Below are 57,671 nucleotides of genomic sequence, written 5' to 3' on the forward strand. Positions count from 1 at the left end.
TCGGAACTGCAACTGACAATGCGCTCACCGTCGGGGGAAAACGCCACTGAATTAATCACAGAATGATTCCCGACAAAGGGTTGACCAATAGGCTGGCCATTCACACCCCACAAACGTAGTGTCTTGTCGGAACTGCAACTGACAATGCGCTCACCGTCGGGGGAAAACGCCACTGAATTAATCACAGAATGATTCCCGACAAAGGCTTGCCCAATGGGCTGACCATTCACACCCCATAACCGCACTGTGTTGTCAATACTGCAACTGACAATGCGCTGACCGTCGGAGGAAAACGCCACTGAATTGACCCTATAATCATGTCCGACAAAGGGTTGTCCAATGGGCTGACTATTCACACCCCACAAACGTAGTGTCTTGTCGGAACTGCAACTGACAATGCGCTCACCGTCGGGGGAAAACGCCACTGAATTGACCGCATTTTCATGCCCAACAAAGGGTTGTCCAATGGGTTGACCATTCACATCCCACAAACGTAGTGTCTTGTCGGAACTGCAACTGGCAATGCACTGACCGTCGGGGGAAAACACCACTAAATTGACCGCATCTTTATGCCCAATAAAAGGTTGACCAATGGGCTGGCCATTCATATCCCACAACCGTACTGTCTTGTCGGAACTGCAACTGACAATGCGCTGACCGTCAGGGGAAAATGCCACTGAATTAATCCCAGAATCATGCCCGACAAAGGGTTGACCAATAGGCTGGCCATTCACACCCCACAACCGTAGTGTCTTGTCAATACTGCCACTGACAATGCGCTGACCATCGGGTGAAAACGCCACTGATATGACCGGATCTTGATGCCCGACCAAGAGTTGACCAATGGGCTGACCATTCACACCCCATAACCGCACTGTGTTATCAATACTGCCGCTGACAATGCGCTGACCGTCGTGGGAAAACGCCACTGACATGACCCAATCTTGATGCCCCTGAAGGAACAACAAAACTCTGCCAGAAGATGCTTCCCAGACCTGTACAGTACCCTTACTATCTCCAATCACCAATTTTTCGCCATCAGCACTAAATGCCACCGATAAAACCGCTCCCAGAACTGGCGCAAAGACCGAGTTCGTGAGATTCGCTCCCATCAAATTCACCCACCGCAAGCTGGCATTAGCAAAGTTTACGTCTGTAATAACAGTATCGCTGAGATCAGATTTTTCCAGACTATAGGGATTTCTTCCTAGTAGTAATTTCACTAGGTTGCCACCTATATAACTCACCTGAGTCTGGGTTTGGCCACGGGTTGACTGAATTAGTGCGAGCAACTGTTGTTTAAATACTTGCTCATCTAACATTGGCACAGCTAAATCCAGCACAGCTTTTGCCAAGGGAGCCGTACCAAAATAATTAGATAATTTTTCTAAAGATGCTTTGGCGAATGAATTTAGCGGTGCGATGAGGAGCGGTTGCCTATCTTCCCCGCAATGTCGTTGAAAGTATTCTGACCAAGTGTAATCTTGTGGTGGAACAGTATCTAAATGAGACTGTGCTTGAGCCAGTTCTGTGAAGTCGGGAGCTAAAACGCCTAACTCTGCCACCAGCTTATAGGCAGCAAAAAATTCCAATAACGAACGATGAGCAGGGCTATAGTCTCCTTCCGCATTACGAATTAGCATTGTTTGCCCCATCATGTCGTAATGCCAGTGGTCTAAATCTTTTTCTTCCTCGACTACAGAACCAAATAAACGCCGAATCCGGTCGGGAAATTCTTTGTAGTTCATGCTCATCTGGTCTGTTGAGAGCATTTCCCAGGACAACTCACACAAAAAATAGAGCTTATCTGCCAATGAGGTAAAGGTACGCTGGGTATTAATATCTCTCTCCATCTTGTGCCGCACAGCATATAAATATACCCGTGATATATCTACTGGCTTCCCTGCCTCAATCTCTGGCAAAGCTTCTATAATTAGTTCCGTCATTACAGGACGACGTGCCAAATCCCGCAATGTCGAATTATTCATTACCCGTTCTACGGTTTCTGGTTCAGCACGAAACGCTAATACTTGCCGAATTTGCTCGTCATCAAATTTTTCTAATTCCAGCACTTCAAAGCGCGGTGTCTCTAGAGGGAAGTTAATTGTAGAAGCTTGCAACTCTGCACTTAGCAAAGCCCTTCCTTCTTTTGCTTCGGGGAAATGTTCGGTGCGACAGGTGAGAATTACCTTTGCCCCTGGTACTACTACTTTGGCTAGTTCCCAGAAGTTGTTGATCATCTCTTGGCGATTGACTCTAGCTGCCATTTCATCAAAGCCATCAAAAATCAACAACACTTTACCCATACGGTTGAGTTGCTCAAAGGCAGAATAACCAGGCAGTGGGATTTCATGCTTGCGGAAAAAGAATTCCGAAAATAGCGATTCTACACTGACTGCTTTGGCATAGTCCCGTAAAGGAATAACTAATGGTAGACGTGGGCGTTCTACTCCCCGGCGTTGAGCATCACGATAGCGTTGTAGGGCAGTCCAGGCATAATGCAACCCAAACCAGGTTTTGCCAGTGCCAAATTCACCCAAAATAGAAAGGTGTTCTTTGGCAGGATCATCAAGCCAGCGCTCAACATAACCATCAATCCAACCATCAGCTTGAGCGTAACGGCTCATGCCCATTTTCTGCTTTGAGGTGGGATCAAATTCCTCTTTGGTACAAGCTAGGGGTACATAGGTGCGGTCAATTCCCCGTTGCTTGATTTCATTTTCTAGCCAGTTGAGGTAGACATTAAAATCAGCATCCCGATCTAGCAACTCATCAACGGTGTAGCAGAATAAATTTTGATTTTCTTGCTTGCTCACCTCATCTTTAGCAGCTCGACTGACACGGCGATTGGTGATTAGCCAACCTATATCTGTTTTTCGAGCATTTACTGACTGTCGCAAGGCAGCAACATCTGCCATTCCGGCTTCTCCTGTAATGCCGCGCACCAAAACTCGGTTATACCCCTTTTTCTCTATAGGGTTATTGACATTAATAATCCACTCAAAATAATTTTCATTGCTAATTTCACCTTTTTCAAAGCCATAACGTAAGGCAGTGAACCAAGCCCGTAATTGCTCTGCTAATTTATCTGTCTGATTTGGTTGACTTGGAGTTTGTACAGTAGATTGAATAGGTTGTTTATTTGTTGTTTCTTTCCTAAAAAAGAGATTAATACACCCCAAGTTGTTAGAGATGAATTTTTGGGGTGCTGTTTCTAATTCCTGCCGCAAAAATGTTACTAGTGTTTCATTCGTGACCCATTGGTTAGATAGATCAGCCAAGTCAAATCCGCGCAAAATCGCGCTAGTGAGTACGCTGCTAGCTCCACTCACGTTTTCATGGGCTAGCTCAAATTCTCTGGAAGCAGCAATAAAACAACGATCGCGTGTATTTCCGCGATCGCCTGGATCAGCTTCTGTAAAATTGAGTATTTCCCCACTGTAACAACAGTCCAACCAGATAATTTGCTGCCGTACTGGACTTTCCTCTAACAATTCCCGCAGCCACTTTAATCGCAGTCCCCAGTTCCCTAATTCAGGATCGGTATCACTGGTTGCCAGAAATCCTTCTTTGATGCGTCCATCTTTACGAAGACCATGCCCTGAAAAATAGAAGAGGGCTGTATCTGGAATGCTTCTGCCTTCAGGATAAAATAGTTTTTCTAAAGCCTTCTCTAAATCTGCCAGCTTGATTTCCTGGTTTGGTGATATCTGTGGTGCATCATCTTCAAACGGATTTAGGAATTGCGGCAATCGCTGGACATGAAAATTTCCAGCTTCACTGAGTCGCTTGGCGATCGCTTCTGCATCGTTAGCAGGCGATCGTAACGCTGACAATCCTGAAAAATTATACTTATTAATGCCAACTACTAAAGCATCTCTACTCATTAATATGCGACTTTTTATAAAAATTCTGGAAAATTCATCAATATCTTAGCTAGCGTTTAATTCTACTCATCTTTTCCAAGACAATAACCAAGTAAATTTTTTTACTAAATATTCCCTTTTGTGACAGTCACTTGTCCTTTAATGGTGTAAATATTGGTCTGTCCTGATCAGACCCTCGCAACAAATAGATTGTCAATTGCTTACCAGACTCTTGTTCTTGCTTAGGATTGATAGGTATTGGCCAGCGAAGAGATTTATAAAGTTCTAAGCGATACAAATCAAAAGCAGATTCCAACAAGCTACAGTAGACACCTGCCGCATCAACTGTCCAGTAGTAAGCAAATATTAACCCCAGTAACGCAGCAGGAAAAGCCCACCAAGCCCAAACAGTCCATACCATAAACAGCAAACTCCAGAGCCAAAAACGGGCTGCTGTGTTCAGGCTTGACCGTGCTTCCTGTAATTCTTTCTTCACCCCATCTGGTAATACTAGCCAGAGGCGAGACCAGCAAATTACAGCATCCAAGCCATACTTATCATAAGGGCGGCTTTCAGCTGCTCTAAGGATATTGCCTAACTTTGTAGGCATTAACCTATTAAATTGAGATGGAAACTCCATAAGTTGTCCATCTAGCGTCACATATTCCTCTAATTCTTCGTTAGTTATAACTTGTTTATCTTTTTTATCAGCCAGAGTTTGCCAACGCTTATCTTTTCGTTTAAAGTCATGCTCTTGTTGCTGTATCATCCAGCGTCGTAAAGGTTGTAACCAGGGAGACCAATAGCCTTCTAAGAATCTTAAAACAGATAAATCAAACTTTTGAACCACAAAAGCTGAGACAGCAATCATGAGCAAACCTGTTACCATAACAGCAATTAGCAAAGATTCTGGTTGCTGTTTGAGCCAATCTTCCAAAGGTTTTCGACCAAAACGCAAGACCCAAGCTAATAGTCCCCCCATCCAAAAGACAAAAGCTGGTGTCAGTATGTTTGCAGCCCAGTTTTCTGCAAGTTTTCCACCCAGACTTTCTAAAAATTTGGTTGGCATATATTTATTACTGAGCAGCAGGTATTAGCACGACATTATGAGTAGGACAGATTGGTATTGTCGCTCCGACAATGCGGCGATACCAAACGTAGTCTCCTTGAGGACATATATATTTTTGAGCAGATATTGCTTGACCTTTACCTGGAAGTGGCTCAAAACCTTTTGATACCTGCTTCTCACTAAGAAACTCTGCTATCCAATTGCGAGTGTCTGGCTGACTTTTCAAGATTTCTAAAATCTGCTTATCGGCTTCCTGTCCAGCTTTAGCTTGTGCTAATAGTTCAGCCAATTGTTTGTCTACTTGAACCGCATCATTTCCTAAAAGTTCTGGAAGAAAAGGACGAATCGAACGGCCAGCCTCCAGAATGTCGTCAGGTTCAAACGTCACAACTGAAACCTCATTATGTAAGATTAATAGCTAATTTTTTTAGTTATACACTGAAATACACTGGCGCAGTTAATTTTCCAACACTAATGCAGTCTGTACCACTATTACTCAGGTTTTACCCCTTACATAAATAAACACATTGCCGCTATCAAGAATGCGACATCTAATTTGTGAAGTCTTTTAATAGCAGACTTTTTCAGAAAAAAAATAAACGACCATTAAAATGTGAAACTTTTGGTTTTGCGACCTCAATTTGTGAAAATATTGAAAATCTCTAGTCACTTTTGAATAATCATATAAATTAATAAAACCCTTGCTATACAAGGTTTTGCAGGATAAAATTAACGACATTATTTTGTTAAAGTTCGACATCTAATTTGTGAATGTACATTATTTTAAGACTATCTTTTAATGCCATCCCCGGTGTAGCTTGCTAGACAAAGTAAACGCATGGCTCGGCTAAACATGACAAATTATACACTTCTGAACTTTTAAAAAACCCTATAAAATTTAGAATTACGAATTACGAATTACGAATTAGTAATTATTTTTGTATGTGGCGGATTACTTCAGCAACTGACCAAGCTTGAGCGATCGCTCCTCTGGGAGTGTGAGGTGAATCGCCATCAAAAATCTCAGAAATAGAACCAAGACCAGCGTCAAATAGGAAGTGATCTAGCAGAGGTTGCCAATCAAAAGGCAGCGATTGTTGTGGATAAAAACGTTGCCAAGCCCGAATATATGGCCCAATTAGCCAAGCCCAAACAGTACCTTGGTGATAAGCGCGATCACGTTCTTCTTGGTTACCATCGTATTTCCCTTTGTATTCGGGATCTCCTGGATCAAGACTGCGAAGACCATAGGGGGTGAGCAAGCTGGCCGTTGCCAAATCTAATATCTGACACCCTTGCTGTAAAGAAAACCCACAATGGTGCAGCGACAGCGCCAAAACGGCATTGGGGCGAATTTGGAAATTCCGGCGATCGTCCGGCTCAATAGTATCGTACAGATAACCTAACTGAGGATTCCAAAACTTTTGTAGCGAGATTTTTACGTGTTGTGCTTGTTGAGCATAACGCTGTGCTTGCTTAGTGAGACGCACTGGCTCACCAAACTTAAGCTGGCTCAATCGTTCTGCCCACTGACTCAGCCAACATAAAGCTGAATACCACAGCGCATTGATTTCCACTGGCTTACCGTAACGGGGAGTGACGGGATGTGCCCCAATTACCACATCCATCCAGGTGAGGGCTACACCACGAGCATCCCAACTAACTAGCCCATCAGTAGCATCGACCTGGATATTGAAATGTGTACCACCGACAAATGCTTTGTAGATTTGCTGTACTACGGGGAATTGCTCTGCCAGAAATTTCCAGTCTTGGGTAGCTTCTAAATAAAGCCCTAAAGTTTCAATCCACCACAACGCCGCATCAATACTGTTATAAATTGGTTCTCGATTGACATCAGGAAATGCATTAGGAATCAAACCGTGGCGACAATAAAGCCCAAAAGTCCGCAATACTCCTTTTGCTAGGTCAAAGCGCTGGGGAACTAGTGCCAACCCCGGTAAAGCGATTAATGTGTTGCGTCCCCAGTCATTAAACCAGTGATAACCAGCAATGACTGTAGAGCCTGCAATTGAGGCTCGATAGACGATAAACTGATCGCTTGCTTTGAGTAGTTGTTGCCAGATTGAGCATTGGTAATTACTCCTCTGCTCCTCTGCCTCTTTACTTTCTTCTCTCCATTCAAAAATCTGTGAGAGCCTTTCTTGCTCTGCCTTTAGGGCTTCTGCAAAGGTTTCGGGGGTGAGAACACCTGGAATCAGGTCGGGTAAACCTACTCGTGCTTCTAGAGTCACTGTATCTCCTGGTTGGAGTGTGACTACCAAGTAACCAGGACTGTAGAGGTCTTCCTTGTCGCCTAACCCTCGTTTCGTCTCCTCAGGTAATCCATAGTGCCAATACCACACTGCATCTGGTTGATAATTTCCTTGTGTCCAGCGCAAGTGCCAAGGTATGCCGAAATGCCCAGAATTGATTGCTTGGAGACAGACTTGCTGTTGCCCTAGCACTTGTGAGAACTGTAATTCTGGAGCAGTCTGCTGGTGATGAAAGTCACGTTCTGCTATCAACAGTCGCAATCGTAAAATCGCTGTATGACTTCCCTCGTAGCGATATTGGATTAAAATCCGATGGCAAAATTGGGCAGGGGCATTAGGCATGGAGCATGGGGCATTGCTTATTCCTCCTTGTGTCCTTTGTTCCCAGTCCCCAGCCCTCACCAAACCATAAGGCATCACCAGTTGTCTGGTTAACTGCCAGTTATCTTGGCCCCAAATCCATTTTGGAACTGGTTTAATATCAAAACAGCGTAGCAGTTCGCAGCCCGTTGGCTCAATCTGACCGTTACCCCAAAAATTTGTCCCCAGTGCCACAACGCTCCCTAATATTTCCAAGCTAGCTTCTAGGTGCGAAAACAGCAAAGTCCGCTCAGAAGGAGGGTTTGTAGCGGCAAACAGCCAACCGTGATAAGTACGCGTGCGGACATCAGAAATTGTACCGCTGGCAAAACTTCCCAAGCCATTGGTAAGCAACCATTCTCTTGTATCTAAATCAAGCATTTGCTACTCAAAATCGTTATGAGTATGATATAGTCGTAACAGATTGTAATTAAACTGTGAGAGCGTAAATGGGTGAATTTTACTTAACCCAAATTTCAACGCTACTAAATCGATAAAGGAGAATTAGGTTAATGTCCCTTACTTACGGAACCGAAGGAAGCCTCCGCGTTGGTCAACAAGCTCCCGATTTCACAGCAACGGCTGTGGTAGATCAGGAATTTAAGACAATCAAACTTTCCGATTATCGCGGTAAGTATGTCGTCCTGTTTTTCTACCCACTAGACTTTACCTTTGTTTGTCCCACTGAAATTACAGCATTTAGCGATCGCTACGAAGAATTCAAGAAAATCAATACTGAAGTCCTTGGGGCTTCCGTTGACAGTGAATTCTCCCACCTCGCTTGGATTCAAACAGATCGTAAGTCTGGTGGCGTTGGCGACCTGAATTATCCTCTAGTCTCCGATATTAAAAAAGAGATTAGCGCCGCTTACAACGTTCTTGACCCAGCAGCAGGCATTGCCTTGCGTGGTCTGTTCCTCATCGATAAAGATGGTATCATACAGCACGCCACTATCAACAATCTAGCTTTTGGTCGTAGCGTTGATGAAACCCTGCGGACATTACAAGCAATTCAGTATGTCCAGTCTCACCCCGACGAAGTTTGCCCAGCTGGTTGGCAACCTGGTGACAAGACAATGAATCCTGACCCAGTGAAGTCTAAAGTTTACTTCTCTGCTGTCTAAATTTCGCTAGCTAGCAAACTCTAATCCATCCTGTTGGAGTTGAGACCAAAATCAATGAAAACCACAGATAAACAGAGATACACATTAAACAGTGTCAACCTCCGTATCTATCTGTGGTTTTTTCATAAAATGGTATTTAAATAATCTGGGATAAAAATATGCTTACTTCAACTGATTTTAGTGGATTATTAAATGAGCGATTCTTCCGCAACTTTTTACCAGTTCCAGCGACAAATAAACTCCGATTGGGAGTAGGAACGCCAGATTTTCAACTGCCAGATATTACTAACGGAACTTTAGTAAAATTGTCTGATTATAAAGGCAAGCAACCTGTCTTACTCGCCTTTACTCGTATCTTTACTGAAAAACAATATTGCCCCTTTTGTTTTCCTCACATCAAAGCCTTAAATGAGAAATACGAGCAATTTAAAAATCGCGGTATAGAAGTTTTAATGATTACTAGTACTGATGAACGGCAGAGTCAAGTTGTTGTGAAGGATTTAGGCTTACAAATGCCGTTATTGAGCGATCCTAGTTGTCGCGTGTTTCGTACCTATCAAGTAGGGCAAGCGCTGGGAGCGCCTTTACCAGCCCAGTTCGTATTAGATAAAGAAGGAAAACTCCGCTACTGGCATTTATTTTCTTTTTTGGATCACAATGCTAGCGTTGAGACCTTGTTAAGTAAGTCGGCGTAAATAATTATTGTTGCAATAAGGCAGGAGGAGAAAGAGTTTGAGCCTTATTTACTTTTGTTTACATAGTTTGGTTTTATTGCACCTACTTACTTAGAACAATTCAATTGAGTATAAAGTGTAAAATTGGCAATACCAACTCTACTCATAAAAGTATGAGGTTTTATGGTGCTGACCCATTATCATTCGCCTATTTCTCCCAACTCCCGCCGCGTCTGGATTACTCTGCTGGAAAAAGGACTTGAGTTTGAATTACTAGAGATAAAACTGGATGGGGAGCAGTTTAAACCAGAGTTTTTGGCAATTAGCCCCTTCCATCACATTCCGGCTTTGGTGGATGACGGCTTTCATGTAGTAGAATCTTTGGCAATTCTGGACTATTTAGAGGCAAAATATCCCACACCTGCTATGTTGCCTAAAGATGCCAAGGATTTAGCGATCGCACGCATGGTACAACTGGTAACTGTGAATGAGCTTTTACCAGCAACCACCACATTTTTACCTCAGATATTAGGCTTACCTGGGGAAGATCCAGAAAAAATCGAGCAGGCGAAGCAGAAAATTTCAACAGTGCTGAAGCTTTTTGAGAGTTTACTTGACGATCGCCCTTACTTTGGTAGTCAAAACCTAACTCTCGCGGAGGTTGTAGCTGGAACTGTAGTAATATGGCTGCCGGAAGTAGGGATTTCCTTAAGTGACTATCCAAAACTGAATGCTTGGTACAAGCGGTTAGCTGCACGCACAACATGGCAAGCTACCGAGGCTACACCGAAGGCAATGGAAGCGTTTAAGTCGATCATAGTAGCGAGAAATAAGCAGTAAATTCATACTTAAATGTAGAGACGGTAAATTTACCGTCTCTACAAAGCTAAATTTTCACAGCTTAACTTGCTGCAAATGACTGCGGGGATTATAAGTACGTATAGCCCGGATTTTTTCATAATATTCCCGCTCTTGCTGGCTGAGGTCTTTTGGTGGTGCGATCGCTACCTTCACCAACTGATCGCCACGTCCACCCTTGGCGAGGGGCCAACCTTTGCCACGTAAACGCAACGATTGACCAGAACGCACTCCTGCTGGTAGCTTGACATTAACTGAACCATCAGGAGTGGGTACATCAATAGACGCTCCCAAGGTAGCTTCATCAGGTGTGATTGGCACTTCGCACACCAAGTTATCGCCTTCCATTTGGAAGAACGAGTGCGGCTGAAGTTCGACTTTTAAGTACAAATCCCCTCGTTGCTGAGTCATAGGGTTGATTTGGCCTTTACCCCGCACGCGCAGGCGAGTACCAGGTTTAGCCCCAGATGGAATACGAACATCGATTGTTTCGTTACCTAAACTGAAGCGTTTTTGCACACCGTTGAATGCTTCAGCAAAAGTTAGAGTGATTGCTGCTTCTGTGTCCTGGGAAGTACCCGCACCGGCATCACCAAACCCATAATCGTTAAAGCCGCTAAAACCACTCGGCGCACCTGTGGAAGTGCGGTAAGAGTAATTTTGTGAGTAACTTTGTCGACCACCGCGAGGGCTAGCACCGCCAAAGCGTCCTAGTAACTCATTGATGAACTCATCAAAATTTCCGTATTGACTGAAGTCAAAGCCACCCATATCAGCACCAACACCGCCAGATGGGAAACCTTCACCAGCTTGTTTCCAATATTGACCGAATTGGTCGTATTTTTTGCGCTTATCTGGGTCTGACACCACTTCGTAGGCTTCGCTAACTTCTTTGAAGCGTGCTTCTGCCTGTTTGTTATTTGGGTTGACATCAGGGTGATATTTGCGGGCTAGTTTACGAAAGGCTTGTTTAATCTCCTCTGGAGTGGCAGTCTTACTAACTCCCAAAATTGCGTAATAGTCTTTGAAGTCGGTTGCAGCCATCTACCAGCCTCCTATAGAAATTCCCGTTATGTTTTTTTTTAAGATGAGAGATATTTAATTTGCTAGGTATAGTGCCAAGCAAAAGAATATGATTTTAAATTAACAAAGAATATAGAAAATCAAGTGTGGTTCTCGCTCAACAAGCGATCGCAATTTCCGTACTCCGATTTTTCTGATAAGCGGATCAGCTTGTCTAGTCCCTCTTCCAGACTTGGGGGGGCATCCCGGAGTTGACGGTGCATCCGCAAAATAATTTCTTCAGGAACCTGACGCGATCGCCTTTTATTCCGTGCTAAACACAACCAAACTGGCGTATCCACCCAAATCCCTGTAATGTGGGTAAAACCCAAGTCATGGGCCAAAGCAATAACTTCACGGCGATGGCGGCGCTGGGCATTGGTGGCATCGAAAATAGCTGTATTTTCTGTAGAAATAGCTTGCTGAAATTGCCGTCCTACTTCCCGCCAAATTACCAGCCACGGGCCCTGAATGGCTGGGGAACCGAACAGCTGCCCCCGGATGATATCTGTAGAAATCAGCGGCATCTGGGGGCATTCTGTCAGTAATTGTTTTGCCAAAGTTGACTTACCGCTACCTGGAAGACCAATCAGTAAAATGAGTTTAGTCATTAGTCCTTTGTCCTTTGTCACTTGTAACTATTAACCAATGACTAATGACTAATAACTAATAACTAATGACTAAATGATCGTTCCATCGGGAATTACAGCATTTTTCAGCACTACGACAATACCACTGCGGATATAGAAACCTTGACCTTCCCGTTCAGCTTCTTGCACATTATCTTTGTTGATAATTTTGACATCATGACCGATGCGGGCATTTTTATCGATGATGGCACCGCGAATGTGCGTATCTGTACCGATACCTACGGGAATGTCATTGTCTACTAAGCTACATTGGCGTTCCACAGAAGCTTGGTAAAAATCTGCACCCATGAGCAAAGATTCTTCGATGACGCAGCCAGATTCAATCCGCGATCGCACTCCCAAAACTGAATGTTGAATGCGGCAATTTTTCAAAATGCAACCTTCGCCAATAATTGATTCTGTGATCTGGCAATCTAAAAGTTTAGTCGGAGGTAAGTAACGAGCACGGGTATAAATTGGTGCGTGTTCATCGTAAAAACTAAAGGGTGGCTGGGGCTGCTGAGTCAGCGCTAAGTTTGCATGATAAAATGCCTCGATTGTCCCAATATCTTCCCAGTAGTCATCAAATAAGTAGGCTTGAACGTTGTAATCTTTCGATGCATCAGGAATAATTTCTTTGCCGAAATCAGTCCTTTCTACAGCCTCTCTTAACAATTTGAACAGAACATCTTTTTTAAAGACGTAAATTCCCATTGAGGCGATGTAGGGCTGTTGTAGGGCTTGTTCTTTTGTTAATCCCAGTACACTTGTATCAACGCGCATTTGGGTTAAAGCTTCACCTTTGGGTTTTTCGCTAAAGTCAATGATCCTACCGGAGTCATCGATTTTCATCAAACCAAAATCTGAGGCGCGGCGCTCGTCTATGGGGATAACTGAGAGAGTAATATCAGCCCCCGTTTCTCTATGGCGCTGGATAAACTGGCGATAATCCATGCGGTAGAGGTGATCACCAGAGAGTATGAGATATTCGTCTACATCCCATTCTTCCATTAACCATAGGTACTGACGTACAGCATCCGCAGTTCCTTGGAACCAATTAGGATTTTCTGGTGTTTGCTGTGCTGCTAGCACTTCCACAAACCCCTCATTGAAGCCAGTAAAGTTGTAGGTACGGGCGATGTGACGATTCAGAGAAGCTGAGTTGAATTGTGTCAGAACGTAGATTTTGAATATTTCGGAATTTATGCAGTTACTGACAGGGATATCGATTAAGCGGTACTTCCCCGCCACTGGTACTGCTGGTTTAGCGCGTAGTTTAGTTAACGGGTAAAGCCGAGTACCCGCGCCACCGCCAAGGATGATTGATAATACTTTTTTCACAAAATTTCTCCCAGCTGCCTTTCAACTCTCATCTTCAGTTTAGGACTGTATGTGGCAGCTGGTAAGGGGGGATCAAATATTCTAAAGAGAGAATTTTAGAAAATACTACTAGTGATGGATAATGCTGCTAAAAAACAATTTATTAGAACATTTGTATTATTTGGTGTGAAAGTTGGGGAGCGATCGCTATAGCTGTTATCTCAACAGAAATCTCTCAAACTAACTCTACAAGCAGCAACCTTGAGTAAATGACACCAATTATATCAAACACCCAAAATGCCCATACCTATTCTCTTATTAACCAAACGTAATTGCTGCGATCGCTTCAAATACTTCACCCAAGGTTGCTCTGACAACTGGGAAATGGCATTTGGTGAGAGTGTTGCCGTGAAAATATCTTTACCACTGGTTACATCATTGACACCTAAACTTTTTAAAACAGCAGTTGCGGCAGAATCTAGAATTGGTTCAGTATGGATGAAAACCTCCAAACTAGTTTCTTTTGAATCTTGAATATCATTGAGTGCTGTAGCAAGAGCAGCATCTAGCTTCTGATAATTCATAAGTAATTCCTTGATAAAGAGGGTAGACAATTTTTGCCTACCCTAAACTATCAAATTTACAGGTTTTTATTGCCTACCCTTGTACAGAAATAATATTCACCTTTCTCGGTCTAATTACAGATTTAAGGCGTTAATCACTCCATAACCCCATTTGTCATCAAATGTGCCTGCGGGTTTTCCAGGAATAGCACTATTTTTACGTAGCAAGTCTTTCACAGCAACCGGATCAAGTTTCGGTTCTCGCTGCAACAGCAGTGCCACTAACCCACTAACAAAGGGTGTGGCCATACTTGTACCAGCCATTACCACAAACTTAGAATTAATCATCGATGAGCGGTCAAAACTAGCATCGGCGGAAAGCGTGGAAACAATCATTGCTCCTGGTGCTGCTACATCAGGCTTGTGCCCATCAGTGCGTAGAGGCCCTTCACTACTGAATTCCGAAATAGTATGCAATTCTAAGCCCATTTCTCGCACTTGGTTATCAATATCTGTGTACTTGGTTCTAGTAGTATAGGCGGCAACTGTAATTGCACTGCTGGCGGCTCCTGGTGAACCAATTTTTACCGCATCCTTCACACTTTTACCTGTGAAAAACACTGAGGAACTGTCATCTAGTGTCCACACATCTAAACGTGTGTCAGTTGAAGAAGTGTTGCGGACTCGTAGCTGCCAAACACCTCCCATTACTTGTGAGGAACCGAGACCACGGATTTGCACAAAGAAATTATGGTCGCTATTGGCTTGGTCTGGCCCTGGTGTCGCTAATTGCACCCGTGCATCTGGTAACTGGTAATCTTGTGCGGGATTGTCGTCAGTAATTATTTTTTGGAAAGGGGTGACAAAACCGTTAGGACTCCGCACAGATACTTCCAATTCGCTGTCTTTGGAATACCAAGCGTTTAACCAAACTATGCCTACTTGATTCAAAGGAACATTAAAGCGCATACCACGAGTGCGTCCGCTGGGTATCGTCGCTTGACCATGAATGTTATCGTTCCCTTCGTTACCAGCAGCACAGCAAACAATTCTTCCAGGGCCAGTTTCGGCGTCGATAACTTTGGATAAAGAATCGCTACCATCATGGGCATCAGCATGTCCACCCAAGCTGAGATTCACCACTGCTGGTCGTCCCAACTCTTTAGCAATTCGGAAAATGTAACGCACACCATCAGCAATGTGGGCATCCTGTAAATCTGATCTGATAACAACTAATTCCGCTTCTGGTGCTACACCGCCATAGCTAGCATCGTCACCGGCCGCAATTCCCGCAACGTGAGTACCATGACCACTAGTATCCTGAGAAACTGTTAGTTGCGCTCCCGTAAATTCAGCCCCATAGCCGCCCTCCGCCACTCCTGGCCCTGGTAGTGTTTGATCCCAAATGCGTAAAATTCGTCCAGCAAAGGCGGGATGTTTGGGATCAATGCCACTGTCTATAATGCCGATAATTACTCCTTTACCAGTCAATCCGTTTTGGTTCTTGAACTCCGGTAGTTTGACTGTTCCCATTGCAGTGTCCATCCTCAAATGAAGTTTGCGTGATGGCTTAATTCGCTGAATCACATCTTCTTCAGATAAGACATCTAAACTATCTAACGGTAAGAAAGCCGTCCGCACACTCCCAGAGTTCTGATTGACTTCAATATTATATTGTGAGAGATAACTCAAGTCTGCATCAGGATCGCAGTAGATAAAAACGACGCTCTTAGTTGGCTTTACCGGGCTTTTGTGGGCAATGATACCAAGCGATCGCTTGTGTGTAACTAAAGCTTTATCTCCTTCATGTTGATAGTCTTGAAATGCCAAAAGTAGTCCGGGAGAAAGTTTTTCGTGTCTCATTTTTACCTCAAATTAAATTTATTGGCTGAAAGCAAAGTAGTGATTATAAGTGGATAAGCCGCTCTGGGATTAACTCAGACTATGTATTTTTTCGCTTTGATTATTTGATGCGACTATAGTTATCTATCTTTTAAATAGATAACATCAAATAAGCTTAGGGGGCGGTAATTTATTCCTAAGACAATTGCTAATTCATAACTCATATTCTTGAATTATGTCTCCCTCATAGTGATTTTCTGTGGCTCATGAGACATCTTTGAGCAGCCGCATCTCAGAATTAAGCAAGACTGGTGTCATTGGGTAATTTTATAAAGCTATTAAACTAATCCAGTATCTGCCTAAATCATTACGGAAAAAGATCAGAAAATAAAATTAAGAATAATTAAGTAATAAATAAAAAAGATAAATTTAATCAATATTAAATACTCAAATAATTTGTAGCTAAAATAGTCAAGACCGATAACATTTGCGTATAAAGTAGCAGAAGACAGACTAAATCGCTAATGACTACTGGCAAATGACAGATTCTCTATCATAAGTAAGAGCCATAAAGAAGCTAATATTTGCAACGATCGCTTCTGAAGGCACAAAAAGTTATTCATGCAAATTCAAACACCAGACTGGGTAAAGCACGCTGTTTTCTACCAAATCTTTCCAGACCGCTTTGCCAGAAGTAAAAAGCCACGCAAACGGTTGTTGCACGAAGCGCGTTGGGAAGATTGGGACGCTATGCCAACACTCCAGGGTTATAAAGGCGGCGATTTATGGGGCATCATCGAGGGTTTAGACTACATCGAGGATTTGGGGATTAACGCGATTTATTTCACACCGATTTTTCAATCTGCCAGTAATCACCGCTATCATACCCACGATTATTACCAAGTTGACCCGATGTTAGGGGGCAACGAGGCCTTTAAGGAATTGCTAGATGCAGCCCATCAACGGAATATCAAAGTTGTTCTGGATGGGGTGTTTAACCATTCCAGCCGTGGTTTTTTCTTTTTCCACGACGTTTTAGAGAATGGCCCCCATTCGCCTTGGGTAAATTGGTTCAAAATAGAAGGCTGGCCGCTTTCACCATACAATGGGGAATTTCCTGCCAACTATGTAGGTTGGGGGGGAAATCGCGCCTTGCCAGAATTTAACCACGACAATCCAGAAGTACGAGAATACATTATGGAAATTGCCGAATATTGGCTCAAATTCGGCATTGACGGTTGGCGATTAGATGTACCATTTGAAATAAAAACTCCTGGCTTTTGGCAGGAATTCCGCGATCGCACTAAAGCCATCAATCCCGAAGCTTACATTGTGGGCGAAGTGTGGGGAGATTCCCGCGAGTGGCTGGATGGAACGCAATTTGACGGGGTGATGAATTATCTATTTGCTGGGCCAACAATTGCCTTTGCGGCTGGCGATCGCGTAGTCTTAGAACAAGTCCAAAGCCGTGACTATCAACCCTACCCACCCTTATTTGCTGCCGAGTACGCCACCAAAATTCAAGAAGTACTGCAACTTTACCCTTGGGAAATTCAGCTAACTCAACTCAATTTGCTAGCAAGTCACGATACCGCCAGATTGATGACCATTGCAGGCGGCGATATAGCCAGTGTAGAGTTGTCAACTCTACTGCTACTCACCTTTCCCGGTGCCCCCAGCATTTACTATGGTGATGAAGTTGGCTTATCTGGTGCTATAGATCCAGACTCACGTCGTGGCTTTCCCTTAGAAGCGAACTGGGATCAAGAAATTTTCAATACTCACCGTCAATTAATTGCCCTGCGCCAAACTTACCCAGCCTTACGCACAGGTGATTACAAAGTCCTCCATGCTCAAGGACAACTTTACATCTTTGCGCGAACCTTGGGGACAGAAGAATTGATAATTGCCGTCAACGCTGGCACAAGTTCGGCAACAGCGAATGCAGATGTCGACAGTTTGCGTACTCAACCCAACAAGTTGTTATATGGCACTGCTGAAGTTGAGTGGAATGGTGAAGGAGAAACTCACCAGTTGTCATTAACTCTTCCCTCACGCAGTGGCTGCATCCTGGGAGTGGGAAGATGAGGGAGATTCGGGGGACGAGGATAATAACCAATGCCCAATGCCCAAAGCCCCATCCCCCATGCATTACCTTCCTGCCACCATTGCAGGCATCAACACCGCATCAATAATATGGATCACGCCATTGTCTGTCAAAATATCTGTTTTGATGACATTGGCGTTATTCACCTTAATTTTGCCGTCGACAGACTCAATCGCTACAATTGACCCCTCAAGCGTCTCTGCCTCATTAATCTGTACCAAATCATCAGACCGAACATCCCCACTAGCGACATGATACGCTACAATTTTTTGGAGCTTGGGGATGTCTTGTAGTAGAGAATCTAAAGTTCCCTCTGGCAGATTGGCAAAGGCTTCGTCAGTTGGTGCAAATAGGGTGAAAGAACCAGGATTCTTTAGAGTTTCTATGAGATTTGCAGCTTTAGCAGCCTTCACCAGGGTATTGAAGTTTCCCGCATTAATAGCAGTTTCTACAAGGTCAGCCATAAGGGTGTGTGACTTTAGTCAGGTAATATTATAAGTAACTTATATTGACTAAAACACTCTCAACCTCTATCAAGAGAGAGGTTGCTAGCGATTAAATACACAGCGGTAGATTTATCAGTACTGCTACACTGGGGAATGACCCCAAGAACCACTGATTATGCTAAAGCGTTCTAAGTTCGAGACAACTCAGTCTCAGATTATGCACCGTGCTGAGGATCTGATTAGTGCAGCCTCAAATCGTTACCGCATTACGGTTCAGGTGGCAAATCGTGCTAAACGTCGCCGTTATGAAGACTTTGAAAGTAACGAAGATGCGATGATGAAGCCAGTCCTAAGGGCGATTATCGAAATGTCCGATGAATTGACTCAGCCAGAAATTATTGGCGAACTATAAGAAAAGGCTTTAGAGAAGGTAGGATGAGCAAAAATTTATCGTTCATTCAACCCCTACTCAAACCCTGGCAGACACTCACTGCCTTAATGGTAGTGGGTGTAATTATTTTGGGTTCAGAGGCGGGCAAATCAATACATACAAGTTTATTTAGTATCCAACCTGCATACGCTCAAAGAATCACTCCTAGCGACGTTTGGCAGCTTGTATATCAGCAGTTGCCAGATTTACCACGGGAAAATAAGTATATCAGCAAAGAAAATGGGAAAGTTGCCGAAAACAACACCCTAGTAAATCGCCTGATTAGATATCACATTTATACCAAAGGGCGGGCCCCAATTTATCGCTTCGATTGGAAGCTGACTTTAGCTGATTACCTGGGTGCGAATGAAATTATGTATGATACTCCCTATCCAGGGAATGATACACTACGGGAAAATCCGATAGAAGGCGATCGCAAAGCCATCACCCGTCTCACCCGCAGCCAGCGAGATGCCCTAGTGCAAGTCTTAGTCAATATATTTAACCCTACTACCCAAAATACCCAATCTCCTAACTCCAATAGCGCACCCAGCCCTAATACATCAACTACCCCACAGCCACCCCAACGAGGAGGGGCTGAACTACTCAAATGACCAAACCCACAGTCCAAAATCTTCCTTTGCGTTCCTCTGCGTTAAACCTCTGCGTCCCTCTGCGTTTAAAAAACTAAACTATGGAACGCGTTGTAAAAACCGGATTTGGCTGGCGTATTGGCTGGAACCCCGATGCACCTGAATTTAAAGGTTTAGTAGGTACAGATGATTGGGCAATTGAGTTAACCGAAGCCGAGTTGAATGATTTTTGCCGTCTACTGGCACAGCTAGCAGATACCATGAAGCAACTCGCAACTGAATTAATGGAGGAGGAAAAAATTGCTTGTGAAGCCGAAAGCGATTTATTATGGATGGAGGTAGAAGGCTATCCTAATGATTACAGTCTCCGCTTAATCTTGAATACAGGGAGATGTGTAGAGGGTAAATGGGATGCTTCTGCTGTTCCAGATTTGCTGCAAGCGACTGGGATGCTTAAGGTTTTTTAAATTTACCTCTTGATTATCCTAAAGTTTTGCTATATGATAGTAATTCTGACCGGGGCGTAGCGCAGCTTGGTAGCGCGCCACTTTGGGGTAGTGGAGGTCGTGGGTTCGAATCCCGCCGCTCCGATTGATGATAAGCCATGCCTGCTAGTCTTTTTAAAAGATTGGCAGGTTTTTCAATGATGTATGCAAGACGATACCAAATCCTGAGCACAAAATTATTCCAAAACTTCACTACAAATAATAATTGGAATTGGCACTCAGTTCATTAGCAACTGCATCAGTCAATTTTCGGCGAGAAACTTCTTTATTCACTCGTTCTTACTTAAATTGACTCCAAAACAATTTTTTAAGAGAGGTCAGAGTGTATTGGATACAAACAAGAAACGCTATAGGTAAGCTTGTAGCGGGAAGGGAGTAATAATAAAATTGCGTTCAGTCGGTGAATACCCTAAAAAATTTGGTATGTTACTCATGCTCAGACGCTTACGCAGCCGTAAAATTTCCTCAGTGGCTATGCTTGCGCTTGTTATATGCTTTACTCTGGTAAGTGTGCGTTCATTTGGGCAAACAATTATGACATCAGCACCCCAACTGCTCACCGACCCATTTTTGCAACTGCCAACTGCAACCTCAGTGCGAGTAGTTTGGTTTACTGAGTTTGCTGGTGTTAATCACACAGTAACCTACGGTGAAAATCTTAAACAAACTGCTAAGGCAAATACTACCAAACTTACTCGCACTCGTGAAGACCAGGAGTCAAGAGTTGCAAACCAAACCAAAGACGGACAAGTTTATCAAAAACCAGTTCAGCGTAACATTTGGCGACATGAGGCTGAAGTGACTGGGTTAACTCCTGGCTTGCGGATAAACTATCGTGTCACGAGTGTGCGAGAAGACAACGAAACTGTTAGCAGTGATGTTTTTACCCTCGCAGCTACTCCCAAACCAGATACACCACTAAGAATTTTACTTACCTCTGACCATCAATTAAAGCCGATGACGGCGGCAAATCTGCAAAAGGTGGTAGAAACAATTGGACGAGTCGATGGGGTATGGTTTGCTGGTGATTTGGTAAATGTTAGCGATCGCGCCTCAGAATGGTTTGATGATAATAGTGGTGGTGCGTTGTTTCCTGGTTTACAAGGTCGTGCTCAATATGACATGATGCACCACGGTGTTAAGACAACCTACACTGGTGGACAAATAATTCAACACGCACCCATGTTTACTTGCATTGGTAATCATGAGGTGATGGGGCGATTTGCCAGGATGGGAAGTTTAAATGATGAATTTGATGATACAATTCCCCGTGTTGTTGCTCAAAAAATCTACCGGGACAAGTCTTTAATAGATAATTCTTTTAATACTAATACCTACGAAGAGATTTTCTCTTTACCAAAAAGTAAAGAGGGTGGAAAAAGGTATTATGCAGTCAGTTTTGGTGATGTACGTTTGGTAGTACTGTACGCTACGAATATGTGGCGGACTCCTAACTTAAGTGGAAAGGGTAGGGGTAGATATCGAGAAGCCGAAAAGGATTTAAATAATCCTGAAAATTGGGGTTATGGACAGTTGATTTATGAGCCAATTGCTAAAGGCAGCAAGCAGTATAATTGGCTAGAGGCAGAACTCAACAGCCCTGAGTTTAAACAAGCAAAATACAAAGTTGTGATGTTCCATCATCCACCCCACACTCTGGGCGATAATATAGTTCCTGCTTATACAGAACCAGTTCAAGTAATTGAACGGGATGATAATAATATCAAAGCAGTGCGTTATGAGTACCCGAAAGACGCAGATTATATTATGCGCGATGTTGTCCCTTTACTAGAAGCATCTGATGTGCAATTGGTATTCTATGGGCATTCTCATTTGTGGAACCGCTTTGTTAGTTCCAGTGGAATGCACTTTCTGGAAACATCTAATGTGGGCAATACTTACGGTGCTGCTTGGGGTGACAGAAAGCGAGAAGTGCCAATTGGATATAAAGAGGATTATGTTAAGCTTGGTGATCCTAATGGGTTAGAACCGATAGTGCCAACAATTGCCCCTTTGCTGGGCGATGATGGGAAGCCGATGCCTTATATTGCGAGTAATGATATTACCGTTTTTAGTATCTTTGATACGGGGACGGGTACGATAAGTAGTTATCGTTTTGATACCCGCAAGCCTGATTCAGAAGTATTGAAGTTTGATGAATTTAAGTTGAATTCATAACCAAGTCAGATAAGTACCGAAAGGGTCTCAGAGAGCATAGGCTAGGAATAGCCAGGAGACTTTTGGGAAATGAGAAACTTTCCAATTATTTAGTTTGGTTTTTTGGTTTTAATCTGTCTGTAGATAGATGCAATGTTGTGGGCATCATCAATGCCACGATGGTGTGTGCCTTTTAATTCTATCCCCAACTCATCAAGAGCCTGTGCCATGCCAAATTTTTTAGACACGCCAAGATATTCTGAAAATTCTTCTTTGATATTTATGTGTTTTGAAGTAAAAGGATAAGGGAAATTATGAAACGCGCAATCTTGAATAAATTGCTTTTTGTCGTAATTGCCCCAAGAACAAAAAATATAATTGGGAAATAAATCAATCCATTCTTTGAAGCGAGAAATTACCTCTAGAAATTTTGGTGCTTTGTCAACATCTTGTTGCCGAATACTAGTTAATTCGGTGCAAAAGCCTGTCAGTTGCGGATGTCTCACAGGTTGAATGAATTGCTGAAATTCTGAATCAATTTCCCACGTTGTTCGATTTAGCATCACCGCACCAATTTCGATGATTTCCATTTCATGACGGGGAATAGTCTTATTGTCACAGCACGTAGCCTCCAGATCGACTATCAAATAATAATGGGCTATTTTAGTTTCCATATTAAATATTAATGATAAATTCTATCTACATTTAGAGAGATATGAATTTAGATTGATGAAAAAGGTTTAACCCAACGGAGTTGAATCGCAATATCAAGAGCGATCGCAGCAAACGTAAACCATAACAAACTTTCTCCCGCCAACACCAAAAAGGGCCAAATTGTGCTACTGGAATTCAACCCAAGTTCTATCTGAGTTAATCCCCGCACTAAGCCAAAGGCCAGCACACCACCAGCTTTGAGTTGGGGATTTTTATCTGAGCGGATGATATAGCGGTAGGTGACACCAAATAGTAAACCAGTAAAAGTTGCAACTGCACCACTCACCCACAAGTGCCAGTCAACCTCACTTTGCAGACATGCGAGTGTCTGAAAATACTTTGTTAGTACTAAAGTATTCAACAGACTAGCGATCGCAAAACTGAAACACACAGACAAACCCCCAATTACTCCAGCTTTCAGGGATTCTATTCGTTCTGCCATTAATTGAGGATCTAAAGTTGGGTTCACTCTATATAGAAATTAGGGATTAGATATTGGGGAAATTTGTCCTTACTCTTAAGTATGATAAATGTTAGAGCAGTTGTGTAATTAATTAAATACTACTCTCATGTGGGAATTTTGATAATAAACTCAGTTCCCATACCTGATTGAGAATTGACTTCTAATACACCTTCGTGTTTCTCTACAACTATTTGATATGCAATAGACAAGCCAAGTCCAGTACCTTTCCCAACATTTTTTGTGGTAAATAACGGCTCAAACAAGCGTTTTTTAAGCCGTTCAGGAATACCAATCCCATTGTCAGCAATCCGAATTACAACCAATTGTTCAGAATCTATTTCTGTTGCAATTTGAATCTGAGGAATTATATTACTCATTTTGCCTTGGATTATAGCTTCATCAAGGGCATCAATCGCATTTGCTATAATGTTCATAAATACTTGATTCATCTGTCCTAAATAGCAGTTTACCTCTGGTAATACTCCATAATTTTTAATAACTTTAATTCCGGGACGATCGCCATTAGCCTTGAGGCGGTGTTGCAAAATCATTAGTGTACTATCTAGTCCTTGATGCAAATCAGCAGGTATTTTTGTATCACTATCCGAGCGAGAGAAGTTGCGGAGTGAATTAGAAAGGTCTTGAATTCGTTCACTTCCTAGCTGGAGTGAGTTCAAAATTTTTCCCATATCTTCGAGAACGAAGTTCAAATCCAATTCGTCAATAGCAGCAGTAATTTTGGCTGTTGGGTTTGGATACTCTTGTTTATACAGTAGGAGCAATTTGGATACTCCTGCAATGTATTCTTCCAAGGGTGGAATATTACTGGAAATAAAGTTGATGGGGTTGTTGATTTCATGGCCAATACCAGCGATTAACTCTCCGAGTGTTGATAGTTTCTCTTGCTGCACCATTTGGACTTGCGCTTGTTGCAAAGCCTTGGTGCGATCGCTAACTTGTTGTTCCAAAGATTCAGTCAATTGTTTGAGTTGTAAATGCACGCGCACTCTAGCAATGACTTCCTCTTGTGCAAACGGCTTAGGGATATAGTCTACTGCACCTAGGGAAAATCCCTTCGTTTTGCTTTCCGTATCCGCTAAAGCAGTGGTGAAAATAATCGGAATGTTTTGGGTAACAGGATTGGCTTTGAGGCGGCGACAAGTTTCAAATCCGTCAATACCGGGCATTTGTACATCCAGCAAAATTAACTCTGGTTGATTGCGTTCGGCTTGAGCGATCGCAGTTTCTCCATCGACTGCAACACGAAAACAAAAACCCTCACTATTAAGTGCTGCACACAGGACAGATAAATTTGTTGGATTATCATCCACAATCAAAATAAATCCGTTATTTTGAGTTTTGCTCATGATGAATTTAAAATTTAAATTTAACTCAAATTAATTGATGTATTGTTGAATAAAATTTTCCAAACGTTTGAGTTGGAAATTACTAGCAAGCTGGACGATTTGCTGGACAAAAACAGTTAACTGTTCATCAGATGTAGAAAGTTCCTCACCCAGTTCCAAAATTTTTTGAATATCGCCGTCTTTTGTCAGATCGAGTAACTGTTGTAAAATCTCTTTGGCAGGATAAATTATCTCATCTGGTTGCTCCAAACCACCTATATAAGTTTTTTTTATTGCGTCTATCTTACCGTCGAAAATCCATTCCAATTGCAAAAATTGCCGTAGCATTTCCAGCAGTGTTTCAGCTTCTACAGGCTTTGGTAGAAATGCATCTGCACCTACATCAATACTCTTGTGTTGATCGATTGCAAATACGCTGGCTGACGAAGCGATGACAGCAATCTCTTTAAATGGCCCAGACTGACGCAAACGTTCGATCAACTCAAATCCATTCAATATAGGCATCACTAGGTCAGTGATAATCATGTCTGGTTTGTAGAGTAGAGCCTGTTCCCATGCTTCCTGACCATGACTAGCTTCTACAACAGTAAACCCAACTGGCTCTAGTAAATTTACAATTACTGATCGGTTTTCCCATTTGTCATCTGCAATCAAAATGGTGCGCCTTTGTCCTTGATAAGCAATAATTGTTCCCTGTTCAACCACTCTGGAAACTTTTGCCCAGTCTTTAGATTCTGGCAATTTTGCCTCAAACCAAAAAGTGCTACCTTTGCCAAATTCACTTTGCACCTGAATTTGACCACCCATCAACAAAACAATTTTTTGGCTGATTGCTAATCCCAAACCTGTACCTTCAGATTGTCGTTTCTGATTGCCCACTTGCTCAAAGGGTTGGAAGATTTTCTCGGCTTGTTCAGAGATTATACCTGTGCCAGTATCTATTACCTGAAAGCGAATTTTGTAGTTAGTTTTTCCATTGGTATTTGATTCTTGACCAATGACCTGAACTTTAAAGGTAACACTGCCTTGATTAGTAAATTTAATCGCATTACTAAGCAAGTTAATCAGTACTTGCCGCAAGCGTTTTTCATCAGCATGAATGCCCGTTGGTAAATCAGGATCAAGTTCAACGTGAAATGCGATGACCTTTTGTTCTGCCCGGATGCGGCAAATTTCAGTTACGCTATCAATAAAGGCAGGCAAGTAGAAATCAACAGGATACAATACTAGTTTCCGGGCTTCTATCTTGGAGAGATCCAGAACATCATTAATTAGCGTTAAAAGATGAGAACCACATTGATAAATGATGCTGACTCCTTTGCGTCCTTTATCGCTCAAAGATTCTGTGCGTTGGAGAATTTGTGTATAACCCAAAATACCGTTCAGAGGTGTGCGTAATTCATGACTCATATTGGCGAGAAATTCACTCTTGGCTTGGCTGGAGTTTTGAGTGATTTCCTGTGCAAGGCGTAGTTCTTTTTCAATGCGCTTACGCTCTACAATTTCAGTTGTAAGTGCTTGATTGATAACTTCTAACTGGGCAGGGCTAGGTAGTGTTAGAGCTTGAGGCATGAGATAAAATAACGCAAATGCCGTGTATATTGAAATAATGGCAGTTAAAGCTTTTAAACCACCTGCAACCCAATAGTCTGGATGCCAAAGCGTCCAAATATCCATCAAGTGTCCAGTACCGCAGGCAATGATAAAAGCACCAAATAACAAAAATACTCCATTGAAAGGAACGTCTTTGCGCTTGGAAATAAAGTAAATCAGTAGGAACGGAATAGAATAATAAGCAAAAGCGATCGTGGCATCAGAAATAATGTGGAGCCAAACTAATCCAGTTTGCCAGAGATAACAATGTCCGTGGGGAATAAAACCATCAGAGTGGAAAGGATAGTTGAGAAATGTCAGCATGATACTAGGGGTTTCTGGATTGGAAAGATATACCCGTAACCCTAGTATTCCCAAACTATTAACTGGGAAAGCGCGATCGCTAATTTTTTATATTGGTTTTCATGATTGCGTCAAGTACTAGCGTACCAAGAAAATATTGTGTCTTCTTTGCGTAGGCGTAGCCCGTCGTAGACATCGCACGCCAAAGTTACAATGTCATTTATAAAAAAATCTCAGCCTGCCCAATCCCTGTATGATAAATATTAGAAACCTTTTGTAATTATTTGAAAAGCGGGACTATGGAGATTTTGACACTAGGTTGGGTATCACTGTTAGTTGTGTTCACTTGGTCAATTGCAATGGTAGTTTGGGGACGTAACGGACTGTAGAGGCATCGTGGAAAGTCCATTTTTGAGTATTTTAGCTTTAGTTGCCGTAGTGCTGCTCGTAGTAGTCACTGGTGGTATTGGTTATTTAACCCTGGCAGATTGGCGCGATCGCCGTCGCCGAGATGAAGAAAAACGCACCAGCCGCAGCGCCACTCCCAAGCGGCGATAATTTTCTCGTGGTTGAAAAATCTTCTTGTAGGGACGCGATATTATCGTGTCCCTACACTGTTTTTTGGCATTCTAAGGAAATAATTGTTACCTTTGCGATCGCTAGGGGAATCATGAGATAGAAGACTTTCAATATTTAAAGTCCCACTGGGAATGGAAAACTCCTCTACTACTCAACCCATACCACCCAATTCAGAACAGCAAGAATCTCATTCAGATGTGACATCCTCCTTGCGTCAGAATGAGCAACAAAAAGCCTTGTCTGGAGTTATCGCCCGCATTCGCGAGTCTCTAGATATAGACGTGATCTTCAAAATTACAGTCACTGAAGTCCGCCAACTTCTGAAAACTGATCGGGTTGGCGTGTTTCGTTTTTATCCTGATTTGGCATGGGAAGGGGAATTTATCTATGAAGATGTGGCAACAGAGTGGGATTCGGCACTAGCAGCTAAACTGCGCGACCACTGCTTTAGTGAGGAATTTGCAGGACTATATCAGCAAGGTCGGATTAGAGCAATAACTGATATTTATCAAGTTAATACCAGTGATTGCTACGTCCAGATTCTAGAAAGATTTCAGGTACGTGCCAATATAACTGCCCCCTTGATGAAAGGTAAAGATTTATGGGGATTGCTGTGTATTCATCAGTGTAGTAGTCCTCGGCAATGGGAAGCATCAGAAATTGAGTTTGTGCAATTAATCGCCGAACATCTAGGAGTTGCTTTACAGCAAGCAGATTACCTGGAACAAGTAAAACTACAATCAGCAGAACTAGCACAAGCAAAAGCCAGAGAAAAAGCAGCCCAATGGCAAAGAACTATAGCCATAACCATTGAGAAAATTCGCCAATTCCTAGACTTGGAAAGCATTTTCCGCACAAGCACCGCAGAACTTAGACAGCTGCTAAATGCTGACCGCGTGGCTATCTATCGCTTCAATCCAGATTGGAGTGGTGAATTTGTGTTTGAATCAGTGGCAGAGGGTTGGATTTCTCTCATAGATGAACAATTCCAGCGCCCGGAATTGAGTGAAAACGTCAGTGAATGTAGTGCCAAAGATTTGGCTAAACCTCCCGTTGCTGATACCTACTTACAAGATACTGAAGGTAGTAGCTTTAGCAGCTGTGAAGTGTACCGTGTTTGTAATGATATTTACAATTCAGGCTTTAGCGACTGCTACATTAAAATCTTAGAAATTTATCAAGCAAGAGCTTATGTGATCATTGCCATTTATCACGGTCAGAAACTCTGGGGCTTGCTAGCAGTGTACCAAAATGCTGGAACCCGTGATTGGCAAAAAGATGAGGTTTACTTGCTTACCCAAGTAGGTACACAACTAGGCGTGGCTTTGCAGCAAGCGGAATTTATCCAACAAATGCAAATCCAAGCAGCAGAGATCAGTAAGGCTGCTGAAAGGCAAAGAGCGTTGGCGAACACCGTAGAAAAAATTCGTCAGTCTCTGGAAATTGAAGCCATCTTTAAAACCACAACTCAAGAAGTCCGTCGGCTATTAGAAGTGGAACGAGTCGCAATTTACCGCTTCTATCCTGATTGGAGTGGCGAATTTGTCGCTGATTCTATTGTTGATGGCTGGACACCAATCGTTAAGCCGCAGCCTGTGACAGAAGGCGTTCTTGTGCAAGGAAAGCAAGCGGGTAAGTATGCACGCAATGAAGTTTTTGTCCCAATTTCTCAGGGCGAGAAGTTGTGGGGATTGTTAGTAGCTTATCAAAACTCCCAGCCCCGTTATTGGCAAGATGAGGAAATCAACTTGCTAGCACAAGTTGGCGTTCAATTGGGGGTAGCATTGCAGCAAGCTGAAACTTTGAAACAGATGCAAGTGCAAGCCCAAAAACTGGCTAAAGCCGCCGAACGAGAACGGAAAGCGGCCGAAAGAGAGAAGGCCTTAGCCGCAACAGTAGAGAAAATTCGTCAGTCTCTTGATATTGACACCATCTTTGCCACCAGTACAGAAGAAGTGCGGCGGTTATTGGAAGTTGAGAGAGTGACAATCTATCGATTCCGGGCTGATTGGAGTGGCGAATTTGTTGCTGAGTCTTTAGCCCAAGGTTGGACACCTATAAGGGAAATTGTACCTGCGATGTCTACGACGGGCTACGCCTACGCAGATGATTACTTGCAAGAAACCCAAGGCAGAAACTTTGCCAATGGTAAAAGTATTGTCATTAAAGATATTTACAGCGCTAATTATTCTATCTGTCATATTGCCTTGCTCGAGTTAATGGAGGCTAGGGCATATATAATTGTGCCGATTTTTCAGGGTGAGACACTTTGGGGATTATTAGCAGCTTATCAAAATATAAAACCCCGTGATTGGCAAGAAGATGAGGTAGATTTGTTGATGCAGATTGGTACTCAGTTAGGGGTAGGACTTCAGCAAGCGGAATTACTTGAACAAACTCAACGTCAAACAGAAGAAATCACCAAGACTCTTAAAGAATTACAGAACACTCAGAGCCAGTTAATTCAAAGTGAAAAAATGGCAGGCTTAGGGCAGTTGGTTGCTGGTGTAGCACATGAAATTAATAACCCGATTAGTTTCATTTACGGCAACATCACCTATGTTACGGAACATGCCGAAAATTTATTTAAATTACTGCGCCTTTATCAGAAACAGTATCCTAAGGTAACAGGAGAAATTCAAAAACAAGTAGCAGCATTGGATTTAGATTTCATTAGTGATGACTTGCCCAAAATCCTTACTTCAATGAAAATGGGGGCAGATCGGATCTCTCAATTAGTTTTGTCGTTGCGAAGTTTTTCTCGACTTGATGAAACAGGAATGAAGCCCGTTGATCTCCATGAAGGCATCGACAGTACTTTGTTGATTTTACAACATCGACTGCAACCACAGACTGATTCTTTTGCGATTGAGGTAGTTAAACAATATGGTGAATTGCCTCCAGTAGTCTGCTATGCAGCCCAGATGAATCAGGTGTTTATGAATATTCTCAACAATGCGATCGACGCACTGGAAAACTCAGAGAAAGCTGGAAAAATAATTGACAACCCTAAAATTTTTATTCGTACAAAAGTCATCGAAGGGAATACTATTCTGATTTGCATTGCTGACAATGGTTGTGGGATTCCAGAGATCATGCGATCGCGCATTTTTGAACCTTTCTTTACCACCAAACAACCTGGACAAGGTACTGGCTTGGGGTTATCTATCAGCTACCAAATTATTGTGGAAAAACACGGTGGTAATATCAAGTGTATTTCTGAAGCGGGTAATGGCTGTGAGTTCTGGATAGAAATCCCAATGAAACGGACAGTTAGCTAAGAAAAAGCAATGCCTTCTCTACGAGAGGCTTGTCTACGACACGCTGCGCGAACGCCAACGGCGGGCTTCTCTACGAGACGCTACGCGAACGCCTACGCTATTTTTAACGAACCACAGAGACGCAGAGAACACAGAGTACGATGCTTACGCCGGGCTTTGCCTACGCATTTCAATAAAAAGCTAGCGATCGCTTTTTTATCCCACGCAATAGGCACACTCGATTAGGAAACGATTCTTGATCAGTTCAATACCATGTAAGCGTCGGGACGTTCTCAGTAAACTAAAATAGCTATTCACGCTAAAATATAATATAACTACCAGTGCTCAAACTGATTAATATCTACTCCTGTTTTTAAATTATCTACTTGCAAGGTATTTATGAACAATAATCAACCGCTCACAGCACAATCATCAACTACACCACGCACTGAACTATTAGTAGAAATTCAACAAACTCCAGAAGAATATCTACCAGAATTACTACAAATTGTCCGTCTATTTCGTCAAAGCGTGACGATGAAACAGACATCATTAAATAACTGGGAAAATGCTCTTAATGAAATTAATCAGAGTGATGCTGTCAAACAAGAAGAAAGGAAAACAATCATCAAAAAAATATTTGAGTCATGGAATGAGTTAGATGAACAAGAAGAACAACAACAAACTTTAGAAATTATTGAATCTATGAAAGGTATTTCTATTTAAAATAGGATGAGTAAGGTTATTATCTTAGATTCTGCACCTGTGGGATTAATTACTAATCCAAAAGCAACGCCTCTAGCTGTGCAATGTCAAGAATGGTTTTATACGCTATTTGAGAGAGGATATGAAGTAATTTTACCAGAAATTATAGATTATGAAATTAGACGGGAATTAATAAGGGCAAATAAATTATCAGGAATTAGAAAACTTAATCAACTAAAGTCAGAAATTATCTATCTTCCTATTACAACAGAAGTAATGTTGAAAGCAGCAGAGTTATGGGCCCAAGTAAGAAATCAAGGAAAATCTACAGCAGATAATAAAGCTTTAGATGGTGATGTAATTTTGGCATCTCAATCTATTTTAGTTGCTAATTATGGGCATGAGGTTATTATTGCCACAAGCAATAAAAAACATCTATCTATTTTTATTGATGCTAGAGAATGGCAAGAAATTTAGAAAATGAACCGAGCGATTGCACGCTGAAGATTTTACAAGCGATGCCTTCTCTACGAGACGCTACGCGAATGCCTACGCACTGTGGAGTTTTGGCGATCACCTTTTTTAAACGAGCCACAAACTACGCAAATAATGGCTTTTCCGCTATTTTAGTAGTAATTGATCTACCAATATTATGGAAATATTCATTTGTTACACCTATAGCTACAGGATGTTTAGCTATAACAAACACAGTCTGACTATTTCTACAAATTAAGAAACCTTCTGAAGTTGGTGAGAACTCAACATCAGTTATTTTTTCAGTTATTGTTCTCCAAGAATATTCATATCCTATACCATAGAAAACAACAGCTTTAGGTTGATGTTATTTTATTCTTTGACTAATATGATTTATTCGCTTTTCAAGACAATAATTTTCATAAGTATCTCTATTAGATAAAAAAGTAAGCTTAGAATATTCACCATATATCCAATGTTTAAGAGATGGTGAAGGTAAAGGTAATAATTCTAACAAACAAGTCTCTTTATCTTTTCTACCTAGTTCCTCTATTTGATATTTACGGATATCTTCTAGGTCAATATTATCTTTTCCTTTAGCACTCAATATAATACGAATTAATGTCCTCCAGACTGGCACATCCAATTTTGCACCTGGTTTAAAACTCGCCCCATATCCGATAGCTTCATGATATTCTGCAATATCTTCTATTTCCTTCTGTTCTCTCTCTGACCATTTTTCTATTCTTTTATTAATTTCGTTAAAATCTCCTCCTGCTTCTTCTATACCAATAAACCAATAATTTCCTTTATAATTACCATATCCATAAAATGTATCGACTCTTTTTTTTATAAGCTTATCATTAAAAAAAACTTGACTTAACATAACTCTATTATTTTACTTGAAAAATTAAAATTTGTTAGTCAAAAGTAATTGAGTATACATGGAATGTCAAGTAAAATAACCAAACTGAAAATTTTCCTAAATTATCAACTTTATAATAAATAGACTTTCTATTCTTTGTACCTTTGCATGAGGCAACTTTCCCACAAAAAAACTTGCCTCAGAAGCATCACACTCCCAAAGCAAGCAAACTCTCTACATTCTTTCTTTACTTCACGCCCTTCTCTACGAGACGCTGCGCGAACGCGGTTCGTTTCTCTTAAAGTTGCTTCACTTCCGAAACCAACTTCGCCACCATATCCTTCGCACTACCAAAAAGCATCGTAGTTTTATCCTTGTAGAACAACTCATTATCTACACCGGCAAAACCCGTACTCATCCCGCGCTTAATTACAATCGTCTGCTTCGCCCGATCTACTTCCAAAATTGGCATACCATAAATCGGGCTATTTGTATCACTCCGCGCCGCTGGATTGACCACATCATTTGCCCCAATTACTAAAGCCACATCAGCTTGATCAAACTGGGGATTAATATCATCCATGTCGTACAACTGCGTATAAGGCACATTTGCCTCTGCCAGCAACACATTCATGTGCCCCGGCATTCTCCCAGCAACGGGGTGAATGGCATACTTGACATCAACGCCCATTTTTTCTAACTGATCTGACAATTCCCGGACGCTATGTTGCGCTTGGGCAACTGCCATACCATAACCGGGCACGATTACCACAGAACGCGCATAACCCAACATCATCGCCCCTTCTTCAGGATCGATACTGCGGACGCTTTGATCGGTTGCGCCACCACTTGCAGCACCACCACCAGAACTAGAACCTGTACCAAAAGCGCTGAACAGCACACTAAATAAGGAGCGGTTCATCGCCTTACACATAATCTCGGTGAGGATTAAGCCAGATGCTCCCACCAAAGCACCAGCGATGATTAACATGTTGTTCATCACCACGAACCCAGCCGCCGCCGCCGCCACACCTGACAACGAGTTCAACAGCGAGATTACCACTGGCATATCGCCGCCACCAATGGGGATGACGAACATCACGCCCAACACTAAAGAAACACCAACCACTCCCAAGAATATAGGTAAGCTATCTGGTGTGATGATTAAGTAGGCACTACCTACTATATAAGCACCCAGAAGCAAGAGGTTAAATGGTTGCTGAAACGGAAATGTAATCGGAGAACCGCTAATTAAACCTTGCAATTTGGCAAAGGCGAGAAAACTACCTGTGAAGGTAACACCACCGATTAACACGTCCAACAGCATGGAAATATTGACATCTAGCGGTATCGCCTGAGAACTATCCAATAACCGCCAAAATTCGGCAACAGCTACTAATGCGGAAGCCGCACCGCCCAAACCGTTGAGTAAACCCACCATTTGGGGCATTTCGGTCATTTGGACTTTGTAGGCAACGATCGCACCAATTCCCGATCCAATCGCCAAGCCCAACAATATCATCTCGTAATTCAACACATGCTGATCCAGCATTGTTGCTGCGATCGCTAGCAGCATCCCCACAGCCGCTACAATATTCCCGTTCCTCGCTGTAGCAGGTGATCCCAGCTTTTTTAAGCCCAGAATGAATAACGATGCAGCGACTAAATACGTCAGCTGAATGCCAGTTGGTAAAAAGTCGCTCACGCCTTAATCTCCTTCTTCTTGAACATTTGCAACATTCTGTCTGTCACTAAAAAACCACCCACAACGTTGATTGTCGCCAGTATTACAGCAATCAAACCGAGAATTACTGAGACACTTGTGTCTTTTGCACCAGCAGCAACTATTGCTCCAAGTACCGCAATCCCAGAAATCGCGTTTGAGCCTGACATTAAGGGCGTGTGTAGAGTCGGTGGTATTTTGTTGATGACTTCAAAGCCGATAAAAGATGCCAAAACAAATACAAACAAAGCAGCAAGTAATGCCTCTGTCATGAAATCAAAACTCCTTATGGTAATTTGGCTACTAACCTGCTCCAACACCGCTCAAAGCTTGTAACGCATCCCGCACTCGTTGATTGCGAATTTCACCAGCGTGGGTAACGCAAGCCGCGTCAACGATGTCGTCGCTAAAGTCCACCTGCAAAGCTTTGTCTTTAATTAGCAATTGCATCAACGATGTGACGTTCTTGGCATACAATTGGCTGGCGTGAATTGGCATCGATGATGGGAGGTTGATGGGGCCGATAATTGTTACGCCGTTCCACACAATATCTTTGCCGGGTTCGGTACAGGCGCAGTTACCACCCTGTTCAGCAGCCAAATCTACAATTACTGAACCTGGTTTCATTTGTGCCACCATTTCTTCTGTAACTAGGCGTGGTGCTTGTCTCCCAGGAACTTGGGCGGTGGTAATCACTACATCAGAATTTTTAATGTGTTCGGCGACAACTTCTTGGGTACGTTGTTTGCTAGCCTCAGAAATTTCCTTGGCGTAACCGCCAGCAGCGACGGTTTCTTCGTCTAATTTGACTTCAACGAATTTTGCCCCTAAGCTTTGCACTTCTTCTTTGACGGCGGGACGGATATCAAAGGCTTCTACCACTGCTCCCAAGCGTCTAGCGGTAGCGATCGCTTGCAATCCGGCTACACCAGCGCCCATAATAAATACTTTCGCTGGAGCGATCGTTCCTGCAGCTGTTGTCAGCATCGGGAAATATTTAGGTAATGCAGCTGCGGCAATCAATACTGCTTTGTAACCTGCTAATGAAGCTTGCGAGGACAAAGCATCCATACTTTGCGCCCTGGTAGTACGGGGAATCATCTCCATACTCAAGGCTGTGACTTTCCGATTTGCTAGTTGCTGTGCTACAACAGGATTTCCCAAAGGATTGAGGAAACTGACTAATACAGCCCCTTCCTTTAAAAAATCAATTTCTGAGCGTCCATCTTCTCGTTCTTGTGGTGGGCTAACTTTCAGTAAAATATCTGTTTCGCCCCATAATTTGGCAGTATCGCTAATTATTGTTGCTCCTGCTGCTTCATAGTCAGGATCACTGAAAAAAGATCGCTCTCCTGCACCTGCTTCTACCCACACTTCCAAGCCTTGTTTTACCAATCGGGCAACGGTGTCAGGAATTAATGCCACACGACGTTCACAAACTTCAATTTCTTTAGCAACTGCTATTCTCATGAAATCTCCTGAAGATAAATACCTAATCTCTGCCAAGTAAGCGATTGTCTAGATGAGCGATATCCCGCACTCATAATACTTAGGCGGCAAAATCAGCCATGACTTTTACTTGTAGATTGAACCTTGAAACTTTCCTCTCCCACTCTTAGCTATCCAGGCAAAGCCTGACTTTGCCGCTCGCAGATGTCATATTTTCAGATAGTTGCAAACAGGGTTACGTATTGCACATCCTAAATTGATTCCCAAATTTTGCATCTTTATCTTCAGCTTGTTTTCGGGATTGAGAAATTTTGGTATTCCTTTCTTATAGAGTAATATTGACCAAATTTTGAAAGCTTTATAATTTCCCAATCAAATTTTAATGATTACTGACTTTAGATTCCAACTTATTTTAATCAATTTAGCCCAAGTTAACAGGCGATCGCTGATGCCACGCCTCAATTTTTATAACAAAATTCTCAAATTTAGATACACTTATACATATTTAGAAACACAATCCAATCCCAACTGTGTTTCTATTTAGTTCCAAATTTGACCAATCTAGTCATCAAATCAGCACCCTGTAAGGGTCATGAAGTAAATTGATTGCGTGTTGAATTTATACTAAGTAATTTTGCTGTCGCCCAAACATCAGGGAAGATGGCACTTTTTGTTGTTACTGGACGTCAATTGTCAGGAAGTGAGTAGTAAACTTTAGTAACGAATACTAACACACGGTTATTTAGATAACAGATTTATATTTTGGTAGAGGAAGCCCAATTATGCGACGTTTACTTTCCGCTTTAGCCGTGACTAGCTGTTTAGTGACTGTATTTCCAGCCCTGACTTGGGCACAAAGTTTACCTGGATTTACGCTATTTAGCGGCATTAAAAGCGAAAATCAACTACCCTTCCGGTTAGATTTTGGTGGACAAGCTAATGGTTGGGATAGATACATATTGAGGATTCCAGCCCAAAGAATGAAATTGGCAGTTGGTCAATTTGCCATTACTTACCCTGATTATTACAAAGGAACTTTTGACCAGAAAAACATTGAAGTCCGAGTCAAAGGCAAAGCTGTTCCGCTTTCTGAGGTGAAGTGGGACAAAGAAGGTAAGCTGATTAATATTTTCCCCCAAGAGCCGGTGCCAGCAGGTAGCGCAGTTGAGGTAGTCTTATCTAACGTGAAAAACCCAGCCTTCGGCGGAATTTACTATTTTAACTGTCAAGTACTCTCCCCTGGTGATGTGCCACTATTGCGCTACATGGGAACATGGATCTTGAGCATCAATTAAAAGTGGAGAAATGGGGATAGAGGGTGATGGGGGTGTAACCAATTTCCAATACCCAATTCCCGATTTCCAATTCACTAGTAAAGTGATACAATTGCAGATTGTGAGTTTTTATAAAAATCACCTAAGAGGAGAAGAGTATGAAAAGAACACTAGGCGGCACCAGCCGTAAGAGAAAAAGAACCTCTGGTTTTCGTGCCAGAATGCGGACACCAGACGGCAGAAACGTGATTAGTGCCAGGAGAAGAAAGGGTCGTCACCGTCTAAGCGTTTAGGGCGTATGTAAGCTAAAAGAGCATCTGTGGCTTTGCCTAAAGCAAATCGGCTAAAATCCCGCAAGGATTTCCAGGCAGTTTTCCGAGAAGGGATTCGGCGTCATGGCTCTTATTTAACATTGAGAGCTTTAAAGCCGTTATGTTCAACAAAACCTTCTTTGGACACTGCCACCCAGACTACACAAGCAAGTGACTCAGCACATCTTGCCAGCACGCGGATTGGTATTTCCATAAGCACAAAAGTAAGCAAAAGGGCAGTGGTTCGCAACCGAATCAAACGGCAAATTACTTCTGCTTTACATAACTTGCTGCCCAAATTATCACCAGGATGGCGGCTAGTGTTCATTGTCAAACCCACAGCAGCAGAATCTAAGTGCGTAAGCCCACAATTTCTGCAAGAATTAGAGCAGTTGTTGGCACAAGCTGAGGTGTTCGATGGGAATTCGTGAAGATGTTTATTATGAAGGTGGCCCCCACATTGGGGATTTAATTGTCAACCTGTTGATTGGGCTAACCATTGTCGGGATACCATTAACAGTTGGGGCAATTGTCAGAGCATTGTGGCTGCGTTTCCGCATCACCGATCGCCGGATTACCGTGACAGGAGGTTGGCAGGGACGCGATCGCACTGACATAATTTACTCAGAAATTGTCAAAGTTGTCACAGTCCCCCGTGGCATTGGCTTATGGGGAGATATGGTGTTAACCCTAAGAAACGGCAGTCGTCTTGAATTGCGGGCAATTCCTAAGTTTCGGGAAGTTTATGACTACATCAACGAAAGAATTGCTGCGAAAAATCCTGAATATAGCGCAGCTGCTAACAAGTGATGAGAGTAGGGAGTAGGAAGTAGGGAATGCAAAATTTACTCAGATAAAATCCAAAGTTAAGAACTTCCCACTTACCAAAAACTACATACCACTCCTAATTCCCTACTCCCTATTCCCCACTTCCTTTTTTGGGATGTGCGGCTATCCGTAGCGAAGGGTAGTCGCACATAATTTATGATTTAGATAAATTAGATTCAGTCAGTTTACAGTACCTCAGGTTGAATTCAGAATAATGGATTTTGGTATCGGCTTTCTCTCGAACAACGTGATGCTGCCAATCATAGATTTTTTCTATGGTATTGTGCCTAGCTACGGATTGGCGATCGTTGCTTTGACCCTGATAGTCCGCTTCGCGCTCTATCCCCTGAGTGCTGGCTCAATTCGCAACATGCGGAAGATGCGAATTGTACAACCTCTGATGCAGAAGCGGATGGCAGAAATCAAAGAGCGCTATAAGGATGAACCGCAAAAGCAGCAGGAGGAAATGGTCAATGTTCAGAAAGAATTTGGCAACCCCTTAGCAGGCTGTTTTCCATTACTAGTACAAATGCCGGTCTTATTAGCGCTGTTTGCCACTTTGCGGGGTTCGCCTTTTGCAGGTGCTAACTATAGCGTTAACCTACAAATCCTTCCCGCAGAACAAATCGAACAAATTCAACCGCAAGCCTTTGCTACTGCTCCTCAAAATATTTACATTGCTGATGGAGAACACGTTAAAGTAGCTGCCATCCTTCCCAGTGGTAACAAACTAGCGGTGGGAGAACAAACTAAGATCCAATATCAGACTACTGAGGGCAAACCATTTCAGGTACTCTTAGCAGAACACCCAGAAAACAACCTGATTCCTGATTGGAAAGTCACTAAAGGTGAAGATAGGGTAAAAATTGATGCCGAGGGTAATGTAGAAGCCTTGCAGCCTGGAGAAGTAACTATTCAAGGAACAATTCCTGGACTAGCAGCAGAAAAAGGTTTTCTATTTATTGATGCCTTAGGCAGAGTTGGCGCAACTGATCCAGATGGCACAATCCACTGGGATATCGTCGCCATGATCGTCTCCTTTGGAATCAGCCTTTATGTTAGCCAAATGCTTTCTGGACAAAACTCCAGTGGTGGCAATCCGCAACAGGATACAGTTAACAAAATCACTCCAGTTATTTTTTCTGGGATGTTTTTGTTCTTCCCCTTACCAGCTGGGGTGCTGATGTATATGGTGATTGGTAATATTTTCCAAACTGCACAAACTTATCTTCTCTCCCGCGAACCTCTACCAGAAGAACTGCAAAAAATCGTAGAAACTCAAGAGAAAGAAGCAGTAGTTGCAGAACAAAAGGCATTGCCATTTGAACCAAAAAGCGCCAAGAAAAAGGCGACAGGGGGATCATGAGCAACATTTCGATGGAGCGAGGTCAGCAGTGGTTAAAAACCTTGCTAGAACTCACTGGAATACCTGCTGAGATTCAAGGTCATTTAGAAACTGCCCAATCTCAAGATGGCGATTCTCCAGAACCAGATAACTACTGGTTGACAATTGACCAAACTAATTTAACGTCAGAGCAAATCCAGGTCTTAATTGGTGCTGATGGCTCTGTGCTAGATGCGATTCAGTATCTAGCAAATTCGGTTTTAAACTTAAGCCAACCCCCTGAAGAACAAGCTTCTTACACCATTGAGTTGAATGGCTACCGCGTCAAAAGAGAAGCCGAAATTCGCGCATTAGCAGAAGCAGCAGCCGATGAAGTGCGCTTTTCTGGTAGAGAAGTGGAAATCAAATCCCTCAGTTCTGCTGAACGGCGTCAAATCCATACATTCTTGAAGGAATTTGGAGATTTAGAAACCTTCAGTCGCGGTAAAGAACCACATCGTCATTTGGTTGTCCGTCCAGCTTCTTTGGAAGAAGTTAGGAGTTAGGAGTTGTTCAATTTTGGATTTTAGATTTTAGATTCAATCCAAAATCCAAAATCTAAAATTGGCAAAGTTAGGAGTTTATTGAAGTTCATAACTATATAATTTCAAAATTCCTCTTGTTCCTAAAAGCTAAAATAAAGATGTAGCATCAGTAGAATTGCTGATAATCAAGATAAATTTTTAGTGAGAATGTCTCACAAATCCTATGGACGCTATTTATATTCCGCAGCTAGCTAAAGCCCCGGAGCGGACAGAGGAAGTTCAGGTTCAGGAATTTCTGCCTGGTTTGGAAACATTAACACCAGTTCGCGGTCATGTGCGCGTGCAGCATCATGGCAATTACTTGGAAGTGTCCGGTCAGGCAGAAACAATTATTACTTGTACCTGCAACCGCTGTTTGCAGCAATACAATCGACGTTTAGGGCTTGATACAAAGGAAATCATCTGGTTAGACGAAACTGCAAATCAGCTAAAAGACTTGCCCTTAGAAAGGGAAGTAGTTATGGAAGATTTACTTGAAACTCTACCACCCGATGGTTATTTTTATCCCAACGAATGGCTGTATGAGCAGATGTGCTTGGCAGTACCCCAGCGCCAGCTGTGTGATCGCAATTGTCCAGGTATTCCTGCAATTACTGCTGAGAGTTCTCAGAGTTCTGATAGTCCTGAAACTCCAGTTGATAACCGTTGGGCTTCTCTGGAAGCACTGAAAAAGCAACTTCCGGGGTAGTAACGTAATCTAGTAGTTTTCTCAGTTAATTTATGAGATTTACATAGAACCCGATTTCTTACAGAAGTCGGGTTTCTAATTTATTTTTTTGCATAACTAGTATATCTAAATATTTTTTATCAAAGGGATTTTGAATCTTGTAATATTCTAAAATGTCCTCACAATTTTATTGATCTAAAATGTTTATATCCAAGTTTAAAGTATTTAATTATAAGTCATATCTCGATTCTGGTCTAATAGAATTTACTCCAGGTATCAATATCATTGTTGGGCAAAATAATTCAGGCAAAACTTCTTTACTTGAAGCACTTACACTAAATTTTGATAACCAACCACATTTAAGTTTAAAAACGTTACCAAATAAATCCTCAATAATAAAAGAGAAATCAATAATTGAGGTTTATTTAACCTTATAAAAAAAAGAATTACGGTCTTTCATACAACAAAGTACGTCTCCAGTTGGAATTCATGCATCACCAGAAATATACTTTAATTACGAAGATAATCCACTCGAACGTCATGAGATTTCATTAAGGCATAATTTTAAAATATTTAGAGATTTTTTAGATAGTCCTGAGCCTATAGAAATAAAATTATCTTTTTAGTTTACCTAATTGATGACACGCCCTAAGAGTGAAAGAGATGACTTATCATTCCCACTTGCATCATGTGGAACTGGAGTAAGTCAAGTTCTGGTAATTTTATGCATTTTGATTACCTCTCAAGATCCACGTACTATCATTATTGATGAACCACAATCATTCTTACATCCAGGTGCAGCTAAAAAACTTATAGAAACTATTAAACAATTTCCACAGCACCAATATTTTATTGCTACTCATTCGCCAGAAATTATCGCATCTGCGAATCCATCTACTATTATCAAGCTTCAATATCAAGATTGTGCAACAACTGCATCAGTAATAAATACAAAAGAGATAAAGTCACAAAACGATATACTAGCTGAACTTGGAGTTAGATTATCCGATGTTTTCGGTGCTGATAGCATTCTCTGGGTAGAAGGACAAACTGAGGAGAAATGTTTTCTACTGATACTGGAGAAAGTAGTACATAGGCAATTAAATGGCACTAAAATTCTTGCTGTTAAGAATACAGGTGATTTACAAGGAACACGCGCTCAGATCATATTTGATATTTATAACAAGCTGAGTGAGGGAGCAAACATATTTCCACCTGCTATTGGATTTCTATTGGATAGTGAGAATAGGACTGAAGAAAATAAGCAGGTTTTGCGAGAAAGAAGTACAAAACCTGTTGAATTTCTCTCTCGGTGTATGTATGAAAACTACCTAATTGATTCAGAGGCAATAGCAGCAGTCTTTAATGAAGATAATCAATCTCTGCAAGAACCACTTCAAAACATTACCAGTGCTGATGTTGAAGAATGGCTAGAAAAAAGAAGCAGGAAGAAGGACTTTTAGGAGAAGAATGGTTATATAAAATTAATGCATCTAGGATTCTAGAACAACTTTTTTCAAACTTTTCTGAAAGAAAAATAAATTATAAAAAAATAAAACATTCTTACAAAATTACAAAATGGCTAGTTGATAATAAACTTGATTTCCTGCTTGAGCTAGCAAAAGAAGTGGCAAATATGCTTAATTAAAAATAATTGCTTATTTTTATACTGATTATCTCATGATGCTCACCACAAAATAACAATCACTCACCCTTGAGGTATATCTCAGATAGAGCGATCGCACTCGCAAACGCTATGAACTGGTAGATGTTGGTTTTTTAGTTGTGAGAGGCGATACAAACCTGAACAATGAGAGAATAACAAATAACCAAAGCCAAATATGAACTTCCGTGAAGAGTTTAAACTGCTGCTACGCGCCCGTTACCCGTTGATTTATATTCCCACCTATGAGGAGGAACGGGTAGAAGCAGCTATTCGGGAAGAAGCAACTAACCAAGGTAATCGCCCTGTTTATACTTGGGATTTTGTCGATGGCTACCAAGGAAACCCCAATGATGTTGGGTTTGGGCGACGTAACCCCCTACAAGCTTTGGAATTCATCGAAAAATTACCAGCTTCCGCACCTGCGGTATTGATTCTCCGAGATTATCATCGCTTTTTAGATGATGTAGCGATCGCCCGCAAACTCCGCAACCTGTCCAGACTCCTCAAGTCGCAACCAAAAAATATTGTCCTACTGTCGCCACGCATCGCCATTCCTGACGACTTAACCGAAGTTTTGACAGTCGTCGAGTTTCCCTTACCCGCCGCCCCAGAAATTAAAACTGAGGTAGATCGCTTGCTACAAAGTACTGGTAATTCCCTTTCTGGCAAAGTCTTAGATGACTTAGTGCGCTCTTGTCAAGGGCTTTCGATGGAAAGGATTCGGCGGGTTTTGGCAAGAGCGATCGCTACCCACGGTGAATTGCAACCAGAAGACGTGGATCTCGTTTTGGAAGAAAAGCGCCAAACTATCCGCCAAACCCAAATCCTGGATTTTTACCCCGCCACTGAGCAAATTTCTGATATTGGCGGACTGGATAACTTGAAAGACTGGCTGATTCGGCGGGGAGGTTCATTTACTGATAAGGCGCGACAGTACGGATTACCGCACCCCCGTGGTTTAATGTTGGTGGGTATTCAGGGAACTGGTAAATCGTTAACAGCAAAAGCGATCGCTCATCACTGGCATTTACCTTTGCTACGTCTGGATGTGGGAAGGTTATTTGGTGGTTTGGTGGGTGAATCAGAATCTCGGACTCGCCAAATGATCCAAGTAGCTGAAGCCCTCGCCCCCTGTATTTTGTGGATTGATGAAATAGATAAAGCCTTTGCCGGACTTGGTAGCAAAGGTGATGCAGGAACAGCCAGCCGTGTCTTTGGCACTTTTATTAACTGGCTAGCCGAAAAAAGCTCACCCGTTTTTGTCGTCGCCACCGCCAACGACATCCAAGCCTTACCACCGGAAATGCTCCGTAAGGGGCGATTTGATGAAATTTTCTTTGTGGGGTTGCCTACCCAAGAAGAGAGAAAAGCAATTTATGATGTTCATTTATCCCGATTGCGCCCCCATAACTTAAAAAGTTATGACATCGAAAGGTTAGCATACGAAACGCCTGATTTTTCTGGGGCAGAGATTGAGCAAACTTTAATTGAAGCGATGCATATTGGATTTAGCCAAAACCGCGACTTTGCTACTGACGACATTTTAGAGGCAGCTAGTCAGATCATCCCTTTGGCGCGAACTGCCGTAGAGCAAATTCAGCAACTCCAAGAATGGGCTGCTGCTGGAAGAGCGCGTTTAGCATCTAAACATAGTCCTTTGAGCGAACGCCTCCGGCGCACTACGTGAACCCATTCAACAGTAGCTACAATAATTGATTAGTTAAGAATTGCTAGTCAATAGTCAACAGTTAATCATGAATTACTATTGACTATTGACTATTTACCACTGGTGATCAGGTTTTAACTATGTTGTCTGGCTTAACAAAGTTTATACTTGGGTTTTTCTTAGCGATCGCTGTCTTAATAGGTGGCGGCGCTGCAATTGCACTCTATTTCATGAATCGCACCGGCATACCCCCTGCCAAACCCGTTTATTCCAACGATAGCCCCTCGGTGAAAGCCCAAGCTCCCAAAGCAACTACACCTGGGACTCAAGCTCAATCGTCTCCAAGCTCAACCTCTACTCCCACAGAATCGCCAAAGGCTACCCCATCAGCAAAACCATTGCCATCGGGAGCTTACCGAGGGCGTGTTAGTTGGGCTGAAGGCTTGAGTTTGCGATCGCAACCAAATCAAGAAGCTGAACGGATTGGTGGGGTTGCTTTTAATCAAAAAATTATTGTTTTGGAAGAAAGCGAGGACAAATCCTGGCAAAAGATCCGTTTGGAAGATAGCGAACAAGAAGGTTGGGTGAAAGCAGGTAATACTGAAAAAGTTGATGAACAATAGCGATTGGGCATTAGGGATGGAGAAGAGACAAAGGAGAGGGGGAGACAAATAAGAGACTTGTTCAATAATTACCCCTTGTCTCCCCTTGCTCCCCACTCCCCAGAGTAATTACTTGTAAAGAATCATACGAAAATTAATTATTACACAGAGAAAGGGGTATACTTTTTTATAGTCATAAACTTGAAAAAAGCAAGTGAAAACAGGGGTAGATAGCTATTTAACCAAGCTCGCCTCAGTCTCCGAGGCTTCCGAAAGCATCAAGGTTGTTCCTACCGTAGGTAATTTCAAATTTTTGAATTGGAAAAAGTTATCTAGCAGTACGGCGATGCATCTTCTGTCTGTGCCACTGATTACGGGGCTTCTGAGTATCGCTGGGCAAGCTTTAGCACTTCAGAAAATAGGAAGTAATGGGGCTGAAGTTACCAGTAGCCAGAGGTGTTTAAAAAAGTTAGGCTACTTTAACGGCCCGGTGACAGGTAAGTTTGCTAGCTTGACTCAAAATGCTGTGATCAAATTCCAGCAAGCCAACAGAATACCTGCTGATGGAGTTGTGGGTATTAATACGCAACGAGCCTTGCAACGAGCATGTCAAGCTCAAGCTAGAAATTCTAGTAGGAATACCAGTGGCGCATTGCCTAGGCGCAGCCCGCCGCAGGCATCGCCAAGTGGTCAATATCCTACTCTCTCTCAAGGCAATACTGGTGCAGCAGTTACAAGATTGCAACAGCGTCTACGGCAGTTAGGCTACTTTAATGCTAATCCCACTGGGAATTTTGGACAAATTACTAAGGATGCTGTAACTGCATTTCAGCGAAAGTATCGCATATCTGCTAACGGGATTGTGAATCGACAAACTTGGAACGCGCTACTGGGTTCCTCGCCAACTCCAGCCAGATCAAGTCTCTCTACTCAACAAGTGAGAGAACTACAAGTGCGTTTGCAGCAGCTAGGTTTTTTTAATACTAATCCCACTGGGAATATTGGCCCAATGACTAGAGAAGCTGTCATCCAATTCCAGCGAAATTATCGTCTACCTGTTGATGGCATCGCCAATGCTCAAGTTTTGCAGGCAGTACGTAGAGCCTCCACAGGTGGATATGCTACTCAACAACCAAGCAGAAATTATCTGACTGTAGGCGATCAAGGAGAGAATGTCAGATTAGTTCAAGAGCGTTTATCGCAGTTGGGTTTCTCTAATATCAATCCTGATGGCTTTTTCAACGATTACACCAGAGAATCTGTGATTGCATTCCAGCAATATTCTCGACTTAATTCTACTGGAAATGTAGATTGGCAAACTTGGCAAGCATTAGGGTTGAATAGCTCGACTGGGGGCGATTATACTCAGGCTAATGGTTATGTCTTAGCTGAGACTAATGACTATGTAGCTCCTCAAACTCGCTATTTACCTCCGACTAATAACGTAGTGCCTGTTACCAATGGCAACACATTAGTTGCTAATAATCCCTACAGAGTAATAGTGCCAATTTCCAATAATGATACTTTGAGTAAAGTGCAACAATATATACCCAGTGCGGTCACAGAGCAATCCAATTTAGGGGATTATGTGAATGCTGGGGCATTTAGCGATCGCGCACAAGCAGAAACGCTAACGAAAATGCTCCGCTCTTATGGGCTTGATGCACGGGTAAAATTCAATTAACTAATTCGTAATTCGTAATTCGTAATTAAATTGACAAACTCAACTGCGAACCTTCTTGAGTTTTATTAACCTCAATCCTAGCTTGGAAAGCTTCTTTGAGGTGGGGCATGTGGGTGACAGTGAGAATGCAGGCAAAATCAGAGGCGATCGCATTAATCGCTGCAATCAAGCGATCGCATCCTTCGGCATCCTGTGTACCAAAACCTTCATCCACAATCAACAATTGCAACGCCGCCCCCGCCCGTTGCGCTAATAATTTCGCCAAAGCCAAACGGATGGCAAAGTTAATTCTAAAGGCTTCTCCACCAGAGTAAGTTTCATAAGATCGCGTTCCTCTAGAATCGGCGATTAAAATATCTAGGGTGTCTATCAGCTTGGCATTTTTCTTAGTTGATTTAGCACTGCGTCCAGCTTTTTGAGTAATAAATTGTACATGAAACTGATTACCACTCAGCCGCGAAAGTAGTTGATTTGTCTCGGCTTCCAGTTGCGGTAACACATTCTCAATCATCAGTGCTTGGATGCCATTTTTACCAAAAGCTTGCGCTAATTCCTGATAAACACGATATTCTTGCTTGCAAGATTGGAGTTGCTGCTGCTGTTGTTCGTACTGAATTTGCAGCGTTTCCAGTTGATGCGCCAGCTGTTCTAAACGCCCCAACTTTGCTATCTGCTCATCGAGTTGCCGTCTGCGTATTGCTAGCTGCTGCTCTAAAGCTTGAATTTGGGCAGATGGGTTAGCTGTTGCTTGTAATTGCTGGATAATGCTTTCAATTTGTCCGCCGAGTTTTTGCCGTTCCGTTACTCTGGCACTTCTAGAATCCTCTAACTCTTGCAATCTTGTCTGGAGTTGGGGATACTGCTGCTGGGCTGACAGCAGTTGTTGATACCGCAAATGCCAAGATTGAGCTTGGCGAACAGCCATACGCAGATTGTTGTGCTGCTCGGAACTGTAGCCAATTTCAGCAATGTGACGCTCAAGAGCCGCGATTTGTTTAGCACATTCAGAATCAGTCTGATCTTGCTGGATTCTGACTTGTAATTGAGCAATTTGGGATTGTAATTCTGGTTTTCGGGCTAATAGTTGCGCTTGTCGTTTAGTAGCATCTTTAATCTGCCCTTGTTTAATTTCTGCCCATCGCCACCGCTCAACTTCGCTCCGGGCGAGGGCGTGGTCTTGTTCATTATAATTAGCTTGTTGCAGATATTGGTCTAGCTGCCGGAGTTCGGCTTGTTTATCAGGAGCGTAATCACCAGCTTGGAGCGATCGCTCTAAATGTTGTTTTTCAGCAGCAATTTGTTGTAACTGTTGTTGGACATCAGTTGTAGCTTCTAACTGGGCTGCCAATTGCCCTCGCTGTTCGCGTAAACCATCGTAGCCCGCCAACTGTTGGGAAATTTCCCGATATTCCTGCCTAAGAACCTGGATTTCTCTATCAGATACAGCCATTTGTTCCCGCACTACCCAAAACTGCCCTTGAGTATCCTCTAACTCAGCCTGGGTTTTTTCCACCACTCGACTCCAGTGATGTTCATCCAGTGGACGCTCACATAACGGACAAAGTGCTTCAGGATTTTGGAGCATTTGCAATTTTTGCTCTAATTCTCCCAGCAGTTTTTCATAGTCCCGTTGGTGAGCTTGCAGACGTTCGATAAAGTGACGCCTTTCTTGCCCTTTTTCCTGCACTCGTTGTAGATAAACCCGCTTTTTCTCCAGTTCCTCAATCTGAATTGCCACATCCATCACCGCTTGTTGCAGTTGCGGTTGGCGGCGGTGCTGGCGTTGCAATTGGTTCTCAGTATTTTGCAGTTGTTCGAGCCGCGCTACTAAACCAGCATGAGTGCGATCGAGTTGACTTTGTAAAGTTGCTCGTTGTTGCAACAACGGAGTCACTTGCATTTGCAGTTGATCTAGACGAGCAACATGTTGACGGGCTGCGGTTAATTGCGCCAAAGCAGCTTCTACTTCACCTGATTTAGTCAGAGTTTGCTGAATGTCTCGCTCTTGTTGCTGTAAAGCTTCGATTTGGGCTTGGGCTTGTTGCAGTTGCCGTTCGATTTCGTGAATTTGTTTGGTAAGCTGTTGTTGCTTTTGTTGGCGAGTCTGTTGGGCGCGGGTATATTCTTCAAATTTGGCAGCAAAAGCTTCTTCTTGAGATTGTAGACTTTGATATTGGGCGTATCCAGCTTTAATTTCAGCTTCTTGGTGTAATATTTTTTCTAAATCTGATAGCTGAGAGCCAATAGCTGATTGTTCTTGTTGGAGGCGATCGCAATCTTGGGTAAGATTTTGGTATTGCTGCTTTACAAAGCTGAGTTGTTGTTCCCAATTTTGGCGCTGGTGCTGGACAACTTGCAAACTTTGTAATTGAATATTATCAAAAGCTTGCACCTGTTGTAGTTGGTTAAGTTCGGCTTCTAACTCGATTCTTTGCGCTTGGGTTGTCTCGCGTTGTTGCAGCTGAATTTTGATCGACTCCAAAGAACGCTCTAACTCTACTGCCCTGGCTTTGAACTGACGAGAAGATTCCTTTGCTCGTTCTTCCAAATCATCGTACTGATTGAGTTTCAACAACTCCGCTAAAATTTCTTTGCGTTCCGTCGGGCGTTTGAGCATGAACTCATCTGCACGCCCTTGACGTAAGTAAGCAGAATTAATAAATGTATCGTAATCGAGCTTGATGTGTTCTAAAATCAAATCTTGGGTTGCTCTTACCCCTTTGCCGGTGAGTGAGCGAAACCCAGATGGTATTTCTATTTGAAATTCGAGGACGCTAGTACCTCCCCGAATTCGGGTACGAATCACCCGATATTTTTGCTGATTGCTTTGAAAAGTAAAATCAACCCGAACTTCTTTTGCTCCAGAATAGATCACATCATCTTCAACAGTGGCGCGGCTTTCACCCCAAATTGCCCAAGTGATTGCTTCCAAAAGTGAAGATTTACCCGCACCATTGGAACCCGAAATACAAGCCGTATGCAAACCGCGAAAATCTAATGTTGCATCACGGTAACTAAGAAAGTTTTTGAGGATAAGTTGTACTGGGATCATTCACCCTATAGCGCCACATCTACTTTTAATAATTAACAGTACAGATGCACTGTTTGTTAGTTTAGCTATCTAAATATCAGGTTTCTAGTCTTGAAGACATCAATTTTACAAAATTTAACAATAGGATGAGTAAATTTTTCTTGTTGCATGAAGCAGTTTTGCTATCTTCAAAGAAAAATGAAACTTTCTATGGAGGCTTCTGGTTATTTCTTTGTGTTGTTTGAGAGAAAAACATTCTTATTTGATTTGTGAGAATTGAAAGTTACAGATCCCTGACTTTTCAAAGAAGTCGAGGATTTTGTCTCTTAGGAATTATTTAGGATTGCTAGAGTCGCCAAGAGAGAATTTGCCATTGGCTAATTGCGATCACCATCGCTTGACCTAGACCGAGGTATCAACAATCCAATAGATGTACCGACAGCAAATTTTGTTAAATCTAGAAATGGAGGGCGACTCTTCTCGTCTATAACTGCAAGAGTGAGAGAACCAATCACCATAATCAGCGTTACAACAGCCAGCACTTCATCTCTTGATGGAAATTTGTTAGATAACATTGACCGACTCCTGAATTAGTTGATTCAATACATTACATTTACTGTCTCAACTATGACTGGGAGATTTCGCGCAAACTTAAGCTGACATACCCTAACATTGCCTTACAAGTGGATTGTCTAAATAGCGATTGTTATGTCAGCCGTGAAGTGCGACAGCAAATAGAAGATACTTTGCTATTACCGATCGCAGAGATTAAACAGCATCAGCAGTACTCTTAAATACCTATGTAACAGATAGCTTATCTTTTAGTCTCACAGGAAAATCATTCCTTAAGAAAACGAAAATATTTCCTCGTTCAAAAAATTGCCTTTGACAAAGAGTTTTAACCTTAACCCAAGCGTATAGATTTATAGAAGAGTGAATTACACCACTTCCCACATCAGGAGTGAGGTTCTCCAAGCAAGACAATTGAGCACTTCAATTCTCGAAGTAACTGCGTTGTCACTTCGCTGACGGCTAATCCGCCGGCTGTGCGATAACGAACCGAACGTAACACCGCTAAATCAAATGCCTGAGCTTCCCGAATTATGGTTCTAGCAATATCATCACCCTTGATTGTTTGGATATTTGTATTCACCTGTAACTGACCTTTAGAGGTAATATCAGACAATTGAGAGACAAAATTTTCTACCCGAGTCGGTGGTGTTTTGCGATCGGATACGTGTAACAGGACTACTTCTGCCTGATTAACATCAGCCAAAATCTGGGCAAATCTCAAAGCGCCTATAGTTTGCCGCGTTAAGTCTCCAACTGGTACAAGAATTCTTTGAATTGTCTTAGGACTACTTAACAAACGTGTTACTGCTACTGGACAGTGAGAAGACCAGAAAACGCTATCAATTACACTACCAAATAAACGGGCACGCAAACCTGTTGTCTGCGACCAACCCATCACTATTAAACTAGCGTTTTGTTCTCGACTAGTGCGGCTAATCCCCAAAGCTGCATCATCATCAATCCGAATTGCTGGTGATACTTCCACTTCAAATTCTTGACTGATTTCTTTAGCTAAATTCAATCTTTCTCGACTTTGGTCGAGTGCTGTTACTAATTGTGGATCATCCATCTGAATATGTGCTCTAGTAATAGCTAAGGGCACAATCTTTCCAGATTCATGACTAGCCAGTAGTGCTGCCATTTCTATTAAATAGCGCTGGGTTTGAGGGTTGTATATTGGCACTATTACAGTAAATGGATATTGATTTTTCTCTACTTGCTCATCTTCATTACCTTGCCACCAAGTTGTCAAACTATCTGTTTCAAAATCTGTCTGAGAAAGCTGTAGTGAAGGAGCAAATCGTGCTGTTATTATGGGGCCCAGAATTGCAGTTACCAGCATGAGGACAATCACACTGTTTAAGACAGCTTCACTGATTAGGCGCTCACCAGCAGGATTTACCGTTTGATAAGCAACCAAGGTTGCTGCTAGTGTGGCTGCTACCTGTGGTAGTGACAATGACCACATCGTTAGCAATTCCGCCGTGTTGTAGCGATACAATAATTTGGCTAAGAATGCTGCTATAAATTTGCTGCCAATCAAAGCTACTACAATTACCAGAGTCAGCCAAATTGAACTGAGGGTTTTGATAAATGCAGGAATATTAATCAATAATCCCATGTCCACAAAGAAACAAGGGATAAATAAAACACTACCAATAAACTCGATTTTTTCTCTGACTGGGCTACGTCCTAGAACATCGTTGACAGCTAAACCTGCTAAAAAAGCACCAACAATTTTTTCAACTCCAATTACCTGCGCTCCGACAGATGCCAAAAATAATGCTAGTAATATAAACAAAAACTGGTTACTTTGTTCATCCCCAGAGCGGCGAAAAAACTCTTTTCCTGCCCAGTCAAAGCCAAACAGGACAACAGCAGTGTAAATTGCTAATCCACCCAATAAAATCGCTAAACTCATGGCGGAGAATTCTCCTCCATGAATTCCAACACAAATCGCTAATACTAGCAAAGCACCTGTGTCAGTAAAAATTGTGGCACCAATCGTGACGGTTACAGCTTCATTCGTTACCACTCCCAGACGACTCACAATTGGATATGCCAAGAGGGTATGAGAGGCCAGTAAAGAACCAATGAGGACGGAGGCATTCCAATCAAAATTGAATAATCGTCCTGTAGCAATGCCAGCAATCATTGGAACTAAAAATGTTAAAATGCCAAACCCAATTGAGCGATTTCTAGTTTTACGAAACTGCTCTAAGTCAATTTCTAAACCTGCCACAAACATCAAATAAAGTTTGCCGATCTCAGAGAGCAGATTGATAGTTTCAGACTCAGGGTTTAACAACCTTAGTCCATTTTGCCCTAGTAATATACCTGCAACCAACAACCCCACTAATCCAGGTAGTCGTAGTCGCTCAAATATAGGAGGTACAGTAAAGATTACTGTTAGGAGAATTGTAAATGCAACAATAGGACTGTCTGTTAGCGAGTTCAGTGCCATGTTTAATAATTAAACCTAAATACGAAATTTACAATCAATTAACATAAGAAATTTTACTTAAAATTTCTGCTTGCTTCAGTCTTATTGGTTACAAACAATTAAATCTTTAACAGCATAAATGTTGCGATCGCAATCATGATTCTACCTTAAGAAGGGATTTTCTACATCTACAGGGTGAAATAAGAATATAATTTATACTAACGAAAATAGTCGATATTTAAATAGTAGTAAATACTCTCAAAAAGTCATAAAACGACAATAATTTATTAAATATAGCGATTCTAGTTTGAATAATTAGGGGCGCACATCTATGCGCCCCTACTTCTCTGCACGATATCTAGAAAAATCTGGAAGACCGCTCTTATAGGTTCCTATCAATGATAATTTTAAGCATTGGGAACCCCTAAAAATCAAAGTTTATGAACGCAGCCGACGATAAAACAATTGTTCGTGAGTATTTCAATTCCACAGGGTTTGACCGTTGGAAGCGAATCTACGGAGATGGCGAAGTCAACAAAGTCCAACTAGACATCCGCAATGGACACCAGCAAACAGTGGATACAGTTCTCGGCTGGCTGAAGGCTGATAACAATTTACCAGAGCTATCAATTTGCGATGCTGGGTGTGGTGTCGGTAGTCTCAGCATCCCCCTAGCGGTAGATGGTGCCAAAGTCTATGCCACCGATATTTCTGAAAAAATGGTGGAAGAAGGCAAGGATAGAGCCAAGCAAACTTTGGGAAATGCTGAAAATCCCACTTTTGCCGTGCAGGATTTGGAATCGTTGAGTGGTAGTTACCATACCGTTATTTGCTTAGATGTTCTCATCCATTACCCCCAAGAAAAAGCGGATGAGATGATTTCTCACCTCTGTTCTTTGGCACAGTCACGGATAATTCTCAGTTTTGCACCGAAGACCTGCGCCCTGAGTATACTCAAGAAAATTGGTAGTTTCTTTCCCGGGCCAAGTAAAGCGACTCGTGCATATTTGCATCGTGAAGCTGATGTGGTGAAAATTTTAGAAAGTAATGGCTTTTCATTGCAACGAAAAGCGATGACGAAGACTCGTTTCTATTTTTCCCGCCTACTTGAAGCTACACGTAAGTAAAGTTCAAATCGCAGCAAGATGAATACTATACCTTTGCTGCGATTTGAAAATCTCAATGCTTAACACTGGTAAGTATTCTAGTTGGCGCTAAGTTCTACTTTTAATCTTGGCGTAGGCGTAGCCCTTCGGAGACATCGCTTTGATTTGGAGCATGAATAATTATCATAGCGATGATATAGCCTTACCTAAGTAATAATTGCAATACTATACGTAAACTTTAACTTACTACGATCGCTTTCCTCTGTGACAGTTGAAGGTGCGGAATGTGGAATAAATACTGGGAGAACCATAAGCGATGCTATCGAGACAGCGCTGAAGAAGGTAGAAGCAGCACTTACAAACCTATCGTCAGGAGTAGATTGATATACTAGAACCTTTGCGAAAGTCAGGTTAAAATCGCTAGCAAAGTTCAAATCTGAAGTGGAACTATGAAAACTGCTGAAAAATTGGCTGCCGGTTGGCTACTGACACTCGGATTCATGTTTGTAACTCTATCAGCAACAGCGGCATTTGAAAAATTTGCTACACGTAAAGCCATCATAATACCCACAGATGAGTATGAGTTTAACGCACCAAATGCTACTTATGAAGATGATAATGCTGCTGTTGGTGGTTTAATTTTTGGTGTTCCTACCTTAACACTGGGCACATGGTTAGCATTGGGATTATACCGTCAAAGCCGACAGGAGAAAAAGGCGCTTAATCAACAAGTTAGCGATCGCCTGCAATCGATTTTTTATGAGATGCTACAAGAAAATCATGGGCGCGTCACTGTTTTAGGCTTTGCAATGCAGTCACAACTACCCGCAGCTAACGCCAGACAATATTTAGATGAAAAAGCTAAAGAATTCAATGCAAACTTTAAGGTGAACGAAGAGGGCGCTGTATCATATCATTTTGATGTCTAATTGATATCTAATGGCCCGTTAAATTCCACACCAACTTACGGCTAGGTCTAATGACGCAGATTTTTTTGAGCGTAGCTGCCATTTTAGGCGGTTTGTCAGTTGCTGCTGGTGCTTTTGCTTCCCATGCCTTGCGGGAAAAAATTAGTGAGCGATCGCTAGAAATTTTTGAAACTGGCGCTCGTTACCAAATGTATCATGCTCTGGCACTTTTTCTAGTAGCAATACTAATTAGTCGCACCGAATTTCCTCAACCCACTCTCGTAGCCAGCGGATGGCTGTTTATCATTGGTATTGCTATTTTCTCAGGTAGCTTGTACGCCCTTAGCTTAACTGGTATTAAATCCTTAGGAGCGATCACACCGCTAGGCGGTGCAGCCTTTCTTGCTGGTTGGGGTACTTTAGCTTTTGCTGCTTGGAATTTGAAGTTGTAAAAAAGTTAGAAATTAAGAGTTAAGGGAATACCAAAAAATCAATTATCCGATATTTGTAGGGTGCATTAATGAAGTGTAACGCGTCATCTATTAGTTCACGTATCGCAGTGTGTTACCTCCTTCTATCAACGCCCCCTACAAATTGGATAGTTTTTTAATTGGAAGTCTTGCAAGCAACAAGAATATTTTCAAACAGGATTTACAAATAAAGTTGAAATATTTGTTATCAGATAATTGACAAACATAACGGTAAAATAGAAGTAATATCATAATTTGAACAAAGGGCAGAGTTTGTCATCTGATTACTAATAAAAACACAGCTAAACTAGTGCCACTACTCTATGAATGATGTATAATAAAAAATTCAAACTATCAGATTTTTGTTTTAATAAAAACTAGCGCGGAAATTTAATAACTCATAATTCATAACTTTTATACCATTTCTGTTTAAATCTGCGTCTATAGGACTGATGCAAAACTACAGACTGTAGCGGCAATTCATGTGAACGCATACTCCTAGGTCAAAGATACAAATACGCTGGTAAGGGCATGGCAATGCCATTCCCCTACGAGAAATCTATATGTATCAGGATTTTTGTGAATTGGTATAAGCGTCCCGCAGGGAATGTAGAGAAGCGGTTTACCGTAGGGTATTACCGCTACGTGAATAAAGCGCAGCCTCACATAGAATTGGTATTAGCTCTCAGGCGTACCAGCAAATTATGCAAAGCCGCATTCGCTGAAGGTACTTCAGGTAATAGGCTAGATTTGTATGCTTCCTGCAACTGATCACGCAGACGTTCATATTCTATTTGATGAAAATCTATATTAACATTTGACAAAACAGACCTTTCTTCCCCTGCTAGCTTTTGGGCAATTAAATCAGGAATATATGGTAAATTGAAAACCTCATTTAGCTTAATTAGATTAGCTTCAACTCTACCTGTTTGCATCAAATAAATTCCAGTCAACAAAACTCGATAAACATAAAGTAATGGCTTTAATCTATGGGTGTGCTCTTTTTGAAAAAGTTTCCATTGTGTTGCTGCAAAACCAATATAATGGTAATAATGGTGACGGGTAATGCAATCTTTGGCAATATATTTTAATTCCTCATGTTCTGGTGAAGTTGTTATTATTAAAGGTGAATATAGTTGTTCTAACACATAACCATTCTTTTTAAGTAGCATTAAAAAGAATTTTTTGACATCATGAGTTACTAAATCAATTTCTAAAGATTCGCGAACTTCTGAAACTTCAATAGTTTCATTCGCAGTCTCTAACCCCACTACTTCTTGAACTAGTAAAATATGCACCCCACGCAAGTCATAATCAGAATCAGGTGACGGAAAACCATATAAGTGGGAACCACTAATAATGGTGAATAAAAGCGGGTAAGGCTGTTGCCCAATAATTGTGTTAATAGAAGGTGGAATATTCATCATGTGCCGTTTACTTGCTTACCTCGGTTCGCCTATTTCTTTAGAATATCTTTTGTATAAACCAGAACACTCGCTGATAGTCCAGAGTTATCAACCACGCGAAATGACTTCTGGGGTAGTAAATGCAGATGGCTTTGGTGTGGGTTGGTATCATAGCCAAAAAGATATCGAACCATTTATCTATAAAAATATCCTACCTATTTGGAATGACATAAACCTACCCAATCTCAGCCGTTATGTTGAATCAAAGTGTGTACTTGCTTATGTCCGCAGTGCTACGTCTGAACAAGCCGTAGATTTTGTTAATTGTCAGCCCTTTAACCATCAACAACAGCTATTTATTCATAATGGACGAATCGAAAATTTCCGCAAAACATTACACAGAAAAATCCGCAGCACTTTAACTCCAGATTTTTATGAAAAAATTAATGGCAGTACTGACTCCGAACATATTTTTGCATTGTTACTTTCACAAAGTAAAATTAATAAACATCGACCACTAGAGTATGCTTTACGTACTACATTATTAACACTATTAGAGATGGCAAAGCGCTATCAAGTAGAAGCCTCAATCAATGTAATCTTTAGTGACGGACATCGGCTGATAGCTTCTCGCTTTGCTACCACTTCCCCAGCTCCATCTCTTTATTGGATTCGAGATGATCCGACTTTTTCAAAATCTGTAATTATTGCGTCAGAACCTCTATTCATAGGTAATTGGAATGCTTTTCCCGAAAATAGCATCATTACTGTGGAAGCAGACTGTGAGATCCAAATTGAGCAGATTTAGTGTGAAAAAGTCTATTTTTCAAACCTTCCATGAATGTTGCCTGAAAACTTTTGCACTATTTCAAGATATGAACGAAACCACATTCTGTAGCCAGCCTCATCCTGACTTGAGCGGCTTTGGGTCATATATATTGCCATTTGAATGGGAAAATACCTAAAAATAGCTTTAAAGCTTGAGCAATATTGCTCAGGCATGATTTTATTAGCTATGGCTATATGTTTCACTAATTAGGGTAAAGGTTTGCCATTAAAGGTAACCTATTACGCCAAGCATACGGAGGTTTAATGTCGATATCTAAAGCTGTCAACAGGAACGTTACTTCTCAAAACAGCGTTGAAAAACGCTTGCAGATACAGCATCTGATAGGAGCAACTCAAATAGTTGCATCTAGTATTGGAAGTGATGTAGTGAAGGGATTAACTCAAACATCTAAATCTCTACCCCCCTGTTACTTTTATGATGACCGTGGTTCTGAGCTATTTGAGCAAATCTGTGATTTACCAGAATATTATCTCACACGCACAGAAACAACGATTTTACAGCAGTTTGCTGGCGAAATTGCCAATATAACTGGCGTTTGTGAATTGGTAGAACTTGGCAGTGGGAGTTCTACTAAAACCCGCATTTTACTAGATGCCTACCAGCAGCTAGGCTATCCCCTGCATTACTTACCAATTGATGTGTGTGCAGGTATATTGGAAAGTAGCGCCAAGCAATTATTAAGAGATTATCCCTTACTGCAAGTTTATGCTTTAGCGGGAACCTATGAATTAGCCCTTGCAAAACTCCTACCGACGCAATTACCAAGCCGGATGATTGGTTTCATTGGTAGCAGTTTAGGTAATCTTACACCTCATGAGTGTGATGTCTTCTTCTCTCAAATTACAGAAGCCCTACAAGTAGGTGAGTATTTCTTGTTGGGGAT

At 42.0% G+C, this 57,671-nt stretch carries 57 protein-coding genes and 1 tRNA gene (1 of these 58 running past the window's edge); 36 read left to right on the top strand and 22 right to left on the bottom strand.

Features of this window, described 5'->3' with window-relative positions:
* The 4 genes from F8R90_RS22440 to F8R90_RS22455 form a co-directional block, all read right to left on the bottom strand.
* The coding region (locus F8R90_RS22440) for a caspase family protein (protein WP_196512521.1) at positions 1 to 3,887 on the bottom strand (3,887 nt) is incomplete at its 3' end.
* A gap of 127 nt (positions 3,888 to 4,014) precedes the next feature.
* Positions 4,015 to 4,935 (bottom strand): hypothetical protein, encoded by a 921-nt coding sequence (locus tag F8R90_RS22445; protein WP_196512522.1) that lies wholly within the window; start codon positions 4,933 to 4,935, stop codon positions 4,015 to 4,017.
* 7 nt (positions 4,936 to 4,942) lie between these two features.
* The gene (locus F8R90_RS22450; RefSeq protein WP_196512523.1) at positions 4,943 to 5,323 is read right to left on the bottom strand and encodes a hypothetical protein; all 381 of its coding nucleotides are present in this window, start codon (positions 5,321 to 5,323) and stop codon (positions 4,943 to 4,945) included.
* 544 nt (positions 5,324 to 5,867) lie between these two features.
* Positions 5,868 to 7,949: an amylo-alpha-1,6-glucosidase gene (locus F8R90_RS22455; RefSeq protein WP_196512524.1), complete on the bottom strand. Its 2,082-nt coding sequence runs from the start codon at positions 7,947 to 7,949 to the stop codon at positions 5,868 to 5,870.
* Between the two features lie 131 nt (positions 7,950 to 8,080).
* Here F8R90_RS22455 and F8R90_RS22460 point away from each other — a divergent pair, with 131 nt between their 5' ends.
* The 3 genes from F8R90_RS22460 (at position 8,081) to F8R90_RS22470 (ending at position 10,206) form a co-directional block, all read left to right on the top strand.
* Positions 8,081 to 8,692, top strand: a complete 612-nt coding sequence (locus F8R90_RS22460) for a peroxiredoxin (protein ID WP_012412312.1) — start codon at positions 8,081 to 8,083, stop codon at positions 8,690 to 8,692.
* A gap of 158 nt (positions 8,693 to 8,850) precedes the next feature.
* Positions 8,851 to 9,387, top strand: coding sequence for a peroxiredoxin family protein (locus tag F8R90_RS22465; RefSeq protein ID WP_196512525.1), 537 nt, complete (start codon positions 8,851 to 8,853; stop codon positions 9,385 to 9,387).
* Positions 9,388 to 9,552: 165 nt separating this feature from the next.
* Positions 9,553 to 10,206 carry a glutathione S-transferase family protein gene (locus F8R90_RS22470; protein ID WP_196512576.1) on the top strand — a complete coding sequence of 218 codons (654 nt, stop codon included), beginning with the start codon at positions 9,553 to 9,555 and terminating at the stop codon, positions 10,204 to 10,206.
* A gap of 54 nt (positions 10,207 to 10,260) precedes the next feature.
* Here F8R90_RS22470 and F8R90_RS22475 read toward each other — a convergent pair whose 3' ends face one another.
* The 5 genes from F8R90_RS22475 to F8R90_RS22495 all read right to left on the bottom strand — a co-directional run bounded on the left by F8R90_RS22475 (position 10,261) and on the right by F8R90_RS22495 (position 15,661).
* Positions 10,261 to 11,268 (bottom strand): DnaJ C-terminal domain-containing protein, encoded by a 1,008-nt coding sequence (locus F8R90_RS22475; RefSeq protein WP_196512526.1) that lies wholly within the window; start codon positions 11,266 to 11,268, stop codon positions 10,261 to 10,263.
* Between the two features lie 119 nt (positions 11,269 to 11,387).
* A complete protein-coding gene (locus F8R90_RS22480) occupies positions 11,388 to 11,897 on the bottom strand; it encodes an AAA family ATPase (RefSeq protein WP_196512527.1) in 510 nt (169 codons plus the stop codon).
* A 69-nt stretch (positions 11,898 to 11,966) separates the two neighbouring features.
* A complete protein-coding gene (locus F8R90_RS22485) occupies positions 11,967 to 13,256 on the bottom strand; it encodes a glucose-1-phosphate adenylyltransferase (RefSeq protein ID WP_196512528.1) in 1,290 nt (429 codons plus the stop codon).
* A 263-nt stretch (positions 13,257 to 13,519) separates the two neighbouring features.
* Entirely contained in the window at positions 13,520 to 13,819 is a 300-nt protein-coding gene (locus tag F8R90_RS22490; protein ID WP_196512529.1) for a hypothetical protein, read from the bottom strand.
* Between the two features lie 114 nt (positions 13,820 to 13,933).
* Entirely contained in the window at positions 13,934 to 15,661 is a 1,728-nt protein-coding gene (locus F8R90_RS22495) for a S8 family peptidase (protein WP_196512530.1), read from the bottom strand.
* Positions 15,662 to 16,261: 600 nt separating this feature from the next.
* On the opposite strand from F8R90_RS22495, the gene F8R90_RS22500 reads away from it, so the two are divergent.
* Complete coding sequence (locus F8R90_RS22500; protein WP_196512531.1) at positions 16,262 to 17,728, top strand: glycoside hydrolase family 13 protein; 1,467 nt, start codon at positions 16,262 to 16,264, stop codon at positions 17,726 to 17,728.
* Positions 17,729 to 17,791: 63 nt separating this feature from the next.
* On the opposite strand, the gene F8R90_RS22505 is transcribed toward F8R90_RS22500, so the two are convergent.
* Positions 17,792 to 18,211, bottom strand: coding sequence for a fasciclin domain-containing protein (locus F8R90_RS22505; protein ID WP_196512532.1), 420 nt, complete (start codon positions 18,209 to 18,211; stop codon positions 17,792 to 17,794).
* A gap of 157 nt (positions 18,212 to 18,368) precedes the next feature.
* On the opposite strand from F8R90_RS22505, the gene F8R90_RS22510 reads away from it, so the two are divergent.
* The 5 genes from F8R90_RS22510 to F8R90_RS22530 all read left to right on the top strand — a co-directional run bounded on the left by F8R90_RS22510 (position 18,369) and on the right by F8R90_RS22530 (position 21,900).
* Complete coding sequence (locus F8R90_RS22510) at positions 18,369 to 18,605, top strand: DNA-directed RNA polymerase subunit omega (RefSeq protein ID WP_094351515.1); 237 nt, start codon at positions 18,369 to 18,371, stop codon at positions 18,603 to 18,605.
* A 23-nt stretch (positions 18,606 to 18,628) separates the two neighbouring features.
* Positions 18,629 to 19,237 carry a hypothetical protein gene (locus tag F8R90_RS22515; protein ID WP_196512533.1) on the top strand — a complete coding sequence of 203 codons (609 nt, stop codon included), beginning with the start codon at positions 18,629 to 18,631 and terminating at the stop codon, positions 19,235 to 19,237.
* Positions 19,238 to 19,317: 80 nt separating this feature from the next.
* The gene (locus F8R90_RS22520; RefSeq protein ID WP_196512534.1) at positions 19,318 to 19,683 is read left to right on the top strand and encodes a DUF1818 family protein; all 366 of its coding nucleotides are present in this window, start codon (positions 19,318 to 19,320) and stop codon (positions 19,681 to 19,683) included.
* 50 nt (positions 19,684 to 19,733) lie between these two features.
* A tRNA-Pro gene (locus F8R90_RS22525) sits at positions 19,734 to 19,807 on the top strand.
* Positions 19,808 to 20,256: 449 nt separating this feature from the next.
* A complete protein-coding gene (locus F8R90_RS22530; protein ID WP_196512535.1) occupies positions 20,257 to 21,900 on the top strand; it encodes a purple acid phosphatase family protein in 1,644 nt (547 codons plus the stop codon).
* Positions 21,901 to 21,989: 89 nt separating this feature from the next.
* On the opposite strand, the gene F8R90_RS22535 is transcribed toward F8R90_RS22530, so the two are convergent.
* The 4 genes from F8R90_RS22535 to F8R90_RS22550 form a co-directional block, all read right to left on the bottom strand.
* The gene (locus F8R90_RS22535; RefSeq protein WP_196512536.1) at positions 21,990 to 22,553 is read right to left on the bottom strand and encodes a 3'-5' exonuclease; all 564 of its coding nucleotides are present in this window, start codon (positions 22,551 to 22,553) and stop codon (positions 21,990 to 21,992) included.
* Between the two features lie 47 nt (positions 22,554 to 22,600).
* Positions 22,601 to 23,035 carry a hypothetical protein gene (locus F8R90_RS22540; protein ID WP_196512577.1) on the bottom strand — a complete coding sequence of 145 codons (435 nt, stop codon included), beginning with the start codon at positions 23,033 to 23,035 and terminating at the stop codon, positions 22,601 to 22,603.
* 125 nt (positions 23,036 to 23,160) lie between these two features.
* Positions 23,161 to 24,423, bottom strand: a complete 1,263-nt coding sequence (locus F8R90_RS22545; protein ID WP_196512537.1) for a hybrid sensor histidine kinase/response regulator — start codon at positions 24,421 to 24,423, stop codon at positions 23,161 to 23,163.
* 30 nt (positions 24,424 to 24,453) lie between these two features.
* Complete coding sequence (locus tag F8R90_RS22550) at positions 24,454 to 26,340, bottom strand: ATP-binding protein (RefSeq protein ID WP_196512538.1); 1,887 nt, start codon at positions 26,338 to 26,340, stop codon at positions 24,454 to 24,456.
* Between the two features lie 278 nt (positions 26,341 to 26,618).
* On the opposite strand from F8R90_RS22550, the gene petN reads away from it, so the two are divergent.
* The 7 genes from petN to F8R90_RS22585 all read left to right on the top strand — a co-directional run bounded on the left by petN (position 26,619) and on the right by F8R90_RS22585 (position 31,579).
* On the top strand, positions 26,619 to 26,708 hold the full coding sequence (petN, locus tag F8R90_RS22555; RefSeq protein ID WP_012408302.1) for a cytochrome b6-f complex subunit PetN: 90 nt from the start codon (positions 26,619 to 26,621) through the stop codon (positions 26,706 to 26,708).
* Between the two features lie 7 nt (positions 26,709 to 26,715).
* Positions 26,716 to 26,877 (top strand): hypothetical protein, encoded by a 162-nt coding sequence (locus tag F8R90_RS22560; RefSeq protein ID WP_190889737.1) that lies wholly within the window; start codon positions 26,716 to 26,718, stop codon positions 26,875 to 26,877.
* Positions 26,878 to 27,029: 152 nt separating this feature from the next.
* The gene (locus F8R90_RS22565) at positions 27,030 to 30,179 is read left to right on the top strand and encodes a GAF domain-containing protein (RefSeq protein WP_196512539.1); all 3,150 of its coding nucleotides are present in this window, start codon (positions 27,030 to 27,032) and stop codon (positions 30,177 to 30,179) included.
* Between the two features lie 9 nt (positions 30,180 to 30,188).
* Positions 30,189 to 30,404 (top strand): hypothetical protein, encoded by a 216-nt coding sequence (locus tag F8R90_RS22570; RefSeq protein ID WP_196512540.1) that lies wholly within the window; start codon positions 30,189 to 30,191, stop codon positions 30,402 to 30,404.
* 153 nt (positions 30,405 to 30,557) lie between these two features.
* Positions 30,558 to 30,884 (top strand): hypothetical protein, encoded by a 327-nt coding sequence (locus F8R90_RS22575; protein ID WP_196512541.1) that lies wholly within the window; start codon positions 30,558 to 30,560, stop codon positions 30,882 to 30,884.
* A 6-nt stretch (positions 30,885 to 30,890) separates the two neighbouring features.
* Complete coding sequence (locus tag F8R90_RS22580; protein WP_196512542.1) at positions 30,891 to 31,340, top strand: type II toxin-antitoxin system VapC family toxin; 450 nt, start codon at positions 30,891 to 30,893, stop codon at positions 31,338 to 31,340.
* The gene (locus F8R90_RS22585; RefSeq protein ID WP_196512579.1) at positions 31,325 to 31,579 is read left to right on the top strand and encodes a hypothetical protein; all 255 of its coding nucleotides are present in this window, start codon (positions 31,325 to 31,327) and stop codon (positions 31,577 to 31,579) included. The genes F8R90_RS22580 and F8R90_RS22585 overlap by 16 nt, the downstream gene beginning before the upstream one ends.
* Positions 31,580 to 31,704: 125 nt before the next feature.
* Here the strand turns inward: F8R90_RS22585 and F8R90_RS22590 are convergent, their stop codons facing one another.
* From F8R90_RS22590 to F8R90_RS22605, 4 genes are all read right to left on the bottom strand, one after another.
* Complete coding sequence (locus F8R90_RS22590) at positions 31,705 to 32,223, bottom strand: hypothetical protein (protein ID WP_230966631.1); 519 nt, start codon at positions 32,221 to 32,223, stop codon at positions 31,705 to 31,707.
* A gap of 277 nt (positions 32,224 to 32,500) precedes the next feature.
* Entirely contained in the window at positions 32,501 to 33,907 is a 1,407-nt protein-coding gene (locus F8R90_RS22595) for an NAD(P)(+) transhydrogenase (Re/Si-specific) subunit beta (RefSeq protein WP_196512543.1), read from the bottom strand.
* Positions 33,904 to 34,197 carry an NAD(P) transhydrogenase subunit alpha gene (locus tag F8R90_RS22600; RefSeq protein ID WP_069071329.1) on the bottom strand — a complete coding sequence of 98 codons (294 nt, stop codon included), beginning with the start codon at positions 34,195 to 34,197 and terminating at the stop codon, positions 33,904 to 33,906. The genes F8R90_RS22595 and F8R90_RS22600 overlap by 4 nt, the downstream gene beginning before the upstream one ends.
* 31 nt (positions 34,198 to 34,228) lie before the next feature.
* Complete coding sequence (locus F8R90_RS22605) at positions 34,229 to 35,395, bottom strand: Re/Si-specific NAD(P)(+) transhydrogenase subunit alpha (RefSeq protein WP_196512544.1); 1,167 nt, start codon at positions 35,393 to 35,395, stop codon at positions 34,229 to 34,231.
* Between the two features lie 761 nt (positions 35,396 to 36,156).
* Between F8R90_RS22605 and F8R90_RS22610 the strand changes: the two genes are divergently transcribed.
* The 13 genes from F8R90_RS22610 to F8R90_RS22660 all read left to right on the top strand — a co-directional run bounded on the left by F8R90_RS22610 (position 36,157) and on the right by F8R90_RS22660 (position 46,001).
* A complete protein-coding gene (locus F8R90_RS22610; protein ID WP_190889749.1) occupies positions 36,157 to 36,669 on the top strand; it encodes a DUF2808 domain-containing protein in 513 nt (170 codons plus the stop codon).
* 137 nt (positions 36,670 to 36,806) lie between these two features.
* Positions 36,807 to 36,941 carry a 50S ribosomal protein L34 gene (gene rpmH, locus F8R90_RS22615; protein ID WP_094327629.1) on the top strand — a complete coding sequence of 45 codons (135 nt, stop codon included), beginning with the start codon at positions 36,807 to 36,809 and terminating at the stop codon, positions 36,939 to 36,941.
* 26 nt (positions 36,942 to 36,967) lie between these two features.
* The gene (rnpA, locus tag F8R90_RS22620) at positions 36,968 to 37,390 is read left to right on the top strand and encodes a ribonuclease P protein component (protein WP_196512545.1); all 423 of its coding nucleotides are present in this window, start codon (positions 36,968 to 36,970) and stop codon (positions 37,388 to 37,390) included.
* Positions 37,377 to 37,769, top strand: a complete 393-nt coding sequence (locus tag F8R90_RS22625; protein WP_109009000.1) for a PH domain-containing protein — start codon at positions 37,377 to 37,379, stop codon at positions 37,767 to 37,769. Before rnpA ends, F8R90_RS22625 begins: the two co-directional genes overlap by 14 nt.
* Positions 37,770 to 38,001: 232 nt before the next feature.
* Positions 38,002 to 39,153 carry a membrane protein insertase YidC gene (yidC, locus tag F8R90_RS22630; RefSeq protein WP_190889756.1) on the top strand — a complete coding sequence of 384 codons (1,152 nt, stop codon included), beginning with the start codon at positions 38,002 to 38,004 and terminating at the stop codon, positions 39,151 to 39,153.
* Positions 39,150 to 39,677, top strand: coding sequence for a Jag family protein (locus tag F8R90_RS22635; RefSeq protein ID WP_196512546.1), 528 nt, complete (start codon positions 39,150 to 39,152; stop codon positions 39,675 to 39,677). The genes yidC and F8R90_RS22635 overlap by 4 nt, the downstream gene beginning before the upstream one ends.
* A 202-nt stretch (positions 39,678 to 39,879) precedes the next feature.
* Positions 39,880 to 40,404: a YceD family protein gene (locus F8R90_RS22640; RefSeq protein WP_196512547.1), complete on the top strand. Its 525-nt coding sequence runs from the start codon at positions 39,880 to 39,882 to the stop codon at positions 40,402 to 40,404.
* 179 nt (positions 40,405 to 40,583) lie between these two features.
* Complete coding sequence (locus F8R90_RS33045; RefSeq protein WP_230966633.1) at positions 40,584 to 40,820, top strand: AAA family ATPase; 237 nt, start codon at positions 40,584 to 40,586, stop codon at positions 40,818 to 40,820.
* Positions 40,821 to 41,021: 201 nt separating this feature from the next.
* On the top strand, positions 41,022 to 41,846 hold the full coding sequence (locus F8R90_RS33050; protein ID WP_230966642.1) for an ATP-dependent nuclease: 825 nt from the start codon (positions 41,022 to 41,024) through the stop codon (positions 41,844 to 41,846).
* Positions 41,810 to 42,031: a hypothetical protein gene (locus F8R90_RS33055; protein WP_230966644.1), complete on the top strand. Its 222-nt coding sequence runs from the start codon at positions 41,810 to 41,812 to the stop codon at positions 42,029 to 42,031. The genes F8R90_RS33050 and F8R90_RS33055 overlap by 37 nt, the downstream gene beginning before the upstream one ends.
* Positions 42,032 to 42,224: 193 nt before the next feature.
* Positions 42,225 to 43,736 carry an AAA family ATPase gene (locus F8R90_RS22650; protein WP_196512548.1) on the top strand — a complete coding sequence of 504 codons (1,512 nt, stop codon included), beginning with the start codon at positions 42,225 to 42,227 and terminating at the stop codon, positions 43,734 to 43,736.
* A 119-nt stretch (positions 43,737 to 43,855) separates the two neighbouring features.
* Positions 43,856 to 44,338: an SH3 domain-containing protein gene (locus F8R90_RS22655; protein ID WP_196512549.1), complete on the top strand. Its 483-nt coding sequence runs from the start codon at positions 43,856 to 43,858 to the stop codon at positions 44,336 to 44,338.
* Between the two features lie 193 nt (positions 44,339 to 44,531).
* Positions 44,532 to 46,001, top strand: coding sequence for a peptidoglycan-binding domain-containing protein (locus F8R90_RS22660; RefSeq protein WP_196512550.1), 1,470 nt, complete (start codon positions 44,532 to 44,534; stop codon positions 45,999 to 46,001).
* 25 nt (positions 46,002 to 46,026) lie between these two features.
* Here the strand turns inward: F8R90_RS22660 and sbcC are convergent, their stop codons facing one another.
* Positions 46,027 to 49,053 (bottom strand): exonuclease subunit SbcC, encoded by a 3,027-nt coding sequence (gene sbcC / locus F8R90_RS22665; protein WP_196512551.1) that lies wholly within the window; start codon positions 49,051 to 49,053, stop codon positions 46,027 to 46,029.
* A gap of 356 nt (positions 49,054 to 49,409) precedes the next feature.
* Positions 49,410 to 49,607 carry a hypothetical protein gene (locus F8R90_RS22670; RefSeq protein ID WP_196512552.1) on the bottom strand — a complete coding sequence of 66 codons (198 nt, stop codon included), beginning with the start codon at positions 49,605 to 49,607 and terminating at the stop codon, positions 49,410 to 49,412.
* An 81-nt stretch (positions 49,608 to 49,688) separates the two neighbouring features.
* On the opposite strand from F8R90_RS22670, the gene F8R90_RS33905 reads away from it, so the two are divergent.
* Positions 49,689 to 49,826 carry an NACHT C-terminal helical domain 2-containing protein gene (locus F8R90_RS33905; RefSeq protein WP_442946756.1) on the top strand — a complete coding sequence of 46 codons (138 nt, stop codon included), beginning with the start codon at positions 49,689 to 49,691 and terminating at the stop codon, positions 49,824 to 49,826.
* A 161-nt stretch (positions 49,827 to 49,987) separates the two neighbouring features.
* Here the strand turns inward: F8R90_RS33905 and F8R90_RS22675 are convergent, their stop codons facing one another.
* Positions 49,988 to 52,069 carry a cation:proton antiporter domain-containing protein gene (locus F8R90_RS22675; protein ID WP_196512553.1) on the bottom strand — a complete coding sequence of 694 codons (2,082 nt, stop codon included), beginning with the start codon at positions 52,067 to 52,069 and terminating at the stop codon, positions 49,988 to 49,990.
* A gap of 419 nt (positions 52,070 to 52,488) precedes the next feature.
* On the opposite strand from F8R90_RS22675, the gene bchM reads away from it, so the two are divergent.
* The 3 genes from bchM (at position 52,489) to F8R90_RS22690 (ending at position 54,514) form a co-directional block, all read left to right on the top strand.
* Positions 52,489 to 53,175: a magnesium protoporphyrin IX methyltransferase gene (bchM, locus tag F8R90_RS22680; protein ID WP_196512554.1), complete on the top strand. Its 687-nt coding sequence runs from the start codon at positions 52,489 to 52,491 to the stop codon at positions 53,173 to 53,175.
* A gap of 428 nt (positions 53,176 to 53,603) precedes the next feature.
* Complete coding sequence (locus tag F8R90_RS22685) at positions 53,604 to 54,083, top strand: hypothetical protein (RefSeq protein ID WP_190889768.1); 480 nt, start codon at positions 53,604 to 53,606, stop codon at positions 54,081 to 54,083.
* Positions 54,084 to 54,133: 50 nt separating this feature from the next.
* Positions 54,134 to 54,514 carry a DUF423 domain-containing protein gene (locus F8R90_RS22690; RefSeq protein WP_190889769.1) on the top strand — a complete coding sequence of 127 codons (381 nt, stop codon included), beginning with the start codon at positions 54,134 to 54,136 and terminating at the stop codon, positions 54,512 to 54,514.
* Positions 54,515 to 55,194: 680 nt separating this feature from the next.
* Here F8R90_RS22690 and F8R90_RS22695 read toward each other — a convergent pair.
* Positions 55,195 to 55,959 (bottom strand): nucleotidyltransferase domain-containing protein, encoded by a 765-nt coding sequence (locus F8R90_RS22695; RefSeq protein WP_196512555.1) that lies wholly within the window; start codon positions 55,957 to 55,959, stop codon positions 55,195 to 55,197.
* Between F8R90_RS22695 and egtC the strand changes: the two genes are divergently transcribed.
* The 3 genes from egtC to egtD all read left to right on the top strand — a co-directional run.
* Positions 55,958 to 56,746 carry an ergothioneine biosynthesis protein EgtC gene (gene egtC, locus F8R90_RS22700; RefSeq protein WP_196512556.1) on the top strand — a complete coding sequence of 263 codons (789 nt, stop codon included), beginning with the start codon at positions 55,958 to 55,960 and terminating at the stop codon, positions 56,744 to 56,746. The genes F8R90_RS22695 and egtC overlap by 2 nt on opposite strands.
* Position 56,747: 1 nt before the next feature.
* Complete coding sequence (locus F8R90_RS22705; RefSeq protein WP_196512557.1) at positions 56,748 to 56,903, top strand: hypothetical protein; 156 nt, start codon at positions 56,748 to 56,750, stop codon at positions 56,901 to 56,903.
* A gap of 127 nt (positions 56,904 to 57,030) precedes the next feature.
* Positions 57,031 to 57,671 carry the 5' portion of an L-histidine N(alpha)-methyltransferase gene (gene egtD, locus F8R90_RS22710; protein WP_196512558.1) on the top strand. 424 nt of this gene lie beyond the right edge of the window, so only the first 641 of its 1,065 coding nucleotides appear in the window; its start codon is at positions 57,031 to 57,033; its stop codon lies beyond the right edge, outside the window.

The sequence above is a fragment of the Nostoc sp. NZL genome, from assembly GCF_015714705.1.
GTDB classification, from domain to species: Bacteria; Cyanobacteriota; Cyanobacteriia; order Cyanobacteriales; family Nostocaceae; genus Nostoc; species Nostoc foliaceum_A.

Coding starts and splice junctions, on each gene's coding strand:
- F8R90_RS22535 (WP_196512536.1), bottom strand. CDS start 22,553: ATGGAAACTAAAATAGCCCATTATTATTTGATAGTCGATCTGGAGGCT.
- F8R90_RS22640 (WP_196512547.1), top strand. CDS start 39,880: ATGGACGCTATTTATATTCCGCAGCTAGCTAAAGCCCCGGAGCGGACA.
- F8R90_RS22490 (WP_196512529.1), bottom strand. CDS start 13,819: ATGAATTATCAGAAGCTAGATGCTGCTCTTGCTACAGCACTCAATGAT.
- F8R90_RS22575 (WP_196512541.1), top strand. CDS start 30,558: ATGAACAATAATCAACCGCTCACAGCACAATCATCAACTACACCACGC.
- F8R90_RS22600 (WP_069071329.1), bottom strand. CDS start 34,197: ATGACAGAGGCATTACTTGCTGCTTTGTTTGTATTTGTTTTGGCATCT.
- F8R90_RS22675 (WP_196512553.1), bottom strand. CDS start 52,069: ATGGCACTGAACTCGCTAACAGACAGTCCTATTGTTGCATTTACAATT.
- F8R90_RS22495 (WP_196512530.1), bottom strand. CDS start 15,661: ATGAGACACGAAAAACTTTCTCCCGGACTACTTTTGGCATTTCAAGAC.
- F8R90_RS22520 (WP_196512534.1), top strand. CDS start 19,318: ATGGAACGCGTTGTAAAAACCGGATTTGGCTGGCGTATTGGCTGGAAC.
- F8R90_RS22655 (WP_196512549.1), top strand. CDS start 43,856: ATGTTGTCTGGCTTAACAAAGTTTATACTTGGGTTTTTCTTAGCGATC.
- F8R90_RS22670 (WP_196512552.1), bottom strand. CDS start 49,607: ATGTTATCTAACAAATTTCCATCAAGAGATGAAGTGCTGGCTGTTGTA.
- F8R90_RS22515 (WP_196512533.1), top strand. CDS start 18,629: ATGAGCAAAAATTTATCGTTCATTCAACCCCTACTCAAACCCTGGCAG.
- F8R90_RS22570 (WP_196512540.1), top strand. CDS start 30,189: ATGCCTTCTCTACGAGAGGCTTGTCTACGACACGCTGCGCGAACGCCA.
- F8R90_RS22465 (WP_196512525.1), top strand. CDS start 8,851: ATGCTTACTTCAACTGATTTTAGTGGATTATTAAATGAGCGATTCTTC.
- F8R90_RS22530 (WP_196512535.1), top strand. CDS start 20,257: ATGACATCAGCACCCCAACTGCTCACCGACCCATTTTTGCAACTGCCA.
- F8R90_RS22685 (WP_190889768.1), top strand. CDS start 53,604: ATGAAAACTGCTGAAAAATTGGCTGCCGGTTGGCTACTGACACTCGGA.
- F8R90_RS22625 (WP_109009000.1), top strand. CDS start 37,377: ATGGGAATTCGTGAAGATGTTTATTATGAAGGTGGCCCCCACATTGGG.
- F8R90_RS22695 (WP_196512555.1), bottom strand. CDS start 55,959: ATGATGAATATTCCACCTTCTATTAACACAATTATTGGGCAACAGCCT.
- F8R90_RS22445 (WP_196512522.1), bottom strand. CDS start 4,935: ATGCCAACCAAATTTTTAGAAAGTCTGGGTGGAAAACTTGCAGAAAAC.
- bchM (WP_196512554.1), top strand. CDS start 52,489: ATGAACGCAGCCGACGATAAAACAATTGTTCGTGAGTATTTCAATTCC.
- F8R90_RS22635 (WP_196512546.1), top strand. CDS start 39,150: ATGAGCAACATTTCGATGGAGCGAGGTCAGCAGTGGTTAAAAACCTTG.
- sbcC (WP_196512551.1), bottom strand. CDS start 49,053: ATGATCCCAGTACAACTTATCCTCAAAAACTTTCTTAGTTACCGTGAT.
- F8R90_RS22505 (WP_196512532.1), bottom strand. CDS start 18,211: ATGGCTGACCTTGTAGAAACTGCTATTAATGCGGGAAACTTCAATACC.
- F8R90_RS22590 (WP_230966631.1), bottom strand. CDS start 32,223: ATGTTAAGTCAAGTTTTTTTTAATGATAAGCTTATAAAAAAAAGAGTC.
- F8R90_RS22580 (WP_196512542.1), top strand. CDS start 30,891: ATGAGTAAGGTTATTATCTTAGATTCTGCACCTGTGGGATTAATTACT.
- F8R90_RS22585 (WP_196512579.1), top strand. CDS start 31,325: ATGGCAAGAAATTTAGAAAATGAACCGAGCGATTGCACGCTGAAGATT.
- egtC (WP_196512556.1), top strand. CDS start 55,958: ATGTGCCGTTTACTTGCTTACCTCGGTTCGCCTATTTCTTTAGAATAT.
- rpmH (WP_094327629.1), top strand. CDS start 36,807: ATGAAAAGAACACTAGGCGGCACCAGCCGTAAGAGAAAAAGAACCTCT.
- F8R90_RS33055 (WP_230966644.1), top strand. CDS start 41,810: ATGGCTAGAAAAAAGAAGCAGGAAGAAGGACTTTTAGGAGAAGAATGG.
- F8R90_RS22550 (WP_196512538.1), bottom strand. CDS start 26,340: ATGCTGACATTTCTCAACTATCCTTTCCACTCTGATGGTTTTATTCCC.
- F8R90_RS22565 (WP_196512539.1), top strand. CDS start 27,030: ATGGAAAACTCCTCTACTACTCAACCCATACCACCCAATTCAGAACAG.
- F8R90_RS33045 (WP_230966633.1), top strand. CDS start 40,584: ATGTTTATATCCAAGTTTAAAGTATTTAATTATAAGTCATATCTCGAT.
- F8R90_RS22475 (WP_196512526.1), bottom strand. CDS start 11,268: ATGGCTGCAACCGACTTCAAAGACTATTACGCAATTTTGGGAGTTAGT.
- F8R90_RS22605 (WP_196512544.1), bottom strand. CDS start 35,395: ATGAGAATAGCAGTTGCTAAAGAAATTGAAGTTTGTGAACGTCGTGTG.
- F8R90_RS22510 (WP_094351515.1), top strand. CDS start 18,369: ATGCTAAAGCGTTCTAAGTTCGAGACAACTCAGTCTCAGATTATGCAC.
- F8R90_RS22480 (WP_196512527.1), bottom strand. CDS start 11,897: ATGACTAAACTCATTTTACTGATTGGTCTTCCAGGTAGCGGTAAGTCA.
- petN (WP_012408302.1), top strand. CDS start 26,619: ATGGAGATTTTGACACTAGGTTGGGTATCACTGTTAGTTGTGTTCACT.
- F8R90_RS22650 (WP_196512548.1), top strand. CDS start 42,225: ATGAACTTCCGTGAAGAGTTTAAACTGCTGCTACGCGCCCGTTACCCG.
- F8R90_RS22460 (WP_012412312.1), top strand. CDS start 8,081: ATGTCCCTTACTTACGGAACCGAAGGAAGCCTCCGCGTTGGTCAACAA.
- F8R90_RS33050 (WP_230966642.1), top strand. CDS start 41,022: ATGACACGCCCTAAGAGTGAAAGAGATGACTTATCATTCCCACTTGCA.
- F8R90_RS22545 (WP_196512537.1), bottom strand. CDS start 24,423: ATGAGCAAAACTCAAAATAACGGATTTATTTTGATTGTGGATGATAAT.
- F8R90_RS22690 (WP_190889769.1), top strand. CDS start 54,134: ATGACGCAGATTTTTTTGAGCGTAGCTGCCATTTTAGGCGGTTTGTCA.
- F8R90_RS22500 (WP_196512531.1), top strand. CDS start 16,262: ATGCAAATTCAAACACCAGACTGGGTAAAGCACGCTGTTTTCTACCAA.
- F8R90_RS22540 (WP_196512577.1), bottom strand. CDS start 23,035: ATGGCAGAACGAATAGAATCCCTGAAAGCTGGAGTAATTGGGGGTTTG.
- yidC (WP_190889756.1), top strand. CDS start 38,002: ATGGATTTTGGTATCGGCTTTCTCTCGAACAACGTGATGCTGCCAATC.
- F8R90_RS22455 (WP_196512524.1), bottom strand. CDS start 7,949: ATGCTTGATTTAGATACAAGAGAATGGTTGCTTACCAATGGCTTGGGA.
- F8R90_RS22610 (WP_190889749.1), top strand. CDS start 36,157: ATGCGACGTTTACTTTCCGCTTTAGCCGTGACTAGCTGTTTAGTGACT.